Below are 56473 nucleotides of genomic sequence, written 5' to 3' on the forward strand. Positions count from 1 at the left end.
ACAGATGATAAAGCAAATAATTTTAAAAATACAACAAAAAGACAAACGCCAAAAATGACGTTTGTCTACGTTCTGAAAGGAGCTCCTAAGAGCTCCTTTTTTTAAACATCTAAGATTCGTCATCAAGGGTCTTTAAAAAAGCCCAATTTCCAACGCTTTGGTTTCCATAGTCTAGCACCATGGAATCTAATAAGACGAATTCATTCTTCTTATAGAAAAATACATTTTGTTCCGTACTCGTAATCAAGCCCAAACGTTTACATCCTTTTTCCTTAATATAAGGTTCAATCCCATTTTGGAGGAAATGACTGCCAACCCCTTGCCCCTGAACAGTTGGGCTCACTGCAAACATCATTAAATACCAGTCGAAGTTTCCGGACTTTTTCAAATGCTGTTCTGAACGTTCTACGAGATCTAAGTATTTCAGTAAATTCAACGGTGTGATATATCGAAATAACTTGAAAATTCCATTTAGTAGATAAGAAATCATCGAGAAATCTTTTTGTTGCAAGAGTCCCACTGCTATGATTTCTCCATCTCGTTCAGCAACTAAGCAAGTTTCTCCTTTGATGTAGAGCTTGACTAACAAGGTATGCAATAGTTCAATAAATGCTGGAAAGTATTCCGGCTTTTTTAAATCTTCTTTAATGACGGTTAAAAATGGATAATTCATAAAAGCATCAGCACAGACTTTTCCAATCATCTTGTACTCGTCTAGTCTCGCTTCTCTATATACAATCCTTTCCATACGCCAACTCCTTCATTCTAATAAAACTATTATACTGTAAAACACTCTGATTTTCGAATTTAATGTGAAATTATCACATAAAACCTTACAAATCAGAAGCCATTTGAATAGTGACAAAAAGCTTAATCAGATTTATGAACATTGAGAACCAATTTTTGATGAAAGTCCGAGATGCTTCCTTTATACAAACAAAAATAGTCCTTCTAGAGGTTTCTAGAAAGACTATTTGATACGTTAGGAACAAAGGAATTAAATACGCTCTTTCCAAGAAGTTGCGACTTGGTCCAAGACTTGGTTGAGCTCTTCAATATTGCGACGACCTTCGGTACGCAACCATTCACGAGCTGCTTCTTCCCCATTCTTGATGTAGGCTTCTACAGATCCAGCCCAAGTTGCACGGCCGCAGAGAACTCCATTAAAGTTTGCTCCTGCTTCATGGGCAAAGACTAAAGTTTCTTGGAAGAGTTTAGCAGAAACACCTGCACTCAAGTAGATGTATGGAAGCTTGGTTGCTTCTTCTTGTTCTTTAAAGAAGGCTGCCGCTTCTTCACGACTGTGCACGATTTCACCATCACCAAAGCCTTCTACGTATTTGACGTTGACAGGAACTTCTACTTTCAAGACATCGATGTTAAAGCGGGGGTCTGAGAAGACTTTCATAGCTTCGATGACTTTGCGAGGTTTCACTTTAGCGTATTCGACAGAACCTGCATCAGCGATGGTTTCATCGTAAGCCAAGATTTCAAGGAAGAATGGAATTTCTTCTGCCGCACATTCTGAACCGATGCGTTCGATGTAAGCTTGTTTTTCTTGGTTGAGTTCTTCTGCACTATCCACATCATAGTAGAGCAAGAATTTCACTGCATCTGCACCTTGCTCTTTGATGCGTTTAGCTGACCAAAGGTTGAGGCAGTCTGGTAGACGCTTGGTGCTTGAAGTGTCGTAGCCTGTTTTTTCATAAGCCAACAAGAGCCCTGCTTCCGCATCCAAAACCTTGGTCGCTGGAAGTCCATACTCAGGGTCCAAGAGCATAGAAGATGCGAATGGTGTCAATTCTTCAGCCACCAAGACCTTCAACTCTTCCATTTGAGCCACTGTTGGTTCTGTATCTTGATATTGAGCCATGAGGCGTTTCAAAGCGCCACGTTGGTCAAAGGCCAAGGCTGAAATTACACCCTCTTTGGTGCTCAATTTTTCTAAATAGTTGCGTTTTTGTTCTGTTAATACCATCTTATACCTCTTTTACATTTATCTGTTGATACAAATCATCATAGTGGGCCATATTGACATGCCCTGTCATCTTTTCTTGGGCATTTAGAATCCCTAAGACCATAGCATGAGTCAAGAGGGCCGCGTCATCTTTTCCACTACTGAGGGCAGCAGAGATCCCAGCCACGGTCGAATCTCCAGATCCTACTGGATTGACCACTTCAATTTTTGGAATGTCCACTTTATAGAAGACATCTCCGTGTTTGGCAAAAGCACCATCTCCACCTAAGGAGACGATAATCCATTCGATTCCTTCGAACAATGGGTCTTTCAAAACTTCTTTTAAGTCCTCAAAATCCGCTGAAACATCCCGTCCTAAGAGTTGAGATAATTCTTCGCGATTGGGTTTAATCACCGTTGGTTTGAATGGTGAGTGAAGAACCGCTTCTAAAGATTTTCCTGATGAATCAAGTACGACCTTACGTCCTGCTTCTCCTGCAATCTCAATTAAGCTCGCATAATAGTCCACTGGTAGACCTGTAGGAAGGCTTCCCGAAATAGCAATTACATCTGCTGTCGGCATGAGGAGTTTAAAATGGTGAAGGAATCCCAAAGCTTCTGTCCGGATAATTTCTGGGCCCGCTTCTAAGATTTCTGTTTGATTACCTTCATGCAAGATAGCGATACAGTTCCGTGTATCTCCAAGAATATCATAGAAGAAGGATTGGACATCTCGTGGAAGATGGGTCTTGATGAATTGACCATTGGTCCCCCCAACAAAACCTGTTGCTCCAACTGTTTCACCACTCTCAGCTAAGACACGGGTGACATTTAATCCTTTCCCACCAGCAGTCTTAGAAACTTCCGACACACGATTCACAGTATCCAACTTTAATTCTTCCAAGGGATAAGAAATATCAATGGAAGGATTCAAGGTGACAGTTAAGATCATATCTTCACCTCTTAGTCGTGGTATTCCCCACGATCCCATTTTTCAAGGAATTCTGTAAAGAAGTCTGCATCCTCTTGGTGATCATTATGAGTTTCCAAATGTTGAATCTTGGCAATCAATTTCTTATTTTCTTCACTTGGTTTGTATTCTGCATGAATGAAGGCTTCAATGATATCACACATGAGCAACTCACCAGTTACTTTCCCACCAAAACCAATGACGTTGGCATTGAGTTCTTCTTTGGCATAAAGTGCAGTTGTCATATCACGGACCAAAGCTGAACGGATTCCAGGGACCTTGTTAACCGCGTTGTTAATCCCAACACCAGTTCCACAAATACATACTCCAAGGTCTGCTTGACCACTAGCTACTGCTTCTCCGACTTTTTTCCCAAAAATTGGGTAGTGGGTGCGCGCATGGTCATAGGTTCCGAAGTCAAGGACTTCATAGCCTTTTGATTTCAAAAATTCAGAAACAGCCATTTTTTCATTTGTGACAATATGGTCACATCCAATTGCAATTTTCATTCGTTTACTCCTCCCCTTAGCACATCTTGTTAAGCATATCGACACGGATTTGGTGGCGACCGCCGTCATACTTACCGTTTACAAAACCTTTGGCAATATTTTTGGCCAATTGATCACCCACGATTTGAGCCCCCATGGTGATCATACGAGAATTGTTGTGACCGCGAGTCATGTAAGCGGAACGCTCATCTGAAACCTCTGCGGCAACCATTCCTTTAATTTTAGTTGCGACCATAAATGGACCAGCTCCGTAAGCGTCAATAACAATACCCAGATTATCTTCTGCTTGTTTCACTTCTTTTGCAACAGCTAAGGTCACATCGACAAAATCTTGTCCTTCTTCTGTCACGTCCACGACTTGGAAACCTTCTGCTTCCAAATATTCTTTGACTACTTCTTTTAAGCGAATACCTGCTGCATCCGCACCAATAATAACTGACATATTATGCTCCTTCAATTCATTCATTTTTCAATCAAATATAGAAACTTCTATATTCAACAACATTATTTTCTATAAAATTTCGATTTCAAATCCAAGTTCTGCTACTTGACCTGCTAGTAAGAGTCGAACTTGTTTTTTATATTCTAGATAATCACTCTCTTCAAGGGAAGTGGATAAACCAGACCAAGGTTCTAAAGCGATAAAAGGTCCTTTATTTGGTGTTGTCCAGATAATCAAGTTTGAAAAATCTGGAAAATGGACAATTATCCCCTTTTCGTGCTTTCTAGAACGGAGTGTCACACTTCTTGATTGTAAACAATCCAAGGTAATGGCATCCTTTTGGAAGAGGTCGTAATTGAGATTCAAGATTTTTTCTTGCTGTAAGAAAGGCGTCCGATCAAAGACGTTTAACAAGCCTGTCTCCGGATAGGATTTTGGAATACTACAGGTCTCTTCTTGTTCGAATTCCAGGTAGTAATCTTCAAATCCTTCATCTGCCATTAACGGACAATTAAATCCTGGATGGCCACCAACAAAAAACGGCATGACTCCTTCATCACCAAGATGGTAAACCCGATAGGTAACTTGAATCTTCTTACCTAGCAATTGATAGGAAATTTCTAATCTGAAATGATAGGGATATTGCTGATACATTTCTTCCGTATCTTCTATCCCAAAAGTCACCCGATCTTCTGTTTGCTCTACCAGCTCAAAGTTTTTCTTGCGAACTAGCCCGTGGCGAGGGATCTTCCCAACACCTTGAGGACGATACAAGGTCGTATCATTTCGAACCGAACCACAGATAGGAAAGAGAACTGGGGCTTGACCACTCCAATACTGAGCATCACCCTGCCAAAGATACTCGATACCATCCTGATCCTTGATAGAGGCCAGCTCACCACCTAACTCCTTGAAACAAACTTCCAGATCATTATTTTTTAAAGCTATCCTCATATTTCACTCCTTAGCATGTTATTTTAGAGAAAAAACTAGGCTACCCCTCCATATCTGGAAAATTGATACCCTAGTTTTATCAAGTTACATATTTAGGAGCAGATTATTTTGCATTTGCTGCGTATGCTTCGTTACGTTTGATCATTTGTTTTCTGTACCATGCAAAGATTCCAACGTAGAATGCTAAGAAGGCAACCACACCAATGATCAATTTAATATCACCAGTTGTTGCATTACCGATTGTCCAACCGAGCAATTTTTCAACAGGTCCTTCAAGAGTTGAGTGAGTAATCAATTGAGCTTTGTCAACTCCTTCTGGAAAGGCTTTTACACTTTTCGCCAATTCAGTAGCGAATGGTGCGATAAGAGTACCTGAAAGAAGGAAGAGTGGCAATAAGAGTGTTCCAAACACGATCATACGGATCAATTTACCACGTGTTACAACCAACAAGGCTGGAGTCACACCCATAGCGATGATCCCTGCAAGTGGCAAGATACCATTTCCGACTTTAGAAAGAAGCACTGCTTCGATCAACATGATTGGTGCAAGTACGTTTGCACAAGCCCAGATTTCAGCACGACCAGCGATAAATGGCCAGTCCAAACCGATATTGAATTTACGTCCTTGAAGACGTTTAGTAGCAACGTTTGTAATACCTTGTGACAATGGTTCTACCGCTGCGATAAACCAAGAACCGATCAATGAGAACAATTCCAAGCAGACACCGGCAGTCAAACCAAGGCTCAACCAACCTTTAATAACCAATTCCCAAGTTTTAGCATCCTCAACATTAGCAACTGGTTGTGGAGTACCCATGATACCGATGACGATACCAAGAAGGAAACCGATGAAGAATTTAGATCCCCAGAAACCAATTTTCTTGTTCAATTTAGCTGCGTCAAAGTCGTATTTGTCAAGACCTGGGAAGAATTTGTCAAAGATTTTATCCAAAACCATGATGATTGGGTTCATCATGTAGTTCATGTGAGTTGATGTCATTGGTGAAGAGCTAGGCGCATTCAACAAGTCATCAAATGTTGGTTTCATCAAGTCTGAGTTGATGATCTTCATAATCCCTACGAGGACTACTGCTAGAGTTGCAACTAAGAGGGAAACTCCTGCGCTAACTCCATTTTTATCCGCATACCATTTAATCAAAAGACCTGTGATAGACAAGTGCCAGATATCAAAGATATCGACATCAAGTGTATCTGTTTTCTTCATTGCAAGCATGACAATGTTGACAACCAACATAACTAGCAAGAAGTAAAGTGTCCAGGCAGACCCCCAAGTGATGGTAGCAAGTGGTGCCCAACCAACGTCTGTGATATTCAATTGAATACCAGTGTTCTCAACGAATTTTGCAAGAGACGCTGAGAAAGCTCCATTCAACATACCGATGATTGCACCGATACCTGTAAGGGCGATGGCAAGTTTAATACCACCTTCAAGCGCTTTGGAGAATTTCACTCCAAACAAGAGAGCCAATAAAGTCAAGACGATCAACATGATGATCGGTGCACCCATATCTAGAATGGGTTTGAAAAACTTATTGGCAAAATCGATAATGCCATTCATAATAAATCCTCCCGATTTATATTTTTATATTTTACAAAATTATGAATATCAGCAACCCCTGACATAGGAACCGCTTACAAAATACAGATGAACAAATTAGCTTAAGCCGTGTTCTTTGATGGTTGCTTCGATATTGTCATATACTGGAGCGCTCATAGCTGGAATACGGAACAAGATTGGACCAGCTTCAACTACTGGAATACCAGGGTCAAAACCAAGGTCTGTTGCAGCGATTGGCGTGAAGATATCATAGCCTTTAATCAAGTCTTCATTGACATCTTTTACCATTACCGCATCACATTGTACATCATATCCACGGTTTGAAAGCTCTTCTTCTAGAGCGCTTTTGATTTGGTGGCTTGAGTTAACCCCTGCACCACAGGCAGCTAAAATTTTAATCATTTGAATGACCTCCATTATAAATATATTTAATTGTTACTATTAAGCAATCGCTTCTGTGATATAGCGATATAAGTCTTCTTCATCTTCCAATTTCGACATATTTTCAAGATTTTCATTTGTTGTAAAGAAATCCATCAAATGTGCCAAAATGTTTGTTTGGCTGGAACTAGAATTGTTAATGATGAAGAATAAAAGCGAAACTTCTACTTCCTTATCAGGCGCGATCATATTGTGGAAGGTTACCGGATTTTTTAATCGAACGACTACAATATTCTCTGTCAGGTTATGGATGATATCCGTGTGAGGAATGGCCACATTTGGCAAATCCTTTCCTAGAAATTCCATATCTAAGCCTGTAGGGAACGATTTCTCTCTTTCTTTTAATGCAACTCGATAAGAATCTGTCACAATCTGACGTTCTTCCAATAAAGTTGCAACCTGGTCAAACAATTCTTCTTGATTCGCAACATCTAGGCAAAAGACTAATTCCCGATTAAACAGTTGATTTAATCCCATCTTTTCACCCCTTCCACTTTTACCTTTTTTTATTTACACGATAAGTATATCACTATATGAATGCGCTGTCAATTACAATATGTAATTTTTTGTTCTTTTTTGTTTATTTTTTATAGATTTATTTTGTAGGCCCTACCCTATGAAAGGATATGAAAAAAGACCAGGATCTGCTTGAATCCTGGCCGTTTAGCTGTTTCTTTTCTAATTTTTACAAAATTTTTGTATAGGAATTGTATTTTTCTCGCACCTTTTTAGAGATAGAATGATCGGTAATCACTGCATTTAAATCATCTAAACGGTAAAAGGCATAGAAAGAATAGCTATCAAACTTACTATTATCTGCTACTATATACTTTTCAATGGCATTGTTAAGAATAATTTTATTGCCATTTCCTTCTTCTTCGTTTGCGGTCATGGCTGTATGGCCATCAATCCCATTTACTCCGATAAAGGCTTTTGAAACTTTTATTTCCTTTAAGAGCTTATTTGCAAACTGTCCTACAAAGGTCTGTGTCTTGACCCTATAGCGTCCGCCAACTAAAATGATATCACAATTCGGTTGGTCTTTTAATTTTTCAAAAATCGGCAAGGAATTGGTGACAATACTGACATGTTTCCCATCAAGATAATCGCCAATAAAATCTGTAGTGGTCCCTGCTCCAATAAAAATTGTATCACCTTCATCGATCAAAGCCGCACATTTTTGAGCAATCTCCCTTTTCTCTTCCACGTTCAACATGTTCTTTTCTGTATGGGAAACTTCTGCCAGACTATCTTTGATTTTTCGATGGGCTCCTCCATGAACACGAACCAACAAGCCTTGTTCTTCTAAGTCCATCAAATCCCGTCGAATTGTCATATCGGTTACACCTAAGAGATCGCTCAGATCCTTAACAGAGACTACTTCATTTTTATCCAACTCTTGTAAGATTGCTACGTGTCTACTCTCTTTCATATGACGTCCTACTTTCCTATTTCTGCTTTCATTATACTATAATAGTGAACATTTTCAATAAGAAACAAACATTTTATCGATTTTTTTCTATATTAATCACTTATTTTGTTGGTCATTTTTGTAGAAAAAATTTATTTTTTGTTCATCTTTTTAAAAAAAGTAGATTTTTTTTAGCAAATCTGTTGACAGGACTTATAAAAAGTTGTATTCTTAATATGTTAACAGAATTGATAGCGCTATCACAGAGTGATAGCAAACGTTTTGTTTACGAATTTCGGTCTCCTTATAAATATACAAGGGTAAACATGTGTTTACCCTTGTATGTTTTATTTATCTCCTTTGTTCCGAATCACAAAGCCTGTTTTCTTCTCGCTTGAAGTATTGCGTGGTTTTTTATTATCCTTACGGTAACGCTTCTCTTTATCAAAGCGATCTTTTGAACGTCCACCTTTACGATAGTCATCACGACGACCATTGCCACGGCGATCACGATCTCGACGGTCATCCCCACGACGGCCTCCTCGACCACCCTTACCTTTGCCACCAAAGCCACCACCAGATGGTTTAAATGGTAACGGTTTTTCACGTGCAATCTCAACCTCAGGAAGACTATCTGGGTCTTGAACAGTTAAGCTGAGGATATACATGGCCAATTCTTCAGGACTGAATTCTGAGGCTAATTGACGAGCATCCTTGCCAAACTTCTCAAAGTTGCTACGAATCTCCTCATTCGCAAAATCACGTTCAATTTTCTTCAGTGCTACCTGCTTCTTAGCTTGAAAGGCTTCTTCTGCACTTGCAGGTTTGAGACCTTTCATGCGTTTCTTAGTCAAGTTCTCGATGATCTGGAGATAACCCATTTCATTAGGTGAAACGAAGGTAATAGACTGACCTGACTTACCTGCACGTCCTGTACGACCAATACGGTGGACATAACTCTCAGGGTCTTGTGGGATATCGTAGTTGTAGACATGAGTCACACCTGAAATATCCAAACCACGAGCAGCCACATCTGTTGCAACGAGAACATCAAGGTTGCCATTTTTAAAATCGCGAAGAACACGAAGACGTTTGTTTTGGTCCAAATCCCCATGAATCCCTTCTGCACGGAAACCACGGATCTTCAGCCCACGAGTTAACTCGTCTACACGACGTTTGGTACGACCAAAAACGATTGACAACTCAGGTTGATCAACATCCATAAGACGAGTCATGGTGTCGAATTTTTCTTGTTCTTTAACCCGGATATAGTACTGGTCTACCAGTTCTGTTGTTAATTCTTTGGCAGCAATCTTCACATGCTCAGGTTCTTTCATGAACTGAACACCAATACGTTTGATAGCATCTGGCATAGTCGCTGAAAAGAGCAAGGTTTGACGATTTTCTGGTACACGAGAGATGATATCTTCAATATCTTCAAGGAATCCCATGTTCAGCATTTCATCTGCTTCATCTAAAATCAAGGTTTCAATATTATGTAATTTTAAAGCCTTGCGTTTAATCAAGTCAAGTAAACGTCCCGGTGTTCCTACAACGATGTGAGCCCCTGATTTAAGAGCCTTGATTTGTTTTTCAATACTTGAACCACCGTATACTGAACGGACTTTCACACCTTTACTACGGCCAAAGCGGAAGAGTTCTTCCTGACTTTGAACAGCCAGTTCACGAGTTGGGGCAATTACTAAAGCTTGGATAGTTGCTTCTTCTGTACGAATTTTTTCAAGAGTTGGCAAGCCAAAGGCTGCAGTTTTCCCTGTACCAGTCTGTGCTTGACCGATAACATCTTTTCCCTCAAGAGCCAAAGGAATAGTTTGCTCTTGGATAGGACTTGCTTCTACAAAACCTGCTTTTTCAATTTCTGCTAACAAATCGGCAGAAAGATTAAATTCATTAAATTTCACGTTATTCTTCTTTCTAAAGATGGTGCGAAGCCATCCTATAGCGCTTAGTTTATACTTTTCTTGTCATGACGTACTTTCAGTTTTTATGAAAGACCGTGTTGCTTCTTTTCCACTAAAGAAAAGTACTGCTTTCTTTGCAACCTATCTAGTATACCATAGACTAGGGTTAAAAGATAGTAAAACGAAACAGGTTAAAAGGTTTTTATTGCGTAACCCCTTTCAAAAAAGCTCTTTCCACCTTTGGATAATTAGTATAATTTATTTTTTAAATTTGCGATAATATAAAAGACTGTGAAGTCTCTTCTTTACTTTGAAGCACCTCATAAAAACAGCGTTACAATAGGCTTTCTAAAAATTTTCACTCACAATAAATCCCCTTTTATTTTGGGATTGTTTCCTTGATTTTTAATATGAAAATATGTATAATGATTCTAGTATCTAGGTTATTTCAGTATCATTAAAATGCTTCATTCATTTAACTGATTCAACGATTCAATCCAATTATAAATTGTTTATAATCCACTCAGTACTTTTAAATCTACTCCTACTATTTCCAAGAAGATTTTGTACAGTCGATCACTTGTATCAAAACTGCCTCTTCTTCTTAGGGGAGGCAGAGTTAAAAATGAAGGATTTTCTGAAATAGCCAAGATACGAAAGAGGTAAGGAATTTCTTCCCTACCTCTCTTTTTTTTATCGTTTATGGGCAATCCAGCGCAAGATTCGTGATAAAATCAACCACAAGACGAGGCTAGAGACCGAAATATAAATCCAGGCATTGGGATCATTTGTAAACGGCAATGGAACATTCATTCCAAAGAAACCAGTGACAACTGCTAAGACCGCTAACAGAGCTTCTAGGATGGTCAAGGTGGTCAAATTATCATTCAAATTGTTATTTAGGATGTTATTGTAAGAGCTAGACAATTGCTGCAAGACCTGAGAGTTCAACTCCGTCATATATACCAACTGTCTGGCCTCAATCATGGCATCATCAAATTGTTCTTTTTCCACATCATCAAATTGGCGGTAGATTAGGTGAGCCTTGATATGTTCCAGAAGCATGCGATTTTGCTTGGCAGCGGATGCTAGATAGACCATACCTGTTTCCACATCAGAAAGAGCATAAAGGTTCTTACTAGTTGTTGTTTTTCTTAAGAGACGAGTAATCTCATCCTTGTGCTTATCTAGACGCTCAATAATCGGATAATAAGCATTACTAATCATCTCAAGCCCCGCAAACAAGAGTTTAAAGGTGGATAAACTTTCATGAGCATCAACATAGCGTTCCATTTGTACAATAATATAGGCGTTGTCTCGGTTACTAATAGTCACAAGACGTGGCCCCTGGACAATGAAAGTCATCGGAATGGTTTCGTAATATTCCTTTTCCTTTTCCATATCCAATACATTATAGATAAAAGTCACAGTTCCATTTTCACGGTTGTAATCCATGTGGGCACGTTCATTTTTATCCAGTGCATATTCAATGGTTTCTTGATCAATACCATACTTTTGGTACAACTGGGATGTTTCCGTAATCAAGTCAGAATCAATATTAATCCAACTCCGACCATCTCCTAACTTTTTTTCAACGAACATTTCGTTTCCTCTTTACCTTATCTACCAGTACTCCTACCGATCACCCGAAATCGCTAGATGAGTCCTGTCCTCATTCACTGATCAACGCAATACAGCTGCTGCCAAGGCCTGCTGGATCTCGATAACACTATTATCACTCTTAAATTGAAGTGTTTCTGATGGCTCTACAGCTGATGAAACCCAAATTTTTAATTCTGCATCCAAATCAAAATGACCAGATGTTTCTACTGAAAACCGTGAAATGGAACGATAGGGGAGGGATTTATAAGATGTTTTCTTCCCTGTCATTCCTTGCTTGTCCACCAAAATCAGACGGTACTCCGTAAAGACAATCAAGTCACGAATCAAACTAAAAGCCAGTGTTACTTGCTCACCTGGAACCAGGATATCCCCTAAATCTTTTTCAACCTTATCGACGTCTTTTTGAGAAGCATTGCCCATCAAACCTGCAAAAATACCCATGATTTTTTCCTCCACAACTTGTGCATTTTCTATCTTAATAACTATACCATATTTTTTACGAGTTAAAAAGTTGCGGAAACGTTTTTTTGATAGTATAATGAGAGAGTCACAAGAGGAGCAATTGCTGAGATTGGCTAACTTGGATACCAGAGGTGTTCGTTGCTGGCCTAAACTCTTACCACCTGATCAGGTTAGGACCTGCGTAGGGATGTGTCTCAAAACAGAATGAAATAGAGAACTTCTATGACAACGTTTTGATGTGGCAACAAATGAGCCAATCAAAATGATTGGTATAGGAGGTTTTTTTATGTCGAAAACTACGATTCGACCAATGATTGAGGTTGCTCTTTTAGCGACCATTGCTTATATTTTGGATTTGGTTACTCAACCCATGTCCTTAGGTCCTTGGATTTCTCTATCTTTTAAGATGGTTCCCATCTTTCTCCTTAGTTTCCGCTGGGGCGTTAAGGCTGGTGCCATGGGTGGATTCATCTGGGGGTTGCTGCAAGTCGTAACTGGGGAAGCAGCTGGTGGTTGGTTGACTCCAATCCAAGGTTTCTTAGAATACTTTGTAGCCTTCAGCTTGATTGGACTGAGTGGAATTGTCAAACCTACGCTTGACAAGGCTATCAGAGATAAGAAACGAGTTCAGACACTCACTTATATTACTGTTGGAATCGTCTTAGGAGGGTTCGCACGATACACAATCCACTACATAGCAGGTGTTATCTTCTGGGGAAGCTATGCACCGGCAGGCCAAAGTGCCTACCTCTACTCTCTAATTGTAAATAGCTCGTCCTTCTTAGGCGAGACTATTGCCAGCCTCATTGTCTTCTTTATCCTACAAGAATTTTTGGGAAGACTCCTTATTACAGAACATTAAGAAATATTCTTATAAACTTTCCTTATGTGAGAACGGACGTCAGCGAACTTCTACGAAGTTCCATGACTTAGTTTTGAACCTAAGGTTTCAAAACTCCCGAGTTCTAGAAACACTATTGTTTCTAGAACTTTTTTCACAGCGGAAAGTTTCAGTCCTTGCTTTAAAAACACAAAAAATATAGAATTATTTTTATTTATTGAACAACCACTTGGTTTTTATGAAAAAAGAAAATTTGTCGATATCACAAAACCAGCTCGCTTGAACTGGTTTTTTTACTATCCCAAAGTAATCTGAAAGACAGTTAGCTAGCCCACATAATAGTGGCTAGCGTCCAACAATTAGGGACTTTAGTTCCAATTGTTGGTGCTGAGTTACATCTTTTCCTCTAGTTCAACATCTGGATATTTGTCCGCAAACCAACGGAGGGCAAAGTCGTTTTCAAAGAGGAAGACAGGCTGGTCAAAGCGGTCTTTGGCCAAGATATTTCGGCTTGAAGACATGCGCTCATCCAGATCTTCAGGTTTGATCCAGCGAACGGTCTTTTTACCCATTGGACTCATAACGACTTCTGCATTGTACTCATTTTCCATTCGGTGTTTAAAGACCTCAAACTGCAATTGACCAACAGCTCCAAGCATGTATTCACCTGTTTGGTAGTTGGTATAAAGCTGGATGGCTCCTTCTTGCACCAATTGCTCGATTCCCTTGTGGAAGGATTTTTGCTTCATGACATTCTTAGCAGATACCTTCATGAAGATTTCAGGGGTAAAGGTTGGCAGTGGTTCAAATTCGAACTTGTTTTTTCCAACAGTCAGCGTATCCCCAACCTGATAAGTACCAGTATCGTATACCCCGATGATATCTCCCGCTACGGCATTGGTCACATTTTCACGACTCTCCGCCATAAACTGAGTGACATTTGATAGCTTAGCACCCTTACCAGTACGAGGGAGGTTAACACTCATCCCGCGTTCAAATTCACCCGATACAATACGGACAAAGGCAATCCGGTCACGGTGACGAGGGTCCATGTTGGCCTGGATTTTAAAGACAAATCCTGAGAAATCCTTGTCATAAGGATCGACAATTTCACCATCTGTCTTCTTGTGGCCGTGTGGCTCCGGAGCAAACTTGAGGAAGGTTTCCAAGAAAGTCTGCACCCCAAAGTTAGTCAAAGCTGAACCAAAGAAGACAGGAGTTAATTCACCAGCTAAAATCGCTTCTTCTGAAAAGTCATTTCCAGCTTCTTGCAAGAGTTCGATATCATCTTTTACTTGCTCATAGAAGGGGTTGTTGGCAAAGAGCTTGTCTCCATCTTCTAGACTAGCAAAGCGTTCATCCCCTTTGTAGAGTTCCAAACGTTGGTTATAGAGGTCATAGAGTCCTTCAAAGGCCTTCCCCATCCCAATCGGCCAGTTCATTGGGTAACTCGCAATTCCTAATACTTCTTCCAATTCTTGCAAGAGGTCCAGTGGTTCACGACCGTCACGGTCCAGCTTGTTCATAAAGGTAAAGACAGGAATCCCGCGGTGTTTGACAACCTCAAACAATTTCTTGGTTTGGGCCTCAATCCCCTTGGCAGAGTCCACTACCATGACCGCAGCATCCACCGCCATCAAAGTCCGATAAGTATCTTCAGAGAAGTCCTCGTGCCCTGGAGTGTCTAGGATGTTTACCCGTTTGCCATCGTAGTCAAACTGCATCACAGATGAGGTTACCGAAATCCCACGTTGCTTCTCGATATCCATCCAGTCAGACTTAGCAAAGTTTCCTGTTTTCTTTCCTTTTACAGTACCAGCTTCCCGAATCTCTCCCCCAAAGTAGAGCAACTGCTCTGTAATCGTCGTTTTACCAGCATCCGGGTGGGAGATAATGGCAAAGGTACGGCGTTTTTTAATTTCGTCAGTTATTGTCATTTTTTCATCCTCAGTTATTTTTTAAAAGCATATTTTTTAGTAAGTAGGATCCTTCTACATTGGTTCTCTCCTTTTACCTTAACTAACCTATTATAGCGGAAATAGAGCCTTTTTTCAATCATCAGTGTATTTACAAATTAAAAAGCCTGAGTGAGAACTGTATTTGTTCTACATCCCAGACTTCATTAAGAAACAAGTGCTATTAGAAGGCCCCAAATCCTCCACCACCACCTCCATCAGAGAAACCACCGCCGTCAAAGCCACCACTGCCATCTGAGGAGTTAATAGAGAAGTTTGAAACACTATAGGAATCAGCTGCATAGCTCATTAAGGTAGAGCCATCTAGGAAGGAATTTGGAGAGGATGTGAGCCAAACAAGAGCATCCCAGTCTTCATATGGCAAGGGAATCTGATGATTTTGGAGTACCTGACTCACTTTTTTAGCTTGACCATACATAGTTGCGTAGACTAAGATACGATTCCATAGGACGACACTTTCAAGTTCTGCTTGGTTGAAATTTGGAATACTTTCAATCATATTTCGAAAGGCCATCCATTGGAATTGTGAATCCAAGTTCTCCAAGGATTGTAGATGATCTTCGCGACGTTTCACAACAATATAAAATGGAATCAATAACAAAACCAGACATAAAATGATCCAAAAATAGTATGAAGAGAGGTGTGAACCAAATCCAAAAGATAAGAAACACATGCTCACAACTAAGATCAGTAAGAGCCAAAAGTGTAAGGCACAGCCTGTTTTTGAAAAAGCTGCTTCCGTCTCAGATAAGTCTCTAAAATAAGAGGGCAGACCTAATTTCGCAATTTCCTTTTCTACACCTTTTGACAATTGCTGGGCATCCTTTTGTAAAAGCGATCGAACATCACTTCCGACCTTTCGAATACGGTCTCTTTGTGTGTCTGATGTTGCAGCTCGAAAATCCTTTTTAAGGGCTGCCTGATTAATTTTATACTTTGAGAATACCTCGCTAATCCTGATTTCAGTTTCTTGATTAAAAAGCATGTCAATAAACTGTAATTCAAAATCAGCCAAGCCTTCATGGTGAAGACAGGTCAAGGTTCCCCCATTGTTATCTCTAGTCAAACGAAGATTTCCACGATCAATGAGATCCAAAATGCTTGCTTGTATGAGATGGTTAACTGTTAATGGTCCTTTCTCTCTATATATCACCATCTGTTCAAAATCAAGTTGATACAAAGCCTTCGCTAGGACAAAGGGTGGCAAATTCTGTGGTGGTTCGTATAATCGTACACCTTTTGAAATCCGACGAGTTCTGGTACTGATCATATAGCGGATCCAGGGAATGAAAGCTAGGACAAATAAAAGAATGGATACAATTGGAATGACTCTGAGAAATAGTGTCTTGTAGATGACTGTTTTTTGTTGAATGGATTTTTCTTTTTTTAGAAATGTATCCTTTCCCTTTTCTTTTTTAATCTCATTAGATTGGCCTCGACGCAGAGCTTCTGTCATGGGCCAATAGGCGTGGAGTTCCAATTTTCCATTCTTTGGGAAGTTCCTTAACTGAATGTGATAGCCAGTCGCAGTCCGTTCAATCTGGGCTGGTGGATTAAAATAACCGGTATGAGCATACAACTCTCCCTCATTGACATCCAAGCCATCCACATAAAAATCTAATTTCGCGATGTCCTCATCCCCATCTGAAATAGGGAACCAATTGAGCTCGGCTATATCGGAATACAATTCTAGAATATGATCAATCTTCCATACGACCTTGATGGTAACTTTGCCCCCAACGATTCTTGAATTGTAGATTTTTAATAGACGTCCATCCCCGAGATCCGATTCTTCTACACGGATCTCTCGTTTTTCACCATCCACATAGGCTTCAACTTGAGGATTTTCATGGATTTTGAATCCTTTGGGAAGGGGATCTACACTCCCTAAAGTTACATACTGCCCATTGTAGCCTGTTGAAAAAACATAGCTAATCTCTTGTGTGAATGTCGCCTGGTTATCTTCCCGCAAGTGGAGGTGTCCCACATAGGACTCAATCGAATAACGAACTTCATCATCTGCCTGAGCCGGACTAACCGTACAAAATAAGCCACACAAGATAGCAAGGACTAATAAAAACCTCTTCATTTCAAACTCCTATTAACTAAAAGAAGGCTGAGACTGATTGTCCCACCCTCCTTTTTCTTTTTATCGAACAACTCTTTCTCTAGCAAGTCTACGACTGAAAAATACATTAAAGAGAAGCAAGGCTGCTGCTAAGATACTGGAGACCACGACGTAATTCACCAAGAGGCTGTCCCCTTTGATAATCGGTGGCCGGGCCATGAGTCCATAATTCCCTCCAGTGACTTGATTGACGCCGACTAGAAACAGATCTAGGACAAAGGTATAAAGAACAATCTCTCGATTTTTTAAGAGGCTCGAATCATAGCATCTCAAGAGATAAATCAAGGAATTGACCAAGAGACAGTAATGCCCGAGGAGGAAAGAAAAGCTTGTAATATGAGGGAAGGTGTAGGGATCAAAGACTGGATAGCCCAAGGCAAAGATCGCTCCACTCACTCCCATCAAGGCAAAAAACTGCTTGCTCTTCCATCGGTCTGGCAACAGCAAGACAGCAAACATGGCCAAACGACAATGGTACAAGGGTAAACTATTGGACCAGGGAAGCTGAAAAGCAAAATACCAGATATAGAGACAGATCAATTGGAAAATTTGTAAGTTTCGAAAGATCTTCCGAAATTGTTCATTTTGATAGTAACGTAATGAAGCCCAAACTGCCATTACAATTAAAAGAACCATGACCCCATACCAAAGGAGCGGGATAACAGGTGGTGCAGTGGATTCAGTTGTAAAAAAATGATGCATAGGATCTCCTTATTAAATGGATTCAGATGTTCTTTTTCTTTTCTTACTGGACTTAACGATAGCATTGATCAGGATAAGGGTTCCTGTCATCAGGATCGTCACGATCAAATAGTTGAGCACGAGCCCATGATTGCCAATTACAGGAGGACGACGCATAAATCCGTAATTTCCACCCGTTACGAGATTAGCCAGCTGAATAATAGCATTGACCCCAAAAGTCATCTGACAGATTTTCCAAGCATCTCTTTCTTCCACCTGGTAGGATTGAACCAGATAAATCAAGCAATTGGCCAAGAGGGCCCAGTGGCCAAAAACATTGTTGATTGAGGATACATGAGGAAAAGGATAGGGATAAAAGACAGGATGAACCAAGGCCATGATGGAGCCAAAGACGCCAACAAGAGCAAAATATTGCTTGAAGCTTCCCTTGGGAGCCAAGAGAATAATCCACATGGCCATCCGACTATGATAGAAGGGCAGGCTCTCTGAAAAAGGCAAATGTGCTGCAATATACCAAACGTTGATCATCAGCAACTGGATCAATTGACCCCAATACCAAAAGGTTTGATAGCCTTTGGAAGAGGCAAATCGAATAGATAGAAGGACCACCACTACCAATGAGGTCGGCAACAAGAAATACCAAGCCCCCAATTGAGGAGGGGCTGTTGGTTGACTGGTAAAAAACAAATCCCAAAGCGTCATGTCTTCCTTCCCCCTTCACATCTATTTTCTATTCTGATCGGGAAATAACAGTCTCTTCAACCATCTTGTATTTGTACTTATACCGTTGGTTGACCAAGAAAATTCCAGCTACCATCACAAAGCTAACCAAAAGGTAGTTCAAAAGTGCACCGTGGTCCCCAATGATTGGTGGACGCCGTAAGAAGCCATAATCCCCTTTCGTCAAAAGGTTGACCAAGAAAATCAAAGCATTCATGCCAAAGGTGATCTTGAAAATTCTCAAACCGTCTTGTTTTTCAGATTGATAATGATCCTGTAGGTAAATCAAACTATTGGCAAGCAAGGCCCAGTGGCTAAAAATTAGATTCAACACAGTGATATGAGGGAATGGGAAAGGATCAAAGGCCGGATACACCAAGGCCGCAATCGATCCTAAAACTCCCAAGAGAGCAAAATATTGCTTGATATAGGTCCCTTTAGGGGCAAAGAGAATCACCAACATGGCCAAGCGGCAATGATAAAAAGGCAAATTATCCGTCAAAGGCATGTGGGCAAGAATATACCAAGCATTGATGGCCAAGACTTGTATCAACTGTGCCCAATACCAAAAGCGTTGGTAGCTTTTGGACTGCGCATATCTGATGGAAAAGTAACCAACCACCAACAAAGAAGCTGGCAGAATGAAATACCAGAGCCCAAACTCAGGCGGGGCTGATTTTTGGTTCGTAAACAATAAATCCCAAAGTGTCATTTTATATCCCTTTAATTTATAAATCGTTTTTAATCACAATACAAATCTCGTTTCCCATCATAAACCTCCCAAAGGAAGTTCAATTGTTCTTCTGTATTGCGCTTGGTAGAAAGAGCAGGTATTTTTTCTCTCTCAAAAAAGGCAAGGTCGGAAATTTCCTGATTCTGTTGAAAACTTCCATCCAGCAATTCACATTCAAATACCAATTTCACATATTGGCGACTTTGCAATTGGTAGCGATTGGTATCAAATACTGCCAACAAGCGATTGACACGTGCTAAATAGCCCGTTTCTTCTTGGACTTCCTTTAAAATATTTTCTTTAGGAGAATAGCCAACCTCACCAAAGCCACCCGGCAAAGCCCAGGTCTCTTCTCCCTGACCTTTCACTAAACAAAGTTTGTCATCTTTGACAATCTAGGCCCTTACATCAATCAAGGGAGTGTCGTAATGGTCTGTCGGGCGAAACAAATCCGATAATTCTTGTGGATTCAAATCAGTCGCTTCTCTCACAAGATCCTGTAAAATGGCACGAATATCCTGATAGCGCTCTTGATCAAATGGATCTTTTGAGAACGCTAAGCCTGTATTAGTGATTGAAATCAAGCGCTGAATGTTCTTCAGTACATTATTACTCGCCATTCTCCAACTCCTCTACCAATTTGGCTAGATTCATGGAATTGCTTCCCTTGATGAGGATTTGGTCCTGCTCTTTTAAGCTTTCCTTGACTTGTTTGACCAAGTCCTCAAACTGGTCTTCCTCAGCGGTCTTTTTGAAATAATAGACATGTCCGAGTGGGAACATCTGACTCGCTAACTGAGCTAAGCCCGTAATGTCTTGGCCATAGAAAATAACGGTATCCAAGACATCCGGTGACAGACTGAGAATCATTTGGTTGTGCAGATCAATGGATTGCTCCCCTAGTTCTTTCATATCTGCCAAGACCGCTAGCTTGCGACCATTTGGATTGGCAGGAATGGTCGAGAAGGTTTCTAAAATCAGGCGCATGGCCGTCGGATTGGCATTGTAGACATCGGATAGGATATCCGCTCCGTTACTTGCCTTCTTCCATTCTGTACGGTTCTTAGTTAGCTCTAGGCCTTTAAAGCTTGCATGGATAGCCTCTTCGCTCACCCCTTCTTTTAAGGCAACATAGGCAGCGATCATGGCATTGGTCGCATTGTATTTTCCTGTTACTGGAAGATCAATGGCTTCTTCTAAAAAATTCGCTTCAAAGGTCAGGCTGTCCTTGCGCTCGTCCAATTTGGTAATGCTAATATCTGCTCCTTCACCAAAGCGCACAAGCTCTTGTTGGTTGGGTAAAAAATCCTCTACAATCGGATCGGCCGGTACTAGAAGCAAGCCACCAGCTGGCATCCCGTCCGCAATTTGCAATTTCCCTTTAGCGATTTCTGTGCGATCTTTGAAAAACTCCAGGTGAGCTTCCCCAATGAGGGTCACGATTGCTGCTTTTGGATGGGCAATTTCTGAGAGGAGATGAATATCTCCCAGATGGTCCTGTCCCATTTCAAGGACAAGCTTCTCTGTTCCTTCTGGCATATGGAGAACCGTGTAAGGAAGGCCAATCTCGTTATTGTAGTTCCCTTGTGTTTTATAGGTTTTATAAGTAGTAGATAATAACTGAGCTAACATATCTTTGGTCGTTGTCTTACCGTTTGAGCCGGTGACCGCCAAGACATCTACTTGACTCTTCTCCAAAACATATTGTGCTAATTTTTGAAAGGCCCCTAGAACATCATCTACCAACAAATACGGGTGGCCTTCTACTTCTTTTTCAGACAAGGTCGCTACAGCCCCATTTTCAAAGGCGGTTTCAATAAAATCATGCCCATCACACGCCCCCTTGAGAGGGACAAAAAGATCCCCCGGACCAATAAGACGACTATCAAATTCTGGCTTCTGTAAATCAAAATCTTCAAATTGACTGATATCATTGCGAACAGCCAGGACACGAGCCACTTCGTGCAAGGTTACATTCATGGTATTCTCCTCTAAAAAGTGGGAGCAGGAAGAAAAGCGACTCCTCTATGAGTTGACTTCATCTCCCACTCCCGCTAGGAACAGTTTCTTAAAGTAAGTGCGCTTCACGCTTTTCAAAGGTTTCTTTGGCTAATTCTACCAAGCGCTCGATTAAATCAGGATAGGCCAAGCCCATGTTATCCCAAAGTAAAGGATACATAGACCATTGGGTAAAGCCAGGCATGGTATTGAGTTCATTCAAGTAGATGCCCCCATCCTCTGTGTAGAAGAAATCACAACGGGAGAGACCTTTGCCACCAATGGCACGGAAGGCTAGTTCTGCATTCTGACGCATGGTCGTAGCAACTTCTGCAGGAATTTCAGCTGGAATCGCCATCGTAATCTTATTATCGATGTATTTGGCTTCGTAGTCATAGAAGGCTACATCTTTGACCACTTCACCAGGGAGAGTGCTCTTGACATCGTAGTTGCCTAACAATCCCACTTCGATTTCGCGGGCTACGACACCTTGCTCAACCAAAACACGGCTATCGTATTTAAAGGCCAATTCCAAAGACTGACGAAGTTCTGCTTGGTTCTCTGCTTTTGAAATCCCAACACTAGAACCCATATTAGAAGGCTTGGTAAAGACCGGATAGGTCAATTCCTTTTCGATTAAGGCAATCTTAGCCTCTAGGTCATCTCCTTCAAGGACAGCCACATAAGGAACTTGTGGAATCCCTGCAGATTCTAGGACCCGTTTGGTGGTAATCTTGTCCATCGCCACACTAGAAGAAAGGATATCACATCCCACATAAGGGAGTTTCAATACTTCTAGGAAACCTTGAACCGATCCATCTTCTCCCATTGGTCCATGAAGGACTGGAAAGACAACCGCTCCTTCTTGGTAGATGCTGCTCGGAGTTACTTTAGCGTCCCAATCAATGGTTTCATTGGTCATCAAGCGTTCTGTTTCAGCAGGTTTCTCTTCAAAAGTTTGAGTCTTGATGAAGTCTCCCGCCTGAGTAATGAAATAGGTCTCAACAGAATACTTGTCATAATTAATCGCCCGCATGACGCTTTCAGCTGAAAGCACAGACACTTCGCGCTCTGCGCTACGGCCACCATAAAGAAGTACAATTTTTTCTTTTGCCATTGTTTGGTCCTAATCCTTTTTTTAATTTTGTGCTTCCTAATTGACTTGTCAGAAGCACTCCTCACATACGAGTTCGTCCCTCTAGTATACCACACTTTAAAAAGAAAGAAAACGAGAGAGAACACCTAAAAAACAAAAAAACCGGAGGCTTTCCTCCAGTTTCTGTAACCGCTTATAACTCGGTTCGATTTTCAATAGCTCGAAGAAGAGTGACTTCGTCCGCATACTCGATATCTGCTCCGACAGCTAATCCACGTGCCAAACGGGTCACTTTGATACCAGCTGGTTTGAGGACGCGTGAGATATACATAGAAGTTGCTTCACCATCTGCTGTTGCATTGGTCGCCACAATGACTTCTTGGACCTCATGATCCATTAATCGTGTGATCAAGGATTTGAGGTTAATATCATCCGGTCCAACCCCATTCATGGGCGAAATCAAGCCATGAAGGACATGGTAGCGACCGTGGTACTCCTGAATATTTTCCATAGCCGACACATCTCGACTATCTTCCACTACTAAGATGATCGATGGATCGCGTGTCTCATCTCGACAAATGGCACACTCTTCTTCATCTGTCAGGTTCCCGCAGATGGAACAATAGCTTAATTCCCGCTTTGCTGACAAGAGATTTTTAGCAAACTCATTGACATCGTCATCACTCATTCCAATAGTATAAAAGGCCAGACGAGTTGCTGTCTTGATCCCAATACCAGGGAGCTTCGAATAACTTTCAATTAATTTTGCGATAGGTGTTGGATAGAGCATAGCTTCCTTTCTAATTCATAGGATGTTTTTGCTGGTAGAGATTGATAATCTCTCTGGTAATACTGTGACTAACAGTCGCTTGGAGATTGGTGTTGTGAGGGAAGACGACTGCCACTGCAATCTGAGGATTTTCAGAGGGAGCATAGGCGATAACATTGGTGTTTACAGCAGGGGTCCCACCATTTACAAACGTTTCCGCAGTCCCGGTCTTTGCACTGATTGGAACCGCTGCACCTTCTCCGATGGTTTTACCAGTTGTTAAGCCACTGGTTCCATATACCACCTGATAAAAACCTTGTTTGATGATGGCTAGATTTTCAGGTGTCAGAGCCACTTGGTTGAGTTCTTTTGTTGCAATTTCTTCTTTCAGAGGTCCCAAACCTCCCTTGGCATCATTTTCATAGATCCCTTGGACCAGATGGGGAGCCACGCGTTTCCCATCATTGGCAATAGTTGCAACATATTGAGCCAACTGCATAGGGGTATAGTTATCAAACTGACCAAAGGCGTCTGTTAGGTAATTGCCAATCGTGAACTCTTTGGGAACATAGCCCGTTGATTCATTCGGAAGGTCAATCCCTGTTTCTGTTCCTAGACCATAGGAGGCAAAGGTCGAACGCAATTTGTTCATAGCAGGATCCAATTGGTCAGTCTTTAAGGTCATATTGGGCTGATAGGGTTGCCCCATCAAATCAAGTGCAATCTGCACCATATAGGTGTTGGAAGAATATTCCAACGCTTGCACCGCATTGATTTCTTGGCTTCCAAACTGGGTGAACCACGAAGTGATTGGAGCTGAACCAGAAAAGGAGATTGGTTGATCCAATAGGACTTGGTTACCAGAAATCACCCCATTTTCCCATCCTGCTGTCAAAGTAGCTGCTTTAACAACCGACCCTGGAACAAAGACATTGGTCACTGTTCCTAAAGCATCGGGAGTAAGATCTTGCGAACCAGCTTCATGCTTCATCCCCGCCATCGCAAGGATTTTACCCGTTTTTGGATCCAAGGCAACAGCATAGACCCCTTCTGAGTAGGTCGCATTCCCAGCAGCTAATTCTGCCTGGAAAGACTTCTTCAAGATGTCTTCCACTCCTCTTTGGAAATCCAAATCAATGGAAAGCTTGATATTGTTTCCCTTGCTTCCTTTTGAGAGAGTTTTGATTTTTTCAACATTGCCATTCTTGTCCAAATGGATTTCTTTTTCAACCCGTTCTCCTTGGAGGACAGACTCATATTGTTTTTCTAAATAAGAGGTTCCGACGCGATCATTTAAGGCATAGCCTTTTTCCAAATAATCGTCCACATCTTCAGCTGGAAGACCGGCTTGCTCTGTCGACACACTACCAACGATGGAAGCCAAAGGACTATCAACCACTTTTCGATCCCAACTCGTGATCACTTCAAATCCTGGAAATTCTTTCAAATGATCTTTGACCGTCGTTACTTGCTCGTCGGACATCGGATCCGTCACAATCGTAGCACTGGCAAAGTTTTCAACCGCATTCATTTGGCTGAAGAGATAGATGGCTTTCTTTTCTTCTTCCGTATAGCCCAATTTGGCTGGATCAATACTGTCCACCGCATACTGGTAGATTTTCGCTTCTGGAAGTGGGTTGCCATCCGTGTCGATGCGTTCCTCCTTGGGCAGTTTGTCCACTACTTCTTTATAGACTTCGGTGTTTGCGAGATAAAAGTCGATTTCTTGACGCTTACTGACTTGAGGGTTTGACACGCTTACGTAATTTAGGAGAAGCTGTGCTGTTTGACGCATCTCTTCTGCAGTAAACTTATTGCTACGCGTAAAGGATAAGACCTTCTTATCGACATTCTCTACCAGTGGCTGACCAGAAGCATCATAAATCTGTCCCCGGAGACTTCCCCTTGTTAAATGTTTTTTTGTGGCTTTTGCTAATTTTTGCGTATAAAAGCCTTGATGAGTAATCTGCATATACCCTAGTCGAGCAATTAAAATCAAAAAGAGGGTACAGACTATACTGAATAACAAATAAAGTCGTCTAGTAATCCACCGATTATCAAATTTTCTCACCTTAGCATTCGCTTTTTTTGAACGTTTAGATTTTCGATCCATACCTCTCCTTTCATCTTGATTCTCAATCCCAGCCCCTCTCAACACAACCTAAAAATAGGATAAATTTAGAGGAAATCTGAGGAATATTTCCATTTTAAACTCAACTTCCATTATAGCACATTTCATCCAGACGCGAGTCGCTAGACCAGATAAAAAAATAGCTATTCTGAACTCCTTGTCAACTATTCTTTCAGCAGTGTGAACAATACAAACATCTTTTTACTAAAAAGCGGATCCTTCCTCAAATCACGAGAAACAGGAGACTGGATTTTTTTTGGTATAATAGAAGCACCGACAAAGTTAGTAAAGGAAACGATATGAAACTAATCTCATGGAATATTGACTCATTAAATGCCGCCTTGACGAGTGACTCTGCACGCGCGAAGCTCTCGCAAGACGTCCTCCTTACCTTGGTTGCAGAGGATGCGGATATCATTGCCATTCAGGAAACAAAATTATCTGCCAAAGGACCAACGAAAAAACACTTAGAGGTCTTAGCAGAACTCTTCCCTGGTTATGAAAACACCTGGCGGTCCTCTGTAGAACCCGCTCGTAAAGGCTACGCAGGAACCATGTTCCTCTACAAAAAAGAATTGACACCGACCGTAACTTTCCCAGAAATCGGTGCTCCCTCTACCATGGATGTCGAAGGTCGGATTATTACCCTTGAATTTGATAACTTCTTTGTGACCCAGGTCTATACTCCAAATGCTGGAGATGGGCTCAAACGCTTAGAAGAACGCCAAATCTGGGATACCAAATACGCAGACTACTTAGCTGAACTAGACAAGCAAAAACCTGTCCTTGCTACAGGCGACTACAACGTAGCCCACAAGGAAATCGACTTGGCCAATCCAGCCAGCAACCGTCGTTCCCCAGGCTTTACAGATGAAGAACGGGCAGGCTTCACGAACTTGCTAGCCAAAGGGTTCACTGATACTTTCCGCCACTTGCATGGGGACCTTCCAGATCAATATACTTGGTGGGCACAACGTAGCAAGACTTCTAAAATCAACAATACAGGCTGGAGAATTGACTACTGGCTCACTTCTAACCGCATTGCGGACAAAGTGACCAAGTCAGCTATGATTGACTCCGGTGCCCGCCAAGACCATACACCAATTGTCATGGAGATTGATCTATAAGGAGAAAACGAATGGACTATCAAGCTGTCATCCCTGAATTTGTCGTATCGGATATCGAGAAATCGCGTCACTTCTACTGCGACTTATTGGGATTCTCTGTCGAATACGAGCGTCCAGAGGAAAAATTTCTCTTCCTTTCGCTTGAAGACTGCCAGCTGATGCTAGAAGAAGGCAACGCAGAAGAATTATCCCAACTGACTTATCCTTTCGGGCGTGGTGTCAATATTTCCTTTGGTATCAAGGATGTCCCACAACTCCACCAAAAACTACTGGAAGCCAACTATCCCATCTATCGTCCGCTGATACAAAGAAAATTTCGAGTAGGAGATAGCTTTATTTATCCCCATGAATTTGCGATTTTGGATCCAGATGGTTATTTTTTAAGATTTAGCGAATAAGAAAAAGGAGGCTCTTGGCCTCTTTTTCAGTAGGTAACTATCCATTGACAGGCTTGTAAATCTATAGTCAAAAACAGTTGCTAAACCCTATGAAATCAACATGTCAAAGAACTTTGATAGCCCTTTTTTATAAAATTGAGTAGAATGAAATCAGGAAGCGAGGAAATCTTATGCAAGTCGGAAAACAAATCCAGCACTATCGTAAAGAGAAAAACTTATCTCAAGACGAATTAGCTGAAATCATCTTTGTCAGCCGTCAATCCATTTCCAACTGGGAACGCGGCGCAACCTATCCTGATATTCAAAACCTGCTCTTACTAAGCAAGGTCTTTGAAGTGTCATTGGACAAACTAGTCAAAGGAGATTTGGAAACCATGAAACAAATTATTCACGACCAAGAATTTATGCGCTATCAAAAAGATGAAGTGGTCTTTAGCTTACTGCTAATTGGCAGTCCTATCATCAGCACTCCCCTCATTCTTTATTTGGATGGATACGGCATCGCTATTAGTTGCTTGATTCTTGCTGCCGCTATATTCTACGCCTTACGCATTGAAAAATTCAAGAAAAAGCATAATCTTCGTACTTATCGCCAGATTGTCGCCTATGAACAAGGACGCAGTCTGAGCGAGATTGAAGAAGCTGAAGAAAGGGGTAAAGCTCCCTACCAAAGAATCATCCTTCCTATTCTATTTGGCCTTGGAATTGGCGCTATTACTCTACTGATTTCTTGGCTCTTACTTACTTTCTTCCCTATCAAATAAAAGCGAAGTCATTAGACCTCGCTTTTTAACTGTCTTTAAAGTTATACAATTGCGGATAGTGATCACATTCAGGATTTTTAGGATGGCAGATAGCCCGTCCAAAATAGATCATGGCCTGATGAGCTGGCAACCAACGTTCCGGTGGAAGGACATCCATAACTCGCTTTTCTACCTCTAGCGGCGTTGCCGACTTTTTTACGATATCATGGTGCTTGCAAATCCGCTCTACATGGGTATCAACAGCAAAGGCAGGAATTCCGAAACCGACACTCATGACCACATTGGCTGTTTTACGTCCCACTCCGGCTAAACTCTCCAGTTCCTCCCGTGTCTGAGGGACTTGGCCATCAAAGTTGTCCAACAATTGTTGGGCACATTTTTTGAGAAACTTAGCCTTATTGCGATAGAGACCTAATTTGGAAATATGCTTGGCAATGTCGGCTTCACTAGCGACCGCCATGGCTTGAGGAGTTGGGAAGGCTTCAAACAAGGCAGGAGTTGCCTTATTAACCGCAGCATCCGTTGTTTGAGCAGAGAGCATCACCGCTACTAATAATTCAAAATGATTGCGAAAATCCAAACTTGGCTGAGCATCCGGAAAGAGGGCAATAATTTCTTCAATCACATGACGTGCCCGTTTTTTTGATAAAACCATAACTTCTCCTTTGCATTACTAGAATCTATTATAGCATGAAGAACCAGTTACTTTACAGAATCAGCTTAGCAAAATAGGACTAGCTAAGGGCTAGTCCTATTATCTTAAGTTTTTCTATACTAATCTCTTCAAGAAAGTCATCAAGGTTTGAGCAGAGCGCTCACCAGCCTCTACGATAAATTCATCAAAAGAGACATTAGCTGCATGGTCTGCCGTGTCACTCATAGCCCGAATGACCATGAAAGGACGGCCGGCTGCATGAGCCGCTTGGGCAATAGCTGCCCCTTCCATCTCAACGGCCAATACTTCTGGGAAATGTTCCCTAATCGCTGCGACTTTTTCTTCACTCGCGATAAAACTATCCCCAGTCGCAATCAGTCCAACATGGGTTGGTGTTTGTTCCTCAGCTAGCACTTTTTTCATCTCTGAAACAAAATAGCGGCTGGATTCAAAGTAAAGAGGTTGCCCTGCCATCTGGCCATAGTCATAACCAAAAGCTGTCACATCTACATCATGGTAGGTCAATTTGTCCGCTAGGACGATATCCCCAACAGCCATCCCTGGTGCTACTGCACCTGCAGAACCTGTATTGATAATGGCTTCCACCTTAAAATCGTTGGCCAACACAGCCACACTCATGGCTGACATGACTTTTCCGATACCACTTTCAACCAAGACCACTTCATGGCGACCAATCGACCCTGTATAGTAGACCTTTCCTAGGCGAAGGTGTTTCTCTCCGTTCTGCAAAGCTTCCACTAAGATTTTTAATTCTTGTGGCATGGCCGCAATGATTCCAATTTTCATAATCGTCACTCCTTTGGTAGATGCTGCTTATAAGCGCCAGATTGCAAGAATTAACAAGATGAGGAGCAGGATGACCCAAAATAAGATCTTATTCAATTTTGATTGAATCACCTCATCTTTTTGGTTCTCAATCCGACGACTCTTGGTCACTGTAGGTTGGACTCTGATTGGAATAGTCTCCTGAGGATACGATGCTCCATGTCCACTATCTACTTCCCTTGAAATCACTGGCCGTTCATAACCAAATCCCCTGTTTCCTGTCGGGAGAATTTTTGTTTCTTCCTCATCAAAGAGCGGGGGACCAGAGATTGCTTCTCCTCGGTTTGCCCGCTCAATCATTTCATCTGTTAATAAAGGTTTTCCCATTGGATCCTCCTCTATTTATTGGATAATTCCCAGTACTGAATCGCCATAATGGTCTTGGCATCACAGATTTCACCAGCTTGGATCAAGTCTTTAGCCTCCTCCAAGGTCACTTCTAGCAGCTCTAAGGTCTCATCTTCATCTTGAGGGCGAGGATTTTCCACTTTTTTCAAATTGGTCGCAGCATAGAGTTTGATCCGCTCGTTGCAAAATCCAATGGCAGAATAAAAATCATAGAACAACTCTAGATCCGCTGTGTAACCAATTTCTTCTTCCAATTCACGCAAAGCAGCTGCTTGAGGATCCGCATTTTCACCCTTTTCCAACTTCCCTGCTGGGATCTCTACAGAAGTCCTCTCGATTGCCTTCCGGTACTGCTTGACCAAAATGGTCTTGCCCTCATCTGTGATCGGTAAAACCGCTACTGCTCCATTATGAAAAATTAAATCACGCTGCGCTTGACCTTTTCCGTCAGGTAGTTCCACTTGATCTGTAACTACTTGGAAAATCGGTCCTTGATAAATCTCCTTGCGCTCAATGGTTTTTTCTTCAAATTGCATGAAAATCTCCTATTTATTTTTAGGATGGTGGGGAAGACGAGTCGCGTACTCATCCTTATTGACTTGACGGCCACGACCAATTGCAATCGCATCTGCCGGTACATCCTTGGTAATGGTGGAGCCAGCCCCGACTAGGGAATTATCCCCGAGCTCAACTGGCGCAATAATGGTCGAATTTGAGCCAACAAAGACATTGTTGCCAATAAGAGTCTTGTATTTATTTTTCCCATCATAGTTGACGGTAATGGTTCCCGCACCAAAGTTGACGTTGCTACCGACTTGGCAGTTGCCAATGTAGGTCAGATGACCCGCTTTGGTATTTTCACCAATAGACGAACCTTTGACTTCGACAAAGTTTCCAACATGGACATCTTTGGCCAGGCTAGAAGCTGGGCGAATATGAGCATATGGCCCTACTGTCACACCATCGGCTACTGTGCTTTCTTCAATCATAGAGTTGGTAATAACAGCACCTGCACCAATCTCACTGTCCACGATATAGGTTCCATTGGTTAAGACTGTCTCAGCCCCAATTTTTGTGTGCCCTTTTAGGGTAACATTGGCTTCGATTTGTACCTCAGGAGCGATTTCGACATCGATATCGATATAAGTCGCATCAGGATTGACAAAGCTCACTCCATTGACCATATGAGCTTGGTTAATGCGACGACGCATGATGCCTTCTGCTGTCGCAAGGGCAACGCGGTCGTTAACCCCAAGACTTTCATCAAAGTCTTTGAGCGTATAGGCTCCAACTTTCTCTCCTGCTTCTCGGAAAATCCCAATCACATCTGTGATATAGTATTCACCTTGGGCATTGTTAGTGTTGATATTCTTTAAGGCTTCAAAGAGGCGGGCATTGTCAAAAACATAAGTCCCTGTATTGATTTCTTTGATTTGCTTTTCAAAATCTGTCGCATCTTTTTGCTCGACGATGCGAAGCACTTCTGCATTGTCATTACGGACAATCCGGCCATAACCAAATGGATTAGCTGCTTCGGCTGTTAAAATCGTTGCCACATTTTTGTGGTTGATATGAAAATCGATCAAGTGTTTGAGGCTTTCACCCGTAATCAAAGGTGTATCCCCTGCGATGACAAGGGTGTGGCCTTCAAGAGCTTCCAAGACTGGCTCTGCCATCATAACTGCATGACCAGTTCCCAATTGTTCGGTTTGTTTGACAAACTCTGTTTGTCCAGCTAAGACTTGCTCCACCAATTCAGCCTTGTGGCCCACAACCGTTACAGTCTTTTCGGGTGAGATGGCTCCAACACTACGGAAAACATGTTCCAACATAGAGATCCCAGCAACCTTGTGTAGAACCTTGGGCAAATCTGATTTCATACGGGTACCTTTTCCCGCTGCTAAAATAATGGCATAATTTGGCATATACATTCTCTTTTCTGTACAATATCGCTTACATTATACCATTTTTTAGCCCTTTTGGAAAATTAGATCCGAACCAAAGGGAGTGGGAAAGAACTTCGACTAATTAAACAAAAGTTGAAAAGGTTCCCCAAACCTTTTCAATTTTCCCACCCCGCACAGCTCCAACAGTCTGGGAGACTGTTGGAGGTTGCAGATAAATAAAACATTGTTTTCCATCTTCATAGGTCATCTTTGGAGCTAAGTAGCAAACAAATACTTAGGAACCTTGCTTCGCAAGTCCTATCCACCACCTAAAAGCAGTGCTTTGAGCAATCAACCACTGCGTCATACAATTATTCCTATTAAACATCGAAGGCTGGACACTTTATGCCCAGCCTCATGTTCTATAATGGATAAACCTTGCGAAATTCTTCCAAAACCACCTTACTGTCAGGTGTAAACGTCAGACCTGCTTCCTCCAGCCACTCCGTGAAAAACTCCTCATGAACCTGACGCCAATAGGTCAGAGATTTGTCTCCTTCACCTTCCTTGAAGGCATGGTCAGCAGACACTTGATGGAAGGGCTGAACAGAAACCTTGGTAATTTCGACAATGCAGATAGCCTGATCTTGGCTATCTAAAATGATATCAAAGGTTCCTTCTTGGGGAAGGGGCTCCTTATCCACTGCATAAAGGTCATAGGCTGAAGCCGTAGCAGTCTTCTCACCTTTTAAAACCAAGTCTGCTAAGAGATCGGCTTCCACTCCAAAAGCCCAGGCATCTATCTCATCACCGATAGAAGGGTTGATTTGCTTGTAGGCATTCCACATTTCTTGCGGTGTCATGGGTTCTCCTTTGTAATTTTTTACTTTCTTCTTTTATATGTTTAAGATGGTCTGGATGGTCAATTTCTAAATCAAAAATCTCTGGAATAGAGCTGTAATGGAGAATACATTCGATACCCATCTGATTCATTTTTTGTATGAAAGAAGTATTCAGATAGCCTGCTACAGCAAAATCAATCTTTTTCATCCTTGCTTTATCCTGCATCTGTCTCAGCATTTCTAACATAATGGGACTTTCCATATCATGCCATTGACTGTTTCTCACAGTCGCAAAAATAAAAGAAGTTAAATCATTCATTCCAACTACAATCTTTGAAATGCCCGTTTCCAGTATCCTGTCCAAGTCTAAATAAGCTGATGGTAATTCAATCATCGTGCCGACTTTCTCGGTAAAACCATACTGACGCAATACTGTAATAGCTTGTTTTAATTGTTCGGCATCATTGACAAAAGGAAAAATAACAGACAGATTGGGATTGGTTTGAAAAACTTCTGTAACAACATTTGTCTCAGCCTGAAATTCATCTAGACACGCCAACAAACGCCTGATACCTCTGTATCCAAATAAGGGGTGGCGTTCGTCAAAATACTCTTTAGTCCCGTCTAGACTATTTGCTTCTGCATTTGTTAACTCTGAAAAGCGATACCAGACTTCTTCATCTGAGTACAAATGACAAATAGTGTCTAGATAATCTTTCACAAATTGCTGACAATTTGGTAATAGTATGTTTTGGTTTAGTTCTCTCAACAAGTATTCCCCACGAATCAAGCCGACGTGGTGCAATAAATGGGGATAAACTTTTTCAACAATTTTTTCGCCACTAAGAGCTAGTTGATTTTGCATGTTCATTCACCTCGTCTTAAAAGATACAATATCAGATATCATTATACGACACTTTCCTCTAGTTCAAAAGCTTCATAAGGTTCAACTAACTCATATCCTAAAAATTCTGCTACTTTTTTGGAAGCCTCGTTATGAGCATCCCAAAGTGGAAACATATCTCTGTTTAAACTCTCTAGAATCATTGCAGCACCAAGCTTTTTAGCAAATCCATTTCCTTGTTCGTTTGGTCTAGTTGCAACTTCCACTTCAACTGCTCCTTGGTAAACTAACCCTGAGGAAATCCCAGCAATCACTTCATTATTTTTAAGAATCACAAAGCCAAATCCACCTTTTAAAGCAAAATCCTGGTAGGACTCAAAATCCCCCTGTAAATCTTGTGACCATTCTTCCTCAGAAAGGCAGTTATAAATACGATTATCAATAGGCACAATATTGTAACCTTTCTCTAACTGACTAACTAGATCATTTAGAAATTCAACTTGAAAATTTGCCTTATCTTTAAAAGAATAGCGAGTAAAAGAAATTAGCTCCACTTTCTGATGCAGAAAATCTTGCCACTTAGTGTCTTCTGAAATAATAATCTTAAAATCTAAACCATATTGCCTAACAAAATCTTCCCAAAATCTGGAATCCAACTCCCCTGCTAGGTATAGAAAATTCCCAATATCATAAAAGCTCGTTGTCCTATCACTGTTTCGATAAACAGTCCCGATTTGAGATTTAAGACCATAGAGAACCATATATTTCTTCCATGTTTTAAATAGTTCCATTATCCCTCTATTTTACCTTCCAATTCTTATAGCTTGTCCGTTCTAATTCAGGAAATCCTCGTAACTCTGCCTTCACTTTTAATACTAAAGGCGAGGCATTTTCTTCGGTAATTTCTTCCAAATTCAGCCAAATGACATTTGCTGAATCATTACTTCCATCAAGAACCTCCTGAGGAAGGGATTTTTGAGAGCGTTCGAAATCGAGTACGATATCATAAAAGGCCATGATATGATGTACGGCGAAGTCTTGCCCCTCTTCTTGAACCAGCACGTCATAAACCCTAGGATTTGAGTAACTGTTAATTGTATATCCTGTCTCTTCCAGAACTTCTCTCTTGAGGGTTTCTGTCAACCCCTCACCGAGTTCCTGACTACCACCTGGTAGGTCAAAACGATGCTGATAGGGGCCTCTTGTTTTTTCAATACAGAGAAGTTTCCCATTCTCATAGCAAATGCCGTATACCCCAAAGTGTTTTTTGATTGCCATATTCTACTCTTTTCTAAAAGTCCAAGATCGATAACTTACCTTATCCCTTAAAAGGAAAGAGGCTATAGATTTCATGCTCCTGGATATACTTCTTTAGTATCTCCATATTCTCTTCGATTTTTGCTTGTATATCTGTCTCTTCACAAGTTGACTCAGTAATAAAGAGGTAGATTTTCAGTAAATCTGTTAAGTATAGCAGACGTCGGTCCATTTCTGATTCAGGACTTGAAGCTTGCTCGATTTTTGCAAGCTTTTGCTCCAAGCTATCACCATTCAAAAATCTCTGATGAACTCTCCTTCTTATGTTTTGAGTGGATTCCTCCCCTTGCTCTAATGGAGATAAAAGGAGTTTTTTATAGGCAGATAGCTTTTTTTCTGTTTCTCTTTCCATATAGGCCAATAAAACCAGAGAGCTCGCAACAAAGGTCCAAGTGTTATAATTCCCTTCAAATGGAACTTGTATGATCCTATCTAATAATTTCTTAGCCATTTCCTCTTGACCATCCAGATAAAGTAAATAGGCCAGATGATTCAGCGATTCGAGATAGCTAGCTTGGGTTTTCTTATTCTTTTTGGGAACCTGGTTTAAATACGAGACGAACTCAGCATCATTTTCAATCTCTTCGATTAGTTCTTTCACTTTCATTTCTTTTCTCCTATCCAACTCACTTTGTGTTACTAAGAAAGGCTTTTCTCAGGTCAATCTTACCAAAATAGATATTCTTTCGCTGTCGCTTGGACGTTTGGGGAAAGGTAGCGCTCTATCAAGTCACCTGTCCCTGCAATATATTCCTCCAGAGGGACATCTTCTCTTTGGCCCCAGAAATTTGAAAAAGCAAAATAGAACTCAAAAAACTCCGTCAAACTTGCGCTGAGTTTATAGAAGTTAGGATCTCCTGGACTGCCCGAGTAAACTGGAGAACTGTCATCTTTCATATCACAGAAAAGAATATCATCTGTATCTGTAGTAGCGAATATCTGGTATTGCCCTTCACTAAACTGATCAACATCTTGTAGGGCCCAAGATTCGACTGTCCTTGCAGGAGAGTCTAATGGCAACAAAACAATATTAAAATTTTGATTGGCAAAAAAACAAATCCTTATCGAACTCTATGTGTTGATAGTAAGCAAGCAATTCTCCTGTCAAATTGGAAGACTGGATCCTTAATTTTTCGTTTGAAAAACTCACTGATTGGGGAATAAACGTTGTTTCCTCATAGAGTTTAATGATCTTTTTTAATACAGTCACTACTGCCATATTTCTTTCCGTGGTCATTCCTCTTCCGTCTCCTTTAAGAATTCCAGCCACATCTTCACATCTGGATTCATCTCATGTGCAATCTCAGCATGCTTCCTATAATCCATCTCCAAGTAGCCTTGTTCATTCCTGAAAATAACACCTTGTTCATAACATACTTTAAAGGTTGTGAGCATGGATTTCAATGACCGATATTCGACCTGAGGTTCCTCTTCATACACATAAACACCATGTATTTGCCCCTGAGCTTCTGGAGCCAGGTTCATGGCATAAAAATCTCCCCCTCCACTGGCAAAAATTGGAAACCAAGACTTATCCCAAGTATCCGTTTCTATTAGTTCCAAGTAGGTCTGGATACTTTCTTCCAGAGACATCAAATAAAAACCAGGAAAAAATGCCTGCTCACCGAGTGTGACTCCCTCACTGTCTTTTGATCCATTTCTCCAAGCATAAAGGGCATGCAAGTCTTGGTTTGGTTGCAATGGGATTTCCTCAAACAATTCTTGAATTTTTAAAGAAGTTATTCCCGGATTTAGATGGTCTACACAAGGATGATTTAGCTGTTGGATACTTTCTTCAATCTCATTTAATAATTGGATGATCGTTTCCATTTGTTCTCCTTACCTTGTAAATCATTAGAGACGAGTTCCTTCGTCCCTAGAAAAGAGCTTGCGATTATACAATCCCATCTTCTTTATTGTACTCTATCATGCATTTGACTGCATATTCTACCCATTCCCAAAAATCGTTAAACTCTTTTCGTTGCTCCCAGCCTTCGGTGGCAAAATCATGAATGAGTTGGACCTTATTGCCCTTTCCTATTTCAAAACAAGCTGTATCATCACAATCTCCTCTTTTAGCAAATGGAATCAACTTTCGGGTTGGGTACCTTTCCTGCAATCCCTCATACAAAGACAGGGCCCATTCTGAATCCAACAGATACCAAATATCAAAATCAACTAAATTGAGTTCGATACATTTTTTAAACGATTCAGGATACTGAAATATCCTTTCGTCCAGTAAATAGTTCTTCATTTCTTATTTCCTTTTTGGTACAAGACTGACATAGAATGCCAACTTTAGATTATTATCAAGGTCTTAGATTTGTTCATTAAGATGTATATATTTTCTCCTACCGATTCATTTCGTCAGGATGTTGATCAGTCAATCAGAACTTTCATTCCACCCTAATAAGTAGTTTTGATTATTTCTCCCGAACGAATATAGGTTTTAAAGAAGTTTTTGGGAACAGAGGCAATCTTAGGTGTAATGGCTAATCCATAATTGGCAAAATCCAAAGCAAGCTTCTTAGAATCGATGGCATCATAATACTCAACATACAATCTGCATAAGTTCACTTTGGTAATAGAGAATTGTTTTAACAACCAATCCTTCTCAAGATCCTTCTCGGGATCTATGCTCGAAAATACGGTAGGATACGATGAATACTGAACAGTAAAATCGATGGCCTCTTGGACAGCCTTTTCCAATTCAGCTTGATCCATGCCATTTCTATGATCGATAGAACCTAATCGAGTTCTTAAAGCACAATCCACTTCTTCTAACGGTCCCGAGTCCAGAAAGAGGGGATGAAGGCCAATATTCACGAAATAGGCAGTCCCATCTGATTTTCGTTGAAAATAGATTACCGTGTAAAAATCATGATTGATTTTATAATAGTTATTGGTTCGCCTTAGTCGCGAAAAGCCATTTTTTACGAAGAGTTCTTTAGCCTCTTTCATTTCATTACCTGCTCTTTCATAGGATATTAAGAGTTCCTCATTGCATTTTCCTAGGAATCTAAATGGATATAGGTTATCCCTACAACTTTCCCGTTCTCAATCGCATATTGCTTAACAGAATGAATGGAACTGATCAAACCTTCCTTACTGATTTCCTCTAGGGTTGCTGGCACTATTTGACCCTTTAATTTAAAATCCTTAGATTTATTCAAATCCCCTACCTTATCAATATCGGTCCAGAACAGCATATATTCATCACAATAAAAATATATTTTATCATCATAAAACTCAGGTATTTTACAGAACTCAACCCCATCACTTTGTCTTTCTATCGCTCCACTATCTCGATAAACAAAGTAGGTCTTTTTCATCTTCATTCTCCTTTGATATTAATGGGGGGGATTATTCGCAATTCGTTAAACTTACTGATATGCATTTCTAATCTAACAAAATGCTCTATCAGCGTCTCCATAGTCAATGATAGCCATCTCTTCAAGTGAAATCTTCATTCCTCTTCCATGCTCTACTTCAGCGTCCACTCTAAATAATAAGCCAAAAATAAAATCGGATGACGTCTGTTCGGAGAGCAGATAGATCACCATTAACTGCCCCATCATGGATAGTTCCGAAAAGATTCGTTTTTCAGCTAACTCATACCAATAAGCAGATGCCCTAAGCATATGAACGATTTTTTCTTTGTAGTCATTGGACATTACTTCATCTGCTAAAGCAAGCTCGTCCGATAGAACCAGGCGAATAGAATCTTGTTGCTCTGGTATAAAAACGCTCATTTCAAGATCATCATCAAATATTATAGATTCTAGATTCACGTATTTTCTCCTCTTTGCAGTCTTTTCCCTAAAATGACATTCGATTTCACGGGATAAATACATTTTCCATCTATTCTACACAACTAGTCTAAGATCGTTCCTAGAATCATTTTATTTTGCTCGGATATCTGAAAGTCATCCATGAAATAGGGTAAAAAGTCATCAAGCAAGGGATGGCTAAGCCCGTCGATTGGGAATCCTCTTTTCTGACGTTCTTTTAGTAAAACTAAGATTTCAATTGGGAAATATTGCCATAGTAAGGTATTGAAGTCTACTAAATGACTGTCTTTGGTGTTCGCTAAATGATAATCACACATGGATAAAATTGTTTCTCTAAAAATAGCCACATCCTCTGAAAAAATAGTTTCCATAACCTGTTTATAGGCATCATTTACATTATGATAAGGGTTCGAGTCCAAGGGTTGATATTTAGCATCACAGGTATTTTCGAGCAAGCTAGCTAACCGGTCTCCCTGTCCATTTCCATAAAGAAAAACGGCTAAAGGCAATAAACTTTTGGCTGAAAAGAAAATAACTTTTTTTCCTTTTTCAACTTGCGCTTCTTTAAAATAGGCTAATTTATCAATTAATAACTCTACATAAGTATCATCTAAATAGGCAAGGGCAAATAAGATAGTCAAACAAATATCTGTATCAAAGTTTGAGCCACCTTTAGCTAAATATTTAGCAGAAGCCATATCTGCCATTACAGAACAAAAACAGCCATTTAGCAAAGATTGATAGGTTTCAGATGTCTTGTTTTCAATGAACTCAGAAACCAAAGTATATGGTTGAATAGCATGAACCATCCGTACATGTTTATAGGAGTAGGTTTCTGTTTTCCCGTTTTCCTCCCAATTGATCTCAAGGCTTTTTTTGCCTGTTTTTAATGCTTCTAAAATTGCTTTAGTAGTAAAAAGCTGTGCTTTTTCAAGATCAAAATCTCTCGCCTTTAGTACTTGATTTTTAATGGTTGTTAATTTCCTTTTTTGATTTGAAAGTGTTTTATTCATATTGACCTCTAAAATTTCATTTCTTGTACTTAACTACTACCGTTTTTTGAAGAACATCTCTTCCTGCATTCCTATACTATCCAGTATTTCACAAGGAAGAATTGATCCACTTCCCATCATCAAGCCATTCTTTCTTATTAATCCACCATTTCCCCTTTTGAAACACCATTTGAAAACGATAGAGAGTTTCTATACCAGAACGATTCTCCTTGATGTAGAAATAAGCTTGATTCCCGTCATACTCTTCATCAACGATGGGATGTGTTTCTAATTTATAGTCAAACGGAAACCGGACAGATAAAGATACTTCCCTTGCTCTGAGTGTTTTTTTAGATGTACAAAACTGATCAAAAATCGTAGCTAATTCATCCTTCAACATCTCTTTATCAGCTTGGTTTCTTAGGCTCCTAGTGGCCTTTTTCTCCCAAGAATACATAGCCTGCATAAACTGGAGTAAGGTTTCTTTTGCTAGATTCGTATGGCTCATAATTCCTCCTACTTAAACAACGGGACTAAAGGTTCGTTTATTTTGAAGACATCGGTCATAAAAAGCTGTATTAAAGGCATTTTTTACTCCTCACGCATGCAAACATGTGGTAACTCTCTTCTAAGAAGTTCCCTTTGCTTTTGATTCGTTCTTCCAGTTGTTAAAAATCGGAGATGTTTCAGACTCTTCAGGTAGCTAACTGTTGATGCGTAGTTAAAAATAGACGTATCAACAAAATCCAAAAAACGAAGCTCACTAGAGGACTGAATAAAATCCAATTCTGGTAAATTTTTATTTGCTGTAAATGAAAGATAGAGCAACTGATTTAAATCCCTTATAAAATCAAAGTCCGGCAACTTTACACCATAATCAACGTGCAGATAACGCATGCCTTTATGAAAAGAAATGTTCTCTATCGTTTCCAAATTTGTCATAGAAGAAATCCCTAGAGCTTTCACACAATCATTTTGGGGTAAGATGATCTTTCTTACTCTTCTAGCCCCAACTAATAAAATTTTTTCTACTTGTTCGTATGTTGAAAAGTCTAGCACATCAGATTTACTTCCCATCAAGTAAATCACTCTCGTATTGCTAGGTAACGAAAGCTGATTAAAATCCACATCCTTCAGCATCTCCTCTGGCTTTTCGACAATGTACTTTTGTCTTAATAAGCGATTGATATTGATGAATTCTTTATAAGTCAATGTTTCATCCAATAATGGTGCAATCTCTTCGATAGAATGCAGAGGCTCCATTGCCATTAGATTCTCTCTTTCGGAAAATCCTTTTTTAATGATCTCTAAATATTTATCTAAACTGGTCATCATTCACCTCTTTTTATGAATATCATGCTTCGTTTTCTTTGTTCAACCTATCTATTTTTACAATGACACTTTTACAAGAAGAATAAGCCATTGCTTGTCTCAAAAACTAAAATCATGAATCTCAAGAGTATTCTTTTCTATATAAACTTTATCCTGCTTTCTCAATCTCGATCAAAGATAACCTTGACTCTAGCTCTACCCAAAGCGTCTAGATATTGCTCCAGTTTCGTAATCGACTCCTCTGAATCAGATAATTGAACAAGCAAATCCCCATTGATAGTCATGACATCCTTTGTCGGTAAAAGCATGAGATTCTCAACGCTTGGATCATTCACAATCATTAAGGAAGGGGAATAAATACAGCTTGTGGAGAGGTCTAGATTTCCAAATCGCTCCCTAGCAGACACAAAAATAGATTCCATCCCACCTTGGGCTTTCAGAACAAATTCCCTCTCGAAAAATGCTTCAAAACTGTCGTAAATCTCGATGACATCCATAGTAATCCCATCTAAATAATAAACTTGATGACTTTGAATGTTCCCATCCTTAAATCTATAAGCGAATTGATCTCCAATAGCAGACATACCAAAAAAATAGTAGTCTGATGCATAATCTCTCCAGACATCTTTCCATAGCTCATCCGAATTCCAAGAGTCCAGCGTGATGGCTTGAGTAGAATCCGTCCCAAACAAACGATAATAGCCACCATAAAATTCCAAGCCGTTGGTTATGGAGAGCAAATCCAGGTGAGCTTGCGGAAACTGTCTGGCTTTGAGTTTTTCTAGTTCAAGAGCTGAGGCCCCACCTTCTTGTATGACCATATCCTCACAACATTTTAAAAAATTCTTCATTTCCATTTGCTTCTCATCTCTCTCTATTTGGCTTTAACCCAGCATAAATTCAATAAAGTCTTTTCGATAGTCTTCAGGAAGTTGCTCCTCGATAATAGCCATGATTCCTGTTAAAAAACCTTCTTTATAGTCTGACAAATCCTCATCAATGTAGATGTCATTCTCAAACTTGGTGATTTCTAGCTTTTTCATCTGACTATAGGTAGACAAGAAAGTAGATAAAGAGGGGCTTAAGCTATAGAGCTTAGAATTTCCAGGAATCTTGCCAAATACAGGACTAAGCTCGCTAGTTAGATCACAAAAGATTGGCTCATCGCCCATCATGTGAGCAAAAACCATATAACTCTCTTTCCAGCTAGGATCCTGCCATCCTTCTGATGCAGCTTCACATAGAGGGAGAGGAATTAGAGCAAGATCATAGGGAGCTCCTCTAAAATAAGCTTCCTCATCAAAGTCTAAATGCTGGTAGAACTCTTTCAATTGACCAGACAAATCTGGCTTTTCGACATGGAGACAGTCACTAGTAAATACAAGCTCTCCTAAGCCCTTGTTTCTATGATAGACTTCTACGAATTCCTTCAACAAATTAAGCATCATTATTGGATTCCTCTCACATTTTTTGGATTATATTTGGCTATTTTCAACTGACAATTACGCATCATTCTGACCGCTAGCGACAGCCTGAGTCCAAATTCGTTCAAATTCCTCTTGACTAATCTTGATGGAGTCTGATAGATCCAACTCATCTTTTCGACCATCATAGAGTAGAAACCCTACTTCTGGAACATAATCCTGTAGGCAAGAGGAAGCATAAGAGTGCCCATTCAAAACGTTAATTTGTCGACTTGCACGCTGACCAGTAAACTCTGTATAAATAACTCCTAGGCCTGTCATAAACTCACTATTGCCATAATAATAATATTCTTTTTCACACATTAGAACCTCCATTATCATTATTCACTCCAAGAATAGCATTCTTTCCTCTTTGGTGCTTTCATCAACTAATTCAATGTTAAGCTTTCACATTATAGAATCTACGGGTTCTTAGCCTTATTCTCCAAGACTCTCACTTCTACTTTATCCTCCGCTAAATGGAGATCCAGTACTTTTTCCTGGTCTTGAAAGAAAAGTGTCAGGTCTCTGGTAGAAAATTCAGTAGAATAAGAGGACAAAAAATTATCCAAAGACTCCATTTGAAACAAGACGTAAACTGGTGAAAACTCCCAAAAAACTAGGATAAACTGCCTTCTATTTCCAACTAGACTTTGAATTGATCTACTTAGATCTTTAGTAGTAAGATTGGCAGAAAACTCATAAAGGCAAGGAATCGGAGAATCGATAGGATTCAACTCCCCAGCATACCAAGCAATTTCTCTCGGTTTAGTGGTCAGAAAATAGACATCCTTTATCCCCTTCAAATTCTTGATTCGTCTTTCAACTTTTAATAAGGATAATTTCTTTTTTAAGTCACTCATTGTTCTTGCTCCATCATTTTAAAACAGAAATTCTGCTCACAACCTCATTCTGTTTATCCAACAGATAAAGGAAGTCCCCTTTTGTTTCCAGTTTACCAAGCTTAGCCCCATAGTCCATCTCGTGAGCAGGGCAGGATTGAATCAACTGACGGATGCTCTTGTCCTTGTGCTCTATCTTCCAAAACAAATCCACTTTATCAAGCTGATGCTCCACTTGAATGGAATAGATCGTGGATTGGATCTTCTTCCTTTTCCACTCCCAGCTATTTTCATAATCGTTTTTCTCTATTTCATTGACTACATCCTCTATCAAGGAGCAAGGAATGGAGAGCTCCTGAAACACGCGCTTTACCCCTTTTACCAAGGCCTCTAAGAGCAGCTTTTTCTGTTCCAATGGACTCAAGGTTTCATAGCTAGAAAAATCAAATAAGACCTGAACAGTATAGACACCAAGTAGGTTCATGATAGCTGGATTGCTAATCGTATCTACACATTCTACGATGATTTTCCAACAATCCTTGGTCACAACTGGTTTGAAAAGCCTTTCTACCATAGAGGTCATACATTTGGATTCATATACGAACGCTCTTCGGAGGTCTTTCCAATTCTGTCGATAGTCCTTAATTCTAGCTTCCTCGTAAGTTAGCACAGCTGAGTCCATCAGTTCCTCAATCCTCTGTTGATTTTCCATATAGGGCTTATCTAATTCAAAATACTGTAACTTCATATTCGTGGTCTCGTAGTTTTTTTCTTGTAGAAAGGTTTAGCCTTAGGTCAAGGTCTAATGTTTGTGCTCTTCCTTCACTTTTTCCCATAGTCGTGGTGTCCCTCCTGTTAATGGGGGATTGTTTGATCATCCAGAATCTCCGCAAATAAGCTAGGAATACATCTTTAAGTATCAATCTTCACAGGACCAATCTCAGCAATTCTAACAAGGTCAGAAGATCCCGATAAGATCACATCATTTTGGTTTATAAAATTGAATTCAACCTTCTTTTCTAAAAAGAGCAGTTCCAGTTGTCCATTCACCTTATGAATCCCCTTAGAATAAAAATGGATTTCATCTAAATTAAAAAACTCTAAATTAATTTTTATAGCATTAAATGAACTTTTCTGCCACTTTTCAGGGAAATTAGTTGGCAAATCAAATAAATAAAAGACAAGATCTAATTTGTAATCGTAACATAACACAGTATCAAGAAATACATTATTCAATTCCAAATCCCCATCAAACAGATGAATAATCTTTTCCTTCCCCACTGCTTTTTCAAACCATTTCACAATATGAACTCCTTTTTTAAAAATGAATAAAAGTCTTGTTTTTATGAGTTATTGTTTCGCTCTTTAAGGAGATTTTAGAATAGACTGACCCTCCTGCCGTCCTTTCCTTTTGTAACGTCATTGATTAAATCCTTGACGGTAGATATATCGAACTGACGGGAAAAGTCTACAATTTTCTGGCGATTCTGTTCTGGATATAAATAAGATGCAGCTAAAATAAATAAAAATGGATTTATGACTTGACCAATATGCTCAAGATATTTAGGATGAGTCACATAAGACATAATTTTGTTAAAATCATCATCTTTCAGAACAATCTTTCTCTGATATATCGCTGCACAGGCACCTGCAGCTTGAGATGAGTTATTCGATTCTAAGGACTCATAAACAAAAGACAAGTTCTCTGTTTCTGAATTTTCTAGATAAGCAATCGCTACTGCTAGAGAGCGGTAGGTTACGGGTGTTGGAATATCTCTCAGCAGCAACGATTTGAGATAGGGGACTTCTTCTGTGCAATCCGTTGCGGCCATGGCGTAGAGTAAGTACATTTGTGATTCCCATGATTTAGGTTTTTCCATCTCGCCTTCCAAGGCTTGATGCAAAAATGGTCCATATCCTTTTAGTTTACCCTTTAAAATTTTTTTCGCAGCTTTTTTTACCAAGGGCGTACGTCCTGAAGTTAACTCATCTACATAGTCCATTTTTAAATCCTCTTTATATCTCCATTTGAATTTACTGCTCTTTGTTCAGGATATGAAAGAGATCATCTCTTAGAACGATTCCATCGTCTTCTATCAAATAGACCATATGCTCCCAGAAGGGCAATTCTTGTTCAAGGGGCTTTTCCAAGGCAAGTACTTGATCCTTCAAGTTTGCTGCAATTTCTTCGACTTCATCTTGCTCAATCTCATAAAACTTTGCTTTCAAAAGAAAGATGCCTGATAGAAAGAGCGAATAAGAGGAAACAAAAGTATGTAAGGAAGAATTGACATAAACCCTTGATTCTTGAAAAACTTCTCTTCCTTCTTGATTGCAAAGTAAAAAGATTTGCTCCTCTTCTCCAATTACAAAAGCACCTAAAAAACACTGGCCAACAAGCCTATAGCTCTCCTGATTTTTCCTTAGTTCGACTAGTTCGTCACCTGCTTTAACAAAAGAAAATCCCATTTTAGAATAATCCTCTAAATATGCCAAAAGGTTGAAACGGACCTCATCAAGACGAAATGGTTTCTCCTTTGTAGGCACCACACAAAAACCAAGCTCCTTCACTAATTCATTGATATTGACTGTCATTTCTCTATCCTTTCTTCTGCTGACTATCTCTGATGCTATTCACATAAGAGCTAGTCAAGTGCCCAGTCCAGTTCCAAACACTTAGCAACATCCTCAAAATAATCATCCCAGGCCCATTGGCAATCCTTCCGACTCAACAGATAATCCATCTACTTTTTATTTGACCTCCATATTACAGGTCCCTTTTAGGCTATCATACCATAAGATTCCCTTTCCATAAAGCTAAAACAGAAAATGAGCCTAGCGGTTTTACTAGACTCATTTTATCCTTATTATTTCACTTTATTATTTTCCCTTTTCAACCCATACTGATCGCTCAATCAACCGTCTTAGACAGAAGTCTTGTCCTGGATCTGTGGGAAAGTCACACGAAAGAGACTTCCTTTTCCTTCTTCAGAGATGATTTTCACCTCTGCTCGATGGAGGTCTGCAATGTCCTTAATAAAGGACAACCCAAGTCCGATACCACTATTGAGGCCCTTGTTCCGAGAATCCTCCACCTGATAGAAGCGATCCCAAATCTTGCTCAAATGGTCTGGCGCAATCCCAATACCATCATCCGCTACCTTGAGAACAGCACCAGCTGGACTAGCCACCAAGTGGATGGCAACCTTGGTCTTGGTAAATTTCACTGCATTGCTCAATAGATTATCCAGCATCCGAGTGACCAAAACAGCATCCCCCTGAATCCAGAGGTTCGGCTGAATGCTCACTTCAAAGGCTATGGGGCTTTCGCCCCACTTTCTTTCCTGTCCCTGACAATAATCTGACACCAGGGTTGATAGACAAACGGGTTTTAAATCCGACCACTGCAGGTGTTGGGTCTTGGATATTTCCAAGATCTGCTCGGTCATCGATTTCATTAATTTAGCCTGCCGATGAATGACCGTCAAAGATTCCTTGGTCTCCTCTAGGTTATCTGCATATTTGGAGCCAAACTCACTCTCCGAAACGATGACTGACAGAGGGGTCCGCAACTCATGGGATACATTTTGGTTGAATTGCTTTTCTTTCTCAAAAGTCGACTGAACAGAAGAAATCAAATTATTAAAGACCTTGGTAAGACGAGACGTTTCTACATAATCCTTCTGATGCTCGGTCGACACGCGCTTACTGTAGTCTCCGCTCTCTGCAATTTCCTCTGCCATTTGGGTCACCTCTCTGATCGGCAGAAAGGCCTTACGAAGGATCCAACGTCCACCCCAGGCCATCCCAAGGATGGACAGAGGAGCTAGAATGGCCAAGGAAAGAAGAAAGATACTTAATTCTCTTCCTAAACCAGAAGCAAGGCGCACGCCCCGTATCCATTTGCCCTCACTTTCATTATAGACATCAAAATAATAATAGGTTGCTTGGGAAGAGGTATACGTCGACAATTTCCCAGACTCAAAGCCAGCATTGATATCAAAGCCACTTGGCAGAGCACCCTGCTCCAACTTCATGTTTTGATTGTAGAGTGCAAAATAATTGCCGTCATCAAAGGGCTCAAATTCCTCAAGGTCTGAAGCTACTTCCATGGTCTTCTGCTCCAGTTCCCCACGTGAGCTATAGCTGGACCAGGCTCCGGAAATGATAAAAGAAGCACAAAACATAAGAATAAAGAGAAAAGAAACAAAGAGGGTATACCACAATGTCACCTTAGAAACGATGGAGGGAGACTTAGAGTCCTTCTTCATTTTTGAAAACATAGCCCATCCCCCTTTTTGTCTGAATAATCGATGGATTACCTAATTTTTTGCGGATATTCTTGACTAAAACATCAATGATATTAGACTCTCCAACATAATCAAAATCCCAAATATGCTCACGAATCTGTTCCCGACTTAAAACCACATTGGGATGGCGCACCAGACACTCTAGTAACTCATACTCCTTGGAAGTCAGGTCAACCAAAACACCCTTGTGTTGGATGGTCTTTTTTGCCAGGTCTAAGGAATAGTCACCAAATTGGACCAGGTTGGTCAAGTTTTCTCGATTATTTCGTCTCAGCATGACGCGAATCCGAGCCAGTAATTCATCAAATTCAAAGGGTTTGACCAAGTAGTCGTCTGCACCAGCATCCAGTCCTGTTACCTTGTCTTCTAGGCTATCTTTAGCCGTTAGCATCAGAACTGGGGTCTTAATCTGATGATTTCTCAAATAGTTCAATACCCCCAAACCATCTAGCTGCGGCATCATAATATCTGAAATAATCACGTCATACTGGGACACACGAATGTAGTCCAAGGCCTCCTGACCATCATAGGCAGCATCAACACTATACTGCTGGGTTTTCAGTAATTTAACGATGCTACGATTCAAATCTACTTCGTCTTCAATCACTAATACTTTCATAGCCACTTACTCCAAATTTCTTCCCTTATTATACCATGCTTCCATAAAAAATCTCGGCTAGGAAAAGCCTAGTCGAGATCTTACTCTAGTTAATCGTGATCCAGCTCCACATCTTCTTCCAATACGGTACCTGTATTGGCATCTAACTCTAACTCAATTTTTTGATTGCCTTCTCGCAAGCTAACGCTATAGACAAGTTTACCATCTTCTACATCTAACTCTACTTTTTCGATACTAGCATTCGAGTATTTTGATTTCAGCTGGCTCTCTACCTTAGCCAAGTCCAACTGAACACTTGCTCCGATTAATTGCTGATCTTCACGATCCTGACTCAGATCCTTAGTTTTTGACTTCAAGATAGCACCAGACTGGCCATCGATCTTATATTCTTTTTCATTTTTTCCATCCAAGATGGTCACTTCATACACTGCTTTTCCATGTTTTTCTTCTTGCTCGTAGCCAATCACTTTTCCACCCTTAGCTTCTTTCAGAGCTTTTTCTTGAGCTTGTGCAAGGGTGACAGATGCAGTCACTGTTGAAGAAGTAGTCTTTTTACTTGTTCCAGTATCGGCAAAGGCTACTACAGAGCCTAGAGCGGCAGTTGATAGAGAGAAGATTGCGAGACTTGCAACGGCTTTTTGTTTAATTGATTTTTTCATGTTAGTTACCAACTTTCTTTTTTTCTTATCAAGTTCTTCTTGATGATTCTATTTTATCTAAGAAAGATGAATCCAAAATGAATGAGAAAAGATTTTTTAAAAAATTTTTTAAAAAAGACTGAGTAAATCGACGAGCTTTTTGCAGCTATCTTTCTCAGTCCCCTTTCTATTTCTATCTTACTCCTCCTGCAAGATCTGATTAATAAAGTCTGTAATTGATTCAGCTACCTTTTGCATTTCGAGAGAACCTAGCGCACCTAGATCATTTTCATAAATGCTATCGTCCCCATTCTTTTTGAGGAAATAGGCCAGATCCCCATCTTGACCGATCATAAAGAAATCTGGTTCATCCTCATCAATCTGGTAGGTTTGATTGCGTTCGGTAAGATCTTCTTTAGCATAGAGACAAATACCCGTCTCACCAATGTCATAACCTGACTGATCCCCTAAGTCATCAAGAAATACCTGATATCCTTTCGGTAAGGAAAAACCAAAATCATATTCGTGCATACTTTAACCTCCTGCTTTCTCAGTTCTCTATTTCAGACTCCAACCACCATCAATGGTCAGGAGTTGTCCCTGCATGGCAGAGGCCTTCCCACTGGCCAAAAAGAGACTGACTTCTGCCACTTCCTCTGGCTCAATCCAGCGCTTGATGGGCGTCTCACTGGCCACCCAGTCTGCTAGGCCTCCTGGTTCAAAGTCCGCTGCAGTCATGCCTGTTTTGACAGCCCCCGGTGCAATGCCAAAGACTTGAATCCCAACTTCTGCATAATCCAGGGCCAGCTGTTTGGTAAAGCCTGCTAGCGCATGCTTAGAGGAAGTATAAGCGTGACCGCCACCTCCTGCTAGACTAGAAGCAATGGAGCACATATTGATGATGATCCCTTGCTTCTTCTCCAACATTTGAGTCAGATAATACCGTGTCAACTCTACCGGAGTCACATAGTTGATCTCAAAGATCTCCTGAATTTCCTGAGCGCTTTGCTCAAGAAGTTGTTTGTAGTCATCCAATACTCCTGCCGTATTGCACAAGATGTCGACCTTAGGACACCAGTCAAAAATCGGCGTCAAATCCAAGGTCAAGTCCCGCTGCAAGAAGTGAAACTCACCTGGCAACTGGGGATCAGCACCCTGGTCTACCCCATAAACCTGGTAGCCCTTTTCTAAAAAGAGACGGGCTTGAGCCAGACCAATCCCGGAGCTAACGCCTGTGATCAAGACCCGTTTAGTCATGAACTTCCACCCAGTCTGTCGCTAAGACATCACAAGGGGTTGGGCTCCACATGGAAAAGCCTTCGCCTTCACCAGATACGTTAATGAGAAAATAAGGCGTCACTTCAAGGGCAACCCCGTTTTGCTCGATGGTATCGAAAAGCTGGACATAGTTCTCAGCACCGCCCCAACCAGTTCGCACATATTTCTTTTTTGCCTTTAGTCCAGGCAAGATTTCTTCAAATGTCATCATCTTCTCCTTTGATTCATACTCCCTTTCATTATAACAAAAATCATGCTTGTTCGTTGTTTTTCAACAAAAAAGGGGAGCTTCCTCCCCCTCTTCACTCTATTCACCATTTTCTGTCTTGTTCTTTTTCAAGGCCCGAATGGTAAACCAATAGTATATAACTAGCCCAAAAACAATGATGGCTGTTGGCAGGAGGACAGTCATACTAGGATTCTGAATTCCTTGTGCCAAAGTCCAGCGATGCAAGAATCCCACTACTAAGAAGGACAGAATAGGAAAGATGAAGGCACGAGCAAACTCTTCTTTCCATTGCCACAGGATAAGACCTGCAGAAGCCCCTGTCATCAGGAAAGTATCCCATGGATTCGGTACCGTCAACCAGGCAAAAGCTGGCAAGAAACGGACCCCAACTATTTCACTGATAAAATAGATCCCCAGAACGAGAACGACTGCTACATAGATTGCTTTTTTTGACTTCTCTTCTGCAAAAATGAGGCGACGAAGTAGATAGAATAGCAACCCAACGGCTAAAAGTCCTAAAATACTATCCGTTAGATAGACGAGGGGCTTGAGAACCAGGACTGCTTGCGAAGCAAAATCACTTAAGAGGCGATAAAAAATCACAATTCCTGAGACGATTGCACCATATTTTAGAACAGATCGCGTGGATTCTTTAGGCATGTTCTCTATGATTTGGTCTGCCATTCCCTTAGGATCCTGTCCAAAATAGTCCTTGGCCGTCCATCCATCTCCACTTGCTTGCGAAAAATCCAGCGCTAGATTATAGACCTGCTCTCTCAAAGCTTTCTCCTCATATAAGAAGCCAGCGAAATTAAAATAATCCCAGAGATCTTGGAAATAAGCTTGGTCCTCCTGGCTAAAGGTTTGAACCAAAGCCTGCGTTTCTTCATAATAAATAGCAGATGTCATGGTGTTTCCCCCTTTCTTTGGAGACGAAATACAATGAAGGACAAGACTAGTCCTATCAGAGGGAGTAGCCAGCGTAATACATTAGCAGTTCCTGGATTCACAAAGCGAACACAGCATCCAGTTACAAAGAAAGTCACCCCCATGACCAGTAGGCTAACAGCGAGCCGTCCCTGATTTCTATAGGTCATGATCGTAAATCCAAGAAGAACCAGAAAAGCCAGAACAATCGCCCAACCATCTAGCAAAAGGATACTTCGATTCAGACTCAAATGGTCAGAAAACACGCGCTCTATCCTAGGAGACAGGATCAAACTAATCACACTGATGATAAGAGCCCAAGGCCACTTGATTTCCCCATAGCTCTGTTTGGACCAAAGCCACATCATGAATTGACTCAACACTACGAAAATGAGTAGATCTAGCAGATATGTTAAGGGAGCAATCACCAGTGGCATCATCCAGGCAAAATCCATTACAAACCGCATGCCAACGAAAATCGTTCCAAGAATCAAGAATAACCCCACAAAAGAACCTAGCCTGCGCCTAGATAACTCCGAGAGAACTTGGTCCATCATGGCCCTTGGATCCTTTCCGTAGTAGTCCATAGCACCAATCCCGTCTCGCTCAGCAACCTTTAAATCGCAAACCATATTGTAGAGCTGTTCACCCAGTAGCTCATCATCATAAAAATAGGACTTCACTCCAATATAAGCTATCATTTTTTTCATATAAGCTTGATTGTCCTTATTTAGGTGCATCAATTCGGCTGACATTTTTTCTGTATAATCTTCGATCATGCTTCCCCCTCCTTTTTCACGCGTTCTACTTTAATGACCAGATCCTGCCACTGGTTCCAAAATTCCTCTAGTCGCTCTCTTCCTTCTTTGGTTAGAGAGAAATATTTGCGATCAGGTCCATCCGGAGAGGGCCTCATTTCTCCTACTATGACTCCCTGCTTCTCTAGCTTCTGAAGCAAGGGATAAACGGTCCCCGCAACAATCTTATCAAAGCCGGTTTCCTTAAGGCTTTGGATCAATTCATAGCCATAAATAGATTTCTTTGAAATAATTTCTAAAACACAACCTTCCAGGACACCCTTGAGCAATTGCGACTCTTTCATCCTTCTCCCCCTTTCTATACACCCTTCTTTTTAACTAGTTTGTTTTACATACTAGTCCTTTCACTATTAGTATACTACTCCTTAGCTAGTTTGTAAAGCATAATAGTTAAAAATATTGAATAAAACTCAAGGAATCCTAATATTATGACTAAATATACAATTATTTTCAAAAAACAATTGCTTTTTATAAAAAAAGGTGTATAATAATACAAAATCTTTATTAAAGGAGATAAGTGATGAAAAAATCTAAACTAGCTTTCCTAGCAGGTGTCACGGTTGCTTCAGCCCTGTTCCTTGCTTCATGTGGATCATCTTCAAAATCTTCTCAGACAAACACTTACTCATACGTGTTTAGTACTGATCCAGATTCTTTGAACTACCTCCTTTCAAACCGTTCAACAACAAGTGATGTCACAACTAATTTAGTAGATGGACTTTTTGAAAACGACCAATACGGTAACTTGGTCCCTGCCCTAGCAGAAGATTGGTCTGTTTCTAAGGATGGATTGACTTATACTTACAAACTTCGTAAAGATGCAAAATGGTATGACTCAGAAGGGAACGAATATGCAGATGTCACTGCACAGGACTTCGTCACTTCTCTGAAATACGTAGCGGACAACAAATCAGATGCCCTCTACTTGGTTCAAAACTCAGTAGCCGGCCTGGATGACTATGTCACCGGTAAAAATACGGACTTCTCTAAAGTTGGAGTCAAAGCTGTTGACGACCATACCCTCCAATACACTTTGGCTCAACCTGAATCTTTCTGGAATTCTAAATTGACAACTTCGACCATGATGCCCGTCAATGAAAAATTCCTTAAGTCTGCAGGTAAAGACTTTGGTAGCGTCAAACCTTCTGGAATCCTCTACAACGGTCCTTACTACTTGAAATCCTTCACTTCAAAATCGTTGATGGAGTTCACCAAGAACGAGAACTACTACGACAAAGACAATGTGAAGATCGATGATATCAAATTGACCTACTTCGATGGTTCTGACCAAGACTACCTGGCTCGTAACTTCTCTGATGGAAACTTGACCACTGCGCGTCTCTTCCCAACGAGCTCAACCTTCAGTACCATTGAGAAAAAATTCAAGGACAATATCGTTTATTCACCACAAGATGCGACTGTCTACTATGTCTACTTCAACGTAAACCGTCAAAACTACGGTCATACTGAGAAAACAACAGACGACCAGAAGAACCAAACCAAAACAGCTCTTCAAAACAAAAACTTCCGTCAAGCCATCAACTTTGCCCTTGATCGTACTTCACTAAGTGCCCAATCAAACGGGAAAGATGGTGCTAGCAAAACCCTTCGTACGCTTCTTGTACCTCCAACATTTGTGCAAGTGGACAACAAAGACTTCGGTACTGTTGTTGAAGAAAAACTTGCTGCAACAGGAGATGATTGGAAGGATGTCAGCCTAGCTGATGCGCAAGATAGCATGTTCAATGCGGACAAGGCTAAAGCACAATTTGCTAAAGCCAAAGAAGAGCTCCAAGCACAAGGTGTTCAATTCCCAATCCACATCGACTATGTGGTTGACCAGTCTTCTGCTAGCATTGTGCAACAAGCTGATTCAATGAAAGACTCCATCGAAAAAACATTAGGAAAAGAAAATGTTGTCGTGGATGTTCAGAAATTGTCTACGGAAGATGCGGACAATGCAACCTACTTCGCTCAAAGTCCTGATCAAAAAGACTTTGATATGGATATCGCTGGTTGGGGACCTGACTTCCAAGATCCATCAACTTACTTGGATATCTTCAATCCAGTCGATGGTTCAGCCTTAGCAGGAATGGGAATCAATCCGGCAACTGACCAAGCCCTAATTGAAAAACTAGGTTTGAACGAGTACAAACAACTATTGGATGATGCCAATGCAGAACAATTGGATACCAAAACTCGTTATGAAAAATATGCTGTTGCTCAAGCTTGGTTGACAGACAATGCCTTTGCACTTCCTGTCTACTCTAAAGGTGCTGTTCCTTCTATCACGAAGATCAAACCATTTACAAAAGCCTTCTCCTTGATTGGTATCAAAGACGGGGCTAGCTACTACAAGTACATGGAATTACAAAGTGATACAGTCACAACGGCTGACTACGACAAAGCTTATAAGAATTGGTTGAAAGAAAAAGAAGAAACCAATAAAAAAGCACAAGAAGAACTTGCAAAACACGTCAAATAATGGTTGACGTCAAAACACCGAGGATCAAATCCTCGGTGTTTTTTGTTCAGCAACTTGTCTCATTTTTCAATCCTTGACAGAGACATCGCTATCGCACGACAATCTTCCGATAACTTCTAGAAGTTAGAAGAAAGACGAGGACATAAGAGATGAAAAAGACAGCGCAGATAGAAAGAGTTGTTTGAAGGACCAAGCCCGCATTGGTCGCTCCTAAGATGGCTACGATCTTCGCGATCATCTTGTAGGCTACTCCTAGGTATAGGAAGGAGAAGAATAGAGGAAGGAAAAAGACGGTGAGAATCTGTTTGCGAATGGTGGTGCCGGTTTGCTTTTGGTCCAATCCTACTTGTTGCAAGATCACAAAATTATCCCGATCCTCATGACCCTCTGAAATCTGTTTGTAGTAAATGACGAGTACTGTAGCTAATAGAAAGATGACTGATAGGAAAATCCCGATAAAGAGGAGAGTCCCTGCTGTTTCACGCCACTCCTTCTCTATACTGTATCGTTCATATCCACCAAAATAAGTCGCACCATATTGACTCATTTTGTCTGTCGAATACAGCTCTTTGGTCACGCCACCAGTAAAATCTTTGTTGTCTTTATTTTTGGCATTAATAGAGAATTCTAAATTCTTATCAACTTTTAGACCCAGTTGGTTCAAGTCAGGAAGAACAAGGTACAAGCCCATTTGGTGTTGAAACAGGGCGTTTTGTGGGATCTTCCCTTGGATAAAGTTGGAGTCTAGTTTTTGTTTAATCGTGAAGGTCTTCCCATTGATTTCTAATTGTGCGTCTAATCTTCCAGGATACTGATACCCATAGGCTAGGATTTCATTTTCCCCAAGCTCAACTTTTTGACCCGTTAGTTGCTCGTAAGTTGCCTGATCAAAAAAGTAGACTGTTCCCTCTGTCTTCATCTCCTGATCAGCTTCTTGATAGGACTGCTCAAACACCTCTAAGCTCCTTCCATCAATCTTTCGAATTTCAGCAGACCAGTATGTTGTCTGTGCCACCTGATAATCTGATAGATGTGTCACATCGGCTGTTTTCTTAATTTGGGCTTGAACATCCTCAATAACCGTTTCTGTCTCAGCATCTGAAGGCATATGCCCCACACTAATCATGTAATCAGAAGGGTAAACAGTATCTAGGTAATTCTGCCCTCCAATAAAGATATTGAGCGACCCGGTTAAGGTGACCAAGACCATGGTGGAAAGAATACTAATGGTCGCGAGGCCCGCTGCATTTTTTCGCATCCGAGCTATTAAGTTAGAGACGGATATAAAATTCTCTGGCTTGTAATAATAGGATTTCCGACCTTTGAGAAATCTTAAGAAGGTAATGGATCCTGCATTGAATAAGAGATAAGTCGCCAGAATGACCAAAATGACAGCAATAAAGAATCCTTGAACAGCCGCTACCGGACGCTCAACGGTTAGCGCTATATAAAAAGCAATTCCTAAGAGCCCAAGTCCTAACAGAGTTTGGACCAGCAAGAAGCGTCCCTTCTTCTCTCCTGCTTTTTTCTGTTGCATGAGGTGGAGGGAACTGTAGCGCAAGAGACGGAAAGAATTCAACAAAAGAATGAGACCAAAAGCTAAGGCTAACCCAAGTAAAGTGTTAAGAACAGCCTCTATCTGGAAGGTTGATTGAATGACGACTGGTAGCCCCATACATTTTAGGAGCAAGGCAAAAATCAAGCGATCAAACAAGAGTCCCAAGCCCAGTCCTACTCCAACTGTGAGAACATAGAAGGAGAGCAGTTCCCATAAGGTCATGACGAGAAGGTGCTTCTTCTCCATCCCCAAAACACTGTACAGTCCCAATTCTTTGGAACGATTTTTCATGACATAGCCATTGGCATAAGCCACTAAAATGATGACGACTAATTGGACAACGAAACTACCAAAACCAAGAACAGTTCTCGCCGCTCCCCCTCCGTAAGAATCCTCTAAATGAGGGGTCGATGACAAGGCGATAAAACTATAAAGGATCATAGTCGTTAAAATAACAGCCAAGGCAAAGGGATAATAGAGCTTGCGATTTTGTTTGAGGTTGGAAAGAGCTAATTTACTTGTTAATTTAAACATCACGATCCTCCTTTCCCGCCATGACCGTCAAGGTATCTGAGATTTCTTGGAACATCTGACGCTCTGTTTTTTCCCCACGGAAAATCTGGTTGTAAAGGATCCCATCCTTGATGAAGAGCACGCGCTTGGCCCGAGCTGCTGCTGCGGTTGAGTGGGTCACCATGAGAATAGTTTGCCCCATGCTATTGATGTCTTCAAAGACGTCGAGCAACGCAGCAGATGATTTGGAATCTAGCGCCCCTGTTGGCTCATCCGCAAGGAGGATT

At 40.7% G+C, this 56473-nt stretch carries 65 protein-coding genes, 1 pseudogene and 1 riboswitch (1 of these 67 cut by a window edge); of the genes and pseudogenes, 5 read left to right on the plus strand and 61 right to left on the minus strand.

The window, feature by feature from the left end; translation table 11 throughout:
* Window positions 1–109 precede the first annotated feature (109 nt).
* From ABT997_RS06920 to ABT997_RS06980, 13 genes are all read right to left on the minus strand, one after another.
* Complete coding sequence (locus ABT997_RS06920) at window positions 110–748, minus strand: GNAT family N-acetyltransferase (RefSeq protein WP_350019039.1); 639 nt, start codon at window positions 746–748, stop codon at window positions 110–112.
* Window positions 749–997: 249 nt separating this feature from the next.
* Window positions 998–1978 carry a tagatose-bisphosphate aldolase gene (lacD, locus tag ABT997_RS06925; protein WP_126403981.1) on the minus strand — a complete coding sequence of 327 codons (981 nt, stop codon included), beginning with the start codon at window positions 1976–1978 and terminating at the stop codon, window positions 998–1000.
* Between the two features lies 1 nt (window position 1979).
* Window positions 1980–2909: a tagatose-6-phosphate kinase gene (locus ABT997_RS06930; protein ID WP_350019040.1), complete on the minus strand. Its 930-nt coding sequence runs from the start codon at window positions 2907–2909 to the stop codon at window positions 1980–1982.
* 11 nt (window positions 2910–2920) lie between these two features.
* Entirely contained in the window at window positions 2921–3436 is a 516-nt protein-coding gene (gene lacB / locus ABT997_RS06935; protein ID WP_023026585.1) for a galactose-6-phosphate isomerase subunit LacB, read from the minus strand.
* A gap of 16 nt (window positions 3437–3452) precedes the next feature.
* Window positions 3453–3878, minus strand: coding sequence for a galactose-6-phosphate isomerase subunit LacA (gene lacA / locus ABT997_RS06940; RefSeq protein WP_023026584.1), 426 nt, complete (start codon window positions 3876–3878; stop codon window positions 3453–3455).
* A 69-nt stretch (window positions 3879–3947) separates the two neighbouring features.
* A complete protein-coding gene (locus ABT997_RS06945; RefSeq protein WP_350019041.1) occupies window positions 3948–4832 on the minus strand; it encodes an aldose 1-epimerase family protein in 885 nt (294 codons plus the stop codon).
* Window positions 4833–4935: 103 nt separating this feature from the next.
* Complete coding sequence (locus ABT997_RS06950; protein WP_314369961.1) at window positions 4936–6411, minus strand: PTS transporter subunit IIC; 1476 nt, start codon at window positions 6409–6411, stop codon at window positions 4936–4938.
* A 96-nt stretch (window positions 6412–6507) separates the two neighbouring features.
* Window positions 6508–6813, minus strand: coding sequence for a PTS sugar transporter subunit IIB (locus tag ABT997_RS06955; RefSeq protein ID WP_006596935.1), 306 nt, complete (start codon window positions 6811–6813; stop codon window positions 6508–6510).
* Window positions 6814–6852: 39 nt separating this feature from the next.
* Entirely contained in the window at window positions 6853–7329 is a 477-nt protein-coding gene (locus tag ABT997_RS06960) for a PTS sugar transporter subunit IIA (protein ID WP_350019042.1), read from the minus strand.
* A 208-nt stretch (window positions 7330–7537) separates the two neighbouring features.
* A complete protein-coding gene (locus ABT997_RS06965) occupies window positions 7538–8284 on the minus strand; it encodes a DeoR/GlpR family DNA-binding transcription regulator (RefSeq protein WP_126403976.1) in 747 nt (248 codons plus the stop codon).
* 326 nt (window positions 8285–8610) lie between these two features.
* Window positions 8611–10185, minus strand: a complete 1575-nt coding sequence (cshA, locus tag ABT997_RS06970) for a degradosome RNA helicase CshA (RefSeq protein WP_314369955.1) — start codon at window positions 10183–10185, stop codon at window positions 8611–8613.
* 693 nt (window positions 10186–10878) lie between these two features.
* Window positions 10879–11787: a magnesium transporter CorA family protein gene (locus ABT997_RS06975; protein WP_350019043.1), complete on the minus strand. Its 909-nt coding sequence runs from the start codon at window positions 11785–11787 to the stop codon at window positions 10879–10881.
* A gap of 81 nt (window positions 11788–11868) precedes the next feature.
* Window positions 11869–12249, minus strand: coding sequence for a PH domain-containing protein (locus tag ABT997_RS06980; RefSeq protein WP_006596927.1), 381 nt, complete (start codon window positions 12247–12249; stop codon window positions 11869–11871).
* A 101-nt stretch (window positions 12250–12350) separates the two neighbouring features.
* A riboswitch (TPP riboswitch) is annotated at window positions 12351–12475 on the plus strand.
* Between the two features lie 81 nt (window positions 12476–12556).
* On the opposite strand from ABT997_RS06980, the gene thiT reads away from it, so the two are divergent.
* The gene (gene thiT / locus ABT997_RS06985) at window positions 12557–13132 is read left to right on the plus strand and encodes an energy-coupled thiamine transporter ThiT (RefSeq protein WP_350019044.1); all 576 of its coding nucleotides are present in this window, start codon (window positions 12557–12559) and stop codon (window positions 13130–13132) included.
* Between the two features lie 371 nt (window positions 13133–13503).
* Here the strand turns inward: thiT and ABT997_RS06990 are convergent, their stop codons facing one another.
* From ABT997_RS06990 to pbp2b, 10 genes and pseudogenes are all read right to left on the minus strand, one after another.
* On the minus strand, window positions 13504–15048 hold the full coding sequence (locus ABT997_RS06990) for a peptide chain release factor 3 (protein WP_129268754.1): 1545 nt from the start codon (window positions 15046–15048) through the stop codon (window positions 13504–13506).
* Window positions 15049–15250: 202 nt separating this feature from the next.
* Window positions 15251–17176, minus strand: a complete 1926-nt coding sequence (locus ABT997_RS06995; protein ID WP_006596687.1) for a DUF2207 domain-containing protein — start codon at window positions 17174–17176, stop codon at window positions 15251–15253.
* Window positions 17177–17236: 60 nt separating this feature from the next.
* Window positions 17237–17917, minus strand: a complete 681-nt coding sequence (locus tag ABT997_RS07000) for a YwaF family protein (RefSeq protein ID WP_006596688.1) — start codon at window positions 17915–17917, stop codon at window positions 17237–17239.
* A 12-nt stretch (window positions 17918–17929) separates the two neighbouring features.
* The gene (locus ABT997_RS07005) at window positions 17930–18619 is read right to left on the minus strand and encodes a YwaF family protein (RefSeq protein WP_006596689.1); all 690 of its coding nucleotides are present in this window, start codon (window positions 18617–18619) and stop codon (window positions 17930–17932) included.
* Window positions 18620–18647: 28 nt separating this feature from the next.
* Entirely contained in the window at window positions 18648–19349 is a 702-nt protein-coding gene (locus ABT997_RS07010) for a YwaF family protein (protein WP_350019045.1), read from the minus strand.
* Between the two features lie 29 nt (window positions 19350–19378).
* Window positions 19379–19990 (minus strand): annotated as a pseudogene (locus ABT997_RS07015) (NUDIX hydrolase).
* Window positions 19980–21350 carry a UDP-N-acetylmuramoyl-tripeptide--D-alanyl-D-alanine ligase gene (locus ABT997_RS07020; RefSeq protein ID WP_350019046.1) on the minus strand — a complete coding sequence of 457 codons (1371 nt, stop codon included), beginning with the start codon at window positions 21348–21350 and terminating at the stop codon, window positions 19980–19982. Before ABT997_RS07020 ends, ABT997_RS07015 begins: the two are co-directional and overlap by 11 nt.
* An 88-nt stretch (window positions 21351–21438) precedes the next feature.
* Entirely contained in the window at window positions 21439–22485 is a 1047-nt protein-coding gene (locus tag ABT997_RS07025; protein WP_350019047.1) for a D-alanine--D-alanine ligase, read from the minus strand.
* A 172-nt stretch (window positions 22486–22657) separates the two neighbouring features.
* The gene (gene recR / locus ABT997_RS07030) at window positions 22658–23254 is read right to left on the minus strand and encodes a recombination mediator RecR (RefSeq protein ID WP_117745019.1); all 597 of its coding nucleotides are present in this window, start codon (window positions 23252–23254) and stop codon (window positions 22658–22660) included.
* 10 nt (window positions 23255–23264) lie between these two features.
* On the minus strand, window positions 23265–25346 hold the full coding sequence (pbp2b, locus tag ABT997_RS07035; RefSeq protein WP_350019048.1) for a penicillin-binding protein PBP2B: 2082 nt from the start codon (window positions 25344–25346) through the stop codon (window positions 23265–23267).
* A gap of 317 nt (window positions 25347–25663) precedes the next feature.
* Here pbp2b and ABT997_RS07040 point away from each other — a divergent pair, with 317 nt between their 5' ends.
* The 3 genes from ABT997_RS07040 (at window position 25664) to ABT997_RS07050 (ending at window position 27653) form a co-directional block, all read left to right on the plus strand.
* Window positions 25664–26491 carry an exodeoxyribonuclease III gene (locus ABT997_RS07040; RefSeq protein WP_350019049.1) on the plus strand — a complete coding sequence of 276 codons (828 nt, stop codon included), beginning with the start codon at window positions 25664–25666 and terminating at the stop codon, window positions 26489–26491.
* An 11-nt stretch (window positions 26492–26502) separates the two neighbouring features.
* On the plus strand, window positions 26503–26889 hold the full coding sequence (locus ABT997_RS07045) for a bleomycin resistance protein (protein WP_350019050.1): 387 nt from the start codon (window positions 26503–26505) through the stop codon (window positions 26887–26889).
* A 170-nt stretch (window positions 26890–27059) separates the two neighbouring features.
* Window positions 27060–27653 carry a helix-turn-helix domain-containing protein gene (locus ABT997_RS07050; protein WP_126403962.1) on the plus strand — a complete coding sequence of 198 codons (594 nt, stop codon included), beginning with the start codon at window positions 27060–27062 and terminating at the stop codon, window positions 27651–27653.
* 25 nt (window positions 27654–27678) lie between these two features.
* On the opposite strand, the gene nth is transcribed toward ABT997_RS07050, so the two are convergent.
* From nth to ABT997_RS07230, 36 genes are all read right to left on the minus strand, one after another.
* Entirely contained in the window at window positions 27679–28308 is a 630-nt protein-coding gene (nth, locus tag ABT997_RS07055; RefSeq protein ID WP_120702221.1) for an endonuclease III, read from the minus strand.
* 114 nt (window positions 28309–28422) lie between these two features.
* A complete protein-coding gene (locus ABT997_RS07060) occupies window positions 28423–29115 on the minus strand; it encodes a 5'-methylthioadenosine/adenosylhomocysteine nucleosidase (protein ID WP_350019051.1) in 693 nt (230 codons plus the stop codon).
* 27 nt (window positions 29116–29142) lie between these two features.
* Window positions 29143–29481 (minus strand): cell wall synthase accessory phosphoprotein MacP, encoded by a 339-nt coding sequence (gene macP / locus ABT997_RS07065; RefSeq protein ID WP_125335314.1) that lies wholly within the window; start codon window positions 29479–29481, stop codon window positions 29143–29145.
* An 11-nt stretch (window positions 29482–29492) separates the two neighbouring features.
* Window positions 29493–30038, minus strand: a complete 546-nt coding sequence (locus tag ABT997_RS07070; protein ID WP_350019052.1) for an NUDIX hydrolase — start codon at window positions 30036–30038, stop codon at window positions 29493–29495.
* 9 nt (window positions 30039–30047) lie between these two features.
* Complete coding sequence (glmU, locus tag ABT997_RS07075; protein ID WP_350019053.1) at window positions 30048–31427, minus strand: bifunctional UDP-N-acetylglucosamine diphosphorylase/glucosamine-1-phosphate N-acetyltransferase GlmU; 1380 nt, start codon at window positions 31425–31427, stop codon at window positions 30048–30050.
* Window positions 31428–31810: 383 nt separating this feature from the next.
* Window positions 31811–32251 (minus strand): ASCH domain-containing protein, encoded by a 441-nt coding sequence (locus tag ABT997_RS07080; RefSeq protein WP_117745031.1) that lies wholly within the window; start codon window positions 32249–32251, stop codon window positions 31811–31813.
* A complete protein-coding gene (locus tag ABT997_RS07085) occupies window positions 32196–33095 on the minus strand; it encodes a putative PEP-binding protein (RefSeq protein ID WP_350019054.1) in 900 nt (299 codons plus the stop codon). Before ABT997_RS07085 ends, ABT997_RS07080 begins: the two co-directional genes overlap by 56 nt.
* 41 nt (window positions 33096–33136) lie before the next feature.
* The gene (locus ABT997_RS07090; protein WP_126403957.1) at window positions 33137–33865 is read right to left on the minus strand and encodes a GNAT family N-acetyltransferase; all 729 of its coding nucleotides are present in this window, start codon (window positions 33863–33865) and stop codon (window positions 33137–33139) included.
* A gap of 7 nt (window positions 33866–33872) precedes the next feature.
* A complete protein-coding gene (locus ABT997_RS07095) occupies window positions 33873–34352 on the minus strand; it encodes an NUDIX hydrolase (protein ID WP_350019055.1) in 480 nt (159 codons plus the stop codon).
* A 40-nt stretch (window positions 34353–34392) separates the two neighbouring features.
* Window positions 34393–34998, minus strand: a complete 606-nt coding sequence (locus ABT997_RS07100; RefSeq protein WP_154852328.1) for a DUF6707 family protein — start codon at window positions 34996–34998, stop codon at window positions 34393–34395.
* A 59-nt stretch (window positions 34999–35057) separates the two neighbouring features.
* Complete coding sequence (locus ABT997_RS07105) at window positions 35058–35414, minus strand: hypothetical protein (RefSeq protein ID WP_229102078.1); 357 nt, start codon at window positions 35412–35414, stop codon at window positions 35058–35060.
* A 210-nt stretch (window positions 35415–35624) separates the two neighbouring features.
* Complete coding sequence (locus ABT997_RS07110; RefSeq protein ID WP_154852324.1) at window positions 35625–36221, minus strand: SMI1/KNR4 family protein; 597 nt, start codon at window positions 36219–36221, stop codon at window positions 35625–35627.
* A gap of 64 nt (window positions 36222–36285) precedes the next feature.
* Window positions 36286–36645 (minus strand): hypothetical protein, encoded by a 360-nt coding sequence (locus ABT997_RS07115; protein WP_350019056.1) that lies wholly within the window; start codon window positions 36643–36645, stop codon window positions 36286–36288.
* A gap of 152 nt (window positions 36646–36797) precedes the next feature.
* Window positions 36798–37352 (minus strand): DUF4304 domain-containing protein, encoded by a 555-nt coding sequence (locus tag ABT997_RS07120; RefSeq protein ID WP_350019057.1) that lies wholly within the window; start codon window positions 37350–37352, stop codon window positions 36798–36800.
* A gap of 50 nt (window positions 37353–37402) precedes the next feature.
* Window positions 37403–37723, minus strand: a complete 321-nt coding sequence (locus ABT997_RS07125; protein WP_350019058.1) for a hypothetical protein — start codon at window positions 37721–37723, stop codon at window positions 37403–37405.
* 72 nt (window positions 37724–37795) lie between these two features.
* The gene (locus ABT997_RS07130; RefSeq protein ID WP_350019059.1) at window positions 37796–38182 is read right to left on the minus strand and encodes a hypothetical protein; all 387 of its coding nucleotides are present in this window, start codon (window positions 38180–38182) and stop codon (window positions 37796–37798) included.
* A gap of 83 nt (window positions 38183–38265) precedes the next feature.
* Entirely contained in the window at window positions 38266–39195 is a 930-nt protein-coding gene (locus ABT997_RS07135; RefSeq protein ID WP_350019060.1) for a hypothetical protein, read from the minus strand.
* Between the two features lie 88 nt (window positions 39196–39283).
* Window positions 39284–39682 carry an NTF2 fold immunity protein gene (locus ABT997_RS07140; protein ID WP_350019061.1) on the minus strand — a complete coding sequence of 133 codons (399 nt, stop codon included), beginning with the start codon at window positions 39680–39682 and terminating at the stop codon, window positions 39284–39286.
* Window positions 39683–39765: 83 nt separating this feature from the next.
* The gene (locus ABT997_RS07145; protein WP_350019062.1) at window positions 39766–40506 is read right to left on the minus strand and encodes a hypothetical protein; all 741 of its coding nucleotides are present in this window, start codon (window positions 40504–40506) and stop codon (window positions 39766–39768) included.
* Between the two features lie 161 nt (window positions 40507–40667).
* Window positions 40668–41363: an SMI1/KNR4 family protein gene (locus ABT997_RS07150; RefSeq protein WP_009732482.1), complete on the minus strand. Its 696-nt coding sequence runs from the start codon at window positions 41361–41363 to the stop codon at window positions 40668–40670.
* A 27-nt stretch (window positions 41364–41390) separates the two neighbouring features.
* Window positions 41391–41954: a hypothetical protein gene (locus tag ABT997_RS07155; protein ID WP_350019063.1), complete on the minus strand. Its 564-nt coding sequence runs from the start codon at window positions 41952–41954 to the stop codon at window positions 41391–41393.
* A gap of 54 nt (window positions 41955–42008) precedes the next feature.
* Entirely contained in the window at window positions 42009–42293 is a 285-nt protein-coding gene (locus ABT997_RS07160; protein WP_009732480.1) for a hypothetical protein, read from the minus strand.
* A gap of 98 nt (window positions 42294–42391) precedes the next feature.
* Entirely contained in the window at window positions 42392–42832 is a 441-nt protein-coding gene (locus ABT997_RS07165; RefSeq protein WP_009732479.1) for a hypothetical protein, read from the minus strand.
* Between the two features lie 13 nt (window positions 42833–42845).
* Window positions 42846–43559: a hypothetical protein gene (locus tag ABT997_RS07170; protein ID WP_350019064.1), complete on the minus strand. Its 714-nt coding sequence runs from the start codon at window positions 43557–43559 to the stop codon at window positions 42846–42848.
* A gap of 164 nt (window positions 43560–43723) precedes the next feature.
* Window positions 43724–44113: an Imm50 family immunity protein gene (locus ABT997_RS07175; protein ID WP_350019065.1), complete on the minus strand. Its 390-nt coding sequence runs from the start codon at window positions 44111–44113 to the stop codon at window positions 43724–43726.
* Window positions 44114–44187: 74 nt separating this feature from the next.
* Window positions 44188–44814, minus strand: a complete 627-nt coding sequence (locus ABT997_RS07180) for a hypothetical protein (RefSeq protein WP_195324533.1) — start codon at window positions 44812–44814, stop codon at window positions 44188–44190.
* A 31-nt stretch (window positions 44815–44845) separates the two neighbouring features.
* Window positions 44846–45406 carry an immunity protein gene (locus ABT997_RS07185; RefSeq protein ID WP_195324531.1) on the minus strand — a complete coding sequence of 187 codons (561 nt, stop codon included), beginning with the start codon at window positions 45404–45406 and terminating at the stop codon, window positions 44846–44848.
* A gap of 329 nt (window positions 45407–45735) precedes the next feature.
* Complete coding sequence (locus ABT997_RS07190; protein WP_350019066.1) at window positions 45736–47094, minus strand: sensor histidine kinase; 1359 nt, start codon at window positions 47092–47094, stop codon at window positions 45736–45738.
* The gene (locus tag ABT997_RS07195; RefSeq protein ID WP_233332193.1) at window positions 47066–47740 is read right to left on the minus strand and encodes a response regulator transcription factor; all 675 of its coding nucleotides are present in this window, start codon (window positions 47738–47740) and stop codon (window positions 47066–47068) included. Before ABT997_RS07195 ends, ABT997_RS07190 begins: the two co-directional genes overlap by 29 nt.
* Before the next feature lie 89 nt (window positions 47741–47829).
* Entirely contained in the window at window positions 47830–48399 is a 570-nt protein-coding gene (locus ABT997_RS07200) for a PepSY domain-containing protein (protein WP_006596735.1), read from the minus strand.
* Window positions 48400–48576: 177 nt separating this feature from the next.
* A complete protein-coding gene (locus tag ABT997_RS07205; RefSeq protein ID WP_233332191.1) occupies window positions 48577–48909 on the minus strand; it encodes a hypothetical protein in 333 nt (110 codons plus the stop codon).
* A gap of 27 nt (window positions 48910–48936) precedes the next feature.
* The gene (locus tag ABT997_RS07210; RefSeq protein WP_350019067.1) at window positions 48937–49635 is read right to left on the minus strand and encodes a 3-oxoacyl-ACP reductase; all 699 of its coding nucleotides are present in this window, start codon (window positions 49633–49635) and stop codon (window positions 48937–48939) included.
* Window positions 49628–49864, minus strand: a complete 237-nt coding sequence (locus tag ABT997_RS07215; protein ID WP_000141913.1) for a DUF2829 domain-containing protein — start codon at window positions 49862–49864, stop codon at window positions 49628–49630. Before ABT997_RS07215 ends, ABT997_RS07210 begins: the two co-directional genes overlap by 8 nt.
* Window positions 49865–49963: 99 nt before the next feature.
* Window positions 49964–50794: a hypothetical protein gene (locus ABT997_RS07220; protein WP_350019068.1), complete on the minus strand. Its 831-nt coding sequence runs from the start codon at window positions 50792–50794 to the stop codon at window positions 49964–49966.
* Entirely contained in the window at window positions 50791–51591 is an 801-nt protein-coding gene (locus ABT997_RS07225; protein WP_350019069.1) for a hypothetical protein, read from the minus strand. Before ABT997_RS07225 ends, ABT997_RS07220 begins: the two co-directional genes overlap by 4 nt.
* Window positions 51588–51914, minus strand: a complete 327-nt coding sequence (locus tag ABT997_RS07230; RefSeq protein WP_120702278.1) for a PadR family transcriptional regulator — start codon at window positions 51912–51914, stop codon at window positions 51588–51590. The genes ABT997_RS07225 and ABT997_RS07230 overlap by 4 nt, the downstream gene beginning before the upstream one ends.
* Window positions 51915–52150: 236 nt before the next feature.
* Between ABT997_RS07230 and ABT997_RS07235 the strand changes: the two genes are divergently transcribed.
* Window positions 52151–54115, plus strand: coding sequence for a peptide ABC transporter substrate-binding protein (locus tag ABT997_RS07235; RefSeq protein ID WP_219075073.1), 1965 nt, complete (start codon window positions 52151–52153; stop codon window positions 54113–54115).
* Window positions 54116–54203: 88 nt separating this feature from the next.
* Here ABT997_RS07235 and ABT997_RS07240 read toward each other — a convergent pair whose 3' ends face one another.
* Window positions 54204–56207, minus strand: a complete 2004-nt coding sequence (locus ABT997_RS07240) for an FtsX-like permease family protein (RefSeq protein WP_048715482.1) — start codon at window positions 56205–56207, stop codon at window positions 54204–54206.
* A protein-coding gene (locus ABT997_RS07245; RefSeq protein ID WP_023022533.1) for an ABC transporter ATP-binding protein crosses the window boundary here: on the minus strand, window positions 56200–56473 show its end. The gene runs 494 nt beyond the window's last position; the window shows 274 of its 768 coding nt (coding positions 495–768); its start codon lies off the right edge, out of view; the stop codon is at window positions 56200–56202. Before ABT997_RS07245 ends, ABT997_RS07240 begins: the two co-directional genes overlap by 8 nt.

It is taken from the genome of Streptococcus australis, from assembly GCF_040226615.1.
In the GTDB taxonomy this organism is placed as follows: domain Bacteria; phylum Bacillota; class Bacilli; order Lactobacillales; family Streptococcaceae; genus Streptococcus; species Streptococcus australis_E.

Excerpts from the sequence above, each read along its gene's own strand:
- ABT997_RS06920 (WP_350019039.1), bottom strand. The coding sequence starts at position 748 with ATGGAAAGGATTGTATATAGAGAAGCGAGACTAGACGAGTACAAGATG.
- lacD (WP_126403981.1), bottom strand. The coding sequence starts at position 1,978 with ATGGTATTAACAGAACAAAAACGCAACTATTTAGAAAAATTGAGCACC.
- ABT997_RS06930 (WP_350019040.1), bottom strand. The coding sequence starts at position 2,909 with ATGATCTTAACTGTCACCTTGAATCCTTCCATTGATATTTCTTATCCC.
- lacB (WP_023026585.1), bottom strand. The coding sequence starts at position 3,436 with ATGAAAATTGCAATTGGATGTGACCATATTGTCACAAATGAAAAAATG.
- lacA (WP_023026584.1), bottom strand. The coding sequence starts at position 3,878 with ATGTCAGTTATTATTGGTGCGGATGCAGCAGGTATTCGCTTAAAAGAA.
- ABT997_RS06945 (WP_350019041.1), bottom strand. The coding sequence starts at position 4,832 with ATGAGGATAGCTTTAAAAAATAATGATCTGGAAGTTTGTTTCAAGGAG.
- ABT997_RS06950 (WP_314369961.1), bottom strand. The coding sequence starts at position 6,411 with ATGAATGGCATTATCGATTTTGCCAATAAGTTTTTCAAACCCATTCTA.
- ABT997_RS06955 (WP_006596935.1), bottom strand. The coding sequence starts at position 6,813 with ATGATTAAAATTTTAGCTGCCTGTGGTGCAGGGGTTAACTCAAGCCAC.
- ABT997_RS06960 (WP_350019042.1), bottom strand. The coding sequence starts at position 7,329 with ATGGGATTAAATCAACTGTTTAATCGGGAATTAGTCTTTTGCCTAGAT.
- ABT997_RS06965 (WP_126403976.1), bottom strand. The coding sequence starts at position 8,284 with ATGAAAGAGAGTAGACACGTAGCAATCTTACAAGAGTTGGATAAAAAT.
- ABT997_RS06975 (WP_350019043.1), bottom strand. The coding sequence starts at position 11,787 with ATGTTCGTTGAAAAAAAGTTAGGAGATGGTCGGAGTTGGATTAATATT.
- ABT997_RS06980 (WP_006596927.1), bottom strand. The coding sequence starts at position 12,249 with ATGGGTATTTTTGCAGGTTTGATGGGCAATGCTTCTCAAAAAGACGTC.
- thiT (WP_350019044.1), top strand. The coding sequence starts at position 12,557 with ATGTCGAAAACTACGATTCGACCAATGATTGAGGTTGCTCTTTTAGCG.
- ABT997_RS06990 (WP_129268754.1), bottom strand. The coding sequence starts at position 15,048 with ATGACAATAACTGACGAAATTAAAAAACGCCGTACCTTTGCCATTATC.
- ABT997_RS06995 (WP_006596687.1), bottom strand. The coding sequence starts at position 17,176 with ATGAAGAGGTTTTTATTAGTCCTTGCTATCTTGTGTGGCTTATTTTGT.
- ABT997_RS07000 (WP_006596688.1), bottom strand. The coding sequence starts at position 17,917 with ATGCATCATTTTTTTACAACTGAATCCACTGCACCACCTGTTATCCCG.
- ABT997_RS07005 (WP_006596689.1), bottom strand. The coding sequence starts at position 18,619 with ATGACGCTTTGGGATTTGTTTTTTACCAGTCAACCAACAGCCCCTCCT.
- ABT997_RS07010 (WP_350019045.1), bottom strand. The coding sequence starts at position 19,349 with ATGACACTTTGGGATTTATTGTTTACGAACCAAAAATCAGCCCCGCCT.
- ABT997_RS07020 (WP_350019046.1), bottom strand. The coding sequence starts at position 21,350 with ATGAATGTAACCTTGCACGAAGTGGCTCGTGTCCTGGCTGTTCGCAAT.
- ABT997_RS07025 (WP_350019047.1), bottom strand. The coding sequence starts at position 22,485 with ATGGCAAAAGAAAAAATTGTACTTCTTTATGGTGGCCGTAGCGCAGAG.
- recR (WP_117745019.1), bottom strand. The coding sequence starts at position 23,254 with ATGCTCTATCCAACACCTATCGCAAAATTAATTGAAAGTTATTCGAAG.
- pbp2b (WP_350019048.1), bottom strand. The coding sequence starts at position 25,346 with ATGGATCGAAAATCTAAACGTTCAAAAAAAGCGAATGCTAAGGTGAGA.
- ABT997_RS07040 (WP_350019049.1), top strand. The coding sequence starts at position 25,664 with ATGAAACTAATCTCATGGAATATTGACTCATTAAATGCCGCCTTGACG.
- ABT997_RS07045 (WP_350019050.1), top strand. The coding sequence starts at position 26,503 with ATGGACTATCAAGCTGTCATCCCTGAATTTGTCGTATCGGATATCGAG.
- ABT997_RS07050 (WP_126403962.1), top strand. The coding sequence starts at position 27,060 with ATGCAAGTCGGAAAACAAATCCAGCACTATCGTAAAGAGAAAAACTTA.
- nth (WP_120702221.1), bottom strand. The coding sequence starts at position 28,308 with ATGGTTTTATCAAAAAAACGGGCACGTCATGTGATTGAAGAAATTATT.
- ABT997_RS07060 (WP_350019051.1), bottom strand. The coding sequence starts at position 29,115 with ATGAAAATTGGAATCATTGCGGCCATGCCACAAGAATTAAAAATCTTA.
- macP (WP_125335314.1), bottom strand. The coding sequence starts at position 29,481 with ATGGGAAAACCTTTATTAACAGATGAAATGATTGAGCGGGCAAACCGA.
- ABT997_RS07070 (WP_350019052.1), bottom strand. The coding sequence starts at position 30,038 with ATGCAATTTGAAGAAAAAACCATTGAGCGCAAGGAGATTTATCAAGGA.
- glmU (WP_350019053.1), bottom strand. The coding sequence starts at position 31,427 with ATGCCAAATTATGCCATTATTTTAGCAGCGGGAAAAGGTACCCGTATG.
- ABT997_RS07080 (WP_117745031.1), bottom strand. The coding sequence starts at position 32,251 with ATGACACCGCAAGAAATGTGGAATGCCTACAAGCAAATCAACCCTTCT.
- ABT997_RS07085 (WP_350019054.1), bottom strand. The coding sequence starts at position 33,095 with ATGCAAAATCAACTAGCTCTTAGTGGCGAAAAAATTGTTGAAAAAGTT.
- ABT997_RS07090 (WP_126403957.1), bottom strand. The coding sequence starts at position 33,865 with ATGGAACTATTTAAAACATGGAAGAAATATATGGTTCTCTATGGTCTT.
- ABT997_RS07095 (WP_350019055.1), bottom strand. The coding sequence starts at position 34,352 with ATGGCAATCAAAAAACACTTTGGGGTATACGGCATTTGCTATGAGAAT.
- ABT997_RS07100 (WP_154852328.1), bottom strand. The coding sequence starts at position 34,998 with ATGAAAGTGAAAGAACTAATCGAAGAGATTGAAAATGATGCTGAGTTC.
- ABT997_RS07110 (WP_154852324.1), bottom strand. The coding sequence starts at position 36,221 with ATGGAAACGATCATCCAATTATTAAATGAGATTGAAGAAAGTATCCAA.
- ABT997_RS07115 (WP_350019056.1), bottom strand. The coding sequence starts at position 36,645 with ATGAAGAACTATTTACTGGACGAAAGGATATTTCAGTATCCTGAATCG.
- ABT997_RS07120 (WP_350019057.1), bottom strand. The coding sequence starts at position 37,352 with ATGAAAGAGGCTAAAGAACTCTTCGTAAAAAATGGCTTTTCGCGACTA.
- ABT997_RS07125 (WP_350019058.1), bottom strand. The coding sequence starts at position 37,723 with ATGAAAAAGACCTACTTTGTTTATCGAGATAGTGGAGCGATAGAAAGA.
- ABT997_RS07135 (WP_350019060.1), bottom strand. The coding sequence starts at position 39,195 with ATGAATAAAACACTTTCAAATCAAAAAAGGAAATTAACAACCATTAAA.
- ABT997_RS07140 (WP_350019061.1), bottom strand. The coding sequence starts at position 39,682 with ATGAGCCATACGAATCTAGCAAAAGAAACCTTACTCCAGTTTATGCAG.
- ABT997_RS07145 (WP_350019062.1), bottom strand. The coding sequence starts at position 40,506 with ATGACCAGTTTAGATAAATATTTAGAGATCATTAAAAAAGGATTTTCC.
- ABT997_RS07150 (WP_009732482.1), bottom strand. The coding sequence starts at position 41,363 with ATGGAAATGAAGAATTTTTTAAAATGTTGTGAGGATATGGTCATACAA.
- ABT997_RS07155 (WP_350019063.1), bottom strand. The coding sequence starts at position 41,954 with ATGATGCTTAATTTGTTGAAGGAATTCGTAGAAGTCTATCATAGAAAC.
- ABT997_RS07160 (WP_009732480.1), bottom strand. The coding sequence starts at position 42,293 with ATGTGTGAAAAAGAATATTATTATTATGGCAATAGTGAGTTTATGACA.
- ABT997_RS07165 (WP_009732479.1), bottom strand. The coding sequence starts at position 42,832 with ATGAGTGACTTAAAAAAGAAATTATCCTTATTAAAAGTTGAAAGACGA.
- ABT997_RS07170 (WP_350019064.1), bottom strand. The coding sequence starts at position 43,559 with ATGAAGTTACAGTATTTTGAATTAGATAAGCCCTATATGGAAAATCAA.
- ABT997_RS07180 (WP_195324533.1), bottom strand. The coding sequence starts at position 44,814 with ATGGACTATGTAGATGAGTTAACTTCAGGACGTACGCCCTTGGTAAAA.
- ABT997_RS07185 (WP_195324531.1), bottom strand. The coding sequence starts at position 45,406 with ATGACAGTCAATATCAATGAATTAGTGAAGGAGCTTGGTTTTTGTGTG.
- ABT997_RS07190 (WP_350019066.1), bottom strand. The coding sequence starts at position 47,094 with ATGTTTTCAAAAATGAAGAAGGACTCTAAGTCTCCCTCCATCGTTTCT.
- ABT997_RS07195 (WP_233332193.1), bottom strand. The coding sequence starts at position 47,740 with ATGAAAGTATTAGTGATTGAAGACGAAGTAGATTTGAATCGTAGCATC.
- ABT997_RS07200 (WP_006596735.1), bottom strand. The coding sequence starts at position 48,399 with ATGAAAAAATCAATTAAACAAAAAGCCGTTGCAAGTCTCGCAATCTTC.
- ABT997_RS07205 (WP_233332191.1), bottom strand. The coding sequence starts at position 48,909 with ATGCACGAATATGATTTTGGTTTTTCCTTACCGAAAGGATATCAGGTA.
- ABT997_RS07210 (WP_350019067.1), bottom strand. The coding sequence starts at position 49,635 with ATGACTAAACGGGTCTTGATCACAGGCGTTAGCTCCGGGATTGGTCTG.
- ABT997_RS07215 (WP_000141913.1), bottom strand. The coding sequence starts at position 49,864 with ATGACATTTGAAGAAATCTTGCCTGGACTAAAGGCAAAAAAGAAATAT.
- ABT997_RS07220 (WP_350019068.1), bottom strand. The coding sequence starts at position 50,794 with ATGACATCTGCTATTTATTATGAAGAAACGCAGGCTTTGGTTCAAACC.
- ABT997_RS07225 (WP_350019069.1), bottom strand. The coding sequence starts at position 51,591 with ATGATCGAAGATTATACAGAAAAAATGTCAGCCGAATTGATGCACCTA.
- ABT997_RS07230 (WP_120702278.1), bottom strand. The coding sequence starts at position 51,914 with ATGAAAGAGTCGCAATTGCTCAAGGGTGTCCTGGAAGGTTGTGTTTTA.
- ABT997_RS07235 (WP_219075073.1), top strand. The coding sequence starts at position 52,151 with ATGAAAAAATCTAAACTAGCTTTCCTAGCAGGTGTCACGGTTGCTTCA.
- ABT997_RS07240 (WP_048715482.1), bottom strand. The coding sequence starts at position 56,207 with ATGTTTAAATTAACAAGTAAATTAGCTCTTTCCAACCTCAAACAAAAT.